A 57671-nucleotide genomic window follows, 5' to 3' on the forward strand; every position below is an offset into this window, starting at 1 on the left:
CGCGGCGTGACGTCGACACCGAGATCTTCCGGCTTGATCGTTTCCAGCGGCTTCTTCTTCGCCTTCATGATGTTCGGCAGCGTCACGTAGCGCGGCTCGTTCAGGCGCAGATCGGTCGTGACGACAGCGGGCAGCGTCAGCGACAACGTTTCGGCACCGCCGTCCACTTCGCGCGACACCGTCGCCTTGCCGTCCGCCACGACAACCTTCGAGGCAAACGTGGCTTGCGGCAGGTTTGCCAGCGCAGCCAGCATCTGGCCGGTCTGGTTCGAATCGTCGTCGATCGCCTGCTTGCCGAGGATGACCAGCTGCGGCTGTTCCTTGTCGACCAGCGCCTTGAGCAGCTTGGCGACCGCCAGCGGCTGCAGTTCTTCGTTCGACTCGATCAGGATCGCGCGATCCGCGCCGATCGCCAGCGCCGTGCGCAGCGTTTCCTGCGCTTGCGCCACACCCGCCGACACGGCGATCACTTCGGTCGCCACGCCCGCTTCCTTCAGACGCACTGCTTCTTCAACCGCGATTTCGTCGAACGGATTCATCGACATCTTCACGTTCGCGATGTCGACGCCCGTACTATCGGATTTCACACTCACTTTCACGTTGGCATCTACCACACGTTTGACTGCCACCAGCACTTTCACTTTCGAACTCCCCATATTCATTGTCGTTACGCGAGAACCGACCTCGCGATCACCGTGCGCTGAATTTCCGACGACCCTTCGTAAATGCGCAGAATCCGCGCATCGCGCACGAGCCGTTCCACGCGCATCTCGCGCGTGAAGCCATAGCCGCCATGCATCTGCAAAGCGGCGTCGGTGACGAATGCCACCATCTCAGACGCATAGAGCTTCGCCATCGACGCCGCTTCGGTGAACGGTTCGCCTGCCGCGCGCCGCGCCGCGGCCTGCAAGCTCAGAAGCCACGCGGCCTCCAGCCGCGTCTTCATGTCCGCGAATTTCCATTGCAGTCCCTGCTTGCTTGCGAGCGGCTCGCCGCCGACGCAGCGCGTCTTCGCCCACTCCACTGCGTCACTGAGCGCCGCTTCGGCGAGGCCAAGGCTCGTCGCAGCCACGTCCAGGCGGCTGTTGTCGAGCACCTTCATCGCCGTGCGAAAGCCGGTGCCTTCTTCGCCCAGCCGGTTTGCCGCCGGCACATGGCAATCGAGCGCAACCTCGTGCGCCGGCGCGCCCCGAATGCCCATCAGCATTTCGGCCGGTGACACCGACACCCCCGGCGTATCGCGATCAATGACGAACGCGCTGATCCCTCGGGTCCCGAGATCCGTCCCGGTCTTCGCATAGACCACGATGAATTGCGCCGCTGCCGCGTTTGAAATGAAGTGCTTCACACCCCGCAAGCGGTAGCCGTCACCCTCGCGCACAGCCCGTGTCGTCATGCCCGCCGGATTGGAGCCGGCTTGCGGCTCGGTCAAGGCGAACGCGCCAAGCTTGAGGCCCGTCGCCGCGTCGGGCAGGTAGCGTGCACGCAATGCATCGTCGCCGCCGATCAGGATGGAGTCGGTTGCAAGGTAGTGCGCGCCGATCATCGACGAAGTCGATGCGCATGCGCGCGCAATTTCCGCCAGTGCGAGAATGATCGCGGCGGGCGAAGCGTCAATGCCACCCCAGCGCTCCGGCAGGTTCAATCCCATCACGCCCAACTCGGCAAGCGCCGGGACATAGCGCGTAGTGGAAATTTCGTCCCGGTCGACCTGCGCCGCGTGTGGTGCCAACTCTGCTTGCGCGAAGCGCCGGATGGCCTCCGCAATCTCCAGGTCGGCCTCGGTCACACCCATTCGTTTAAGCATTGTTCGTCTCCTGATTCGTTTCGCTTCGCAAGTCGGTGGTTTCGTCCACATGTAGTACACCGGCGGCAACCAGCGTGGCGACATACGCCGTATCGACGCCGAGTTGCTGTTGCAGGACCGCCTGCGTATGCTCGCCAAGGCGCGGCGCGCGCGTCGTGCGCGTGGTGGGCCACGCCGAGAAGTGGACCGGCTGCTTTGGCAGGCGCACGACGCCACCGCCGCCGGCCGGCGCCTCGACCAGAACGCCGCGCGCACGTGCTTGCTCGCTCTCCAGCGCTTCACTGATGTTCTGGATCGGCGCAACGGGAATGCCGGCTTCGCTCAGTAGCGCATTCACTTCGGCAATGCTATGGATTCCAGACCATGATTCGATGCAGGCGCGCAATGCAGCTTCGTTCTCGCATCGCGCTGCATCGTTCGCAAAGCGCGCATCGTCGATCAGCAGGGGCTGGTCCATTGCGTGTGCCAGGCGCTCGAAAAGACGATTGTTGAGCACCGCCACGACAAAATAGCCGTCTCTCGCGCGATAGGCTCCAAACGGCGCCGACGACGGGTGCCGGTTCCCAACACGTTGCGGCGCAATGCCGGTGGTCGCGTAGCGCGCGACCAGCGCAGTGGTCAGGCTAAGCGTCGCGTCGAACATCGCGACGTCCACGTGCGTACCCTTGCCGGTTCGCTCGCGCGCGAGCAACGCAGCCAGCACGCCCCACGACGCAAAGATGCCGCTTACCACGTCCGAAACGGAATCGCCGACAAGCGTCGGCGCCCCGTCGGGTGAACCCGTCGCGTCCATGAGCCCGCACATCGCCTGCAGGATGATGTCGTAGGCGGGTCGATGAGACTCCGGACCCGTCTGACCGAAACCTGAGACGCTCGCATAAACGAGCCCAGGATTGTGCGCGGCGAGTTGCGCGTAGCCAATGCCCAGACGCTCGGCCACACCGGGACGAAAGTTCTCGACGACGACATCGGCCCGGGCGCAGAGTGCCTGAGCGAGCTCGCGGCCTTCGTCGCGTTTCAGGTCGATCACCACGCTTTGTTTGTTGCGGTTCATCGCGCTGAAAAGACCGCTCTCGCCGGCGGAGAACGGGCCGATTGCGCGATAGTCGTCGCCGCCGGGCGGCTCGATCTTGATGACTTCAGCACCCAGATCACTGAGCAGCGCGGAGCACAGCGGGCCCGCGAGCACGCGGGAAAAATCGATCACACGAATGCCTTCGAGCGGCAGCGCGGGCAATGTCACGGGGTATTCCTCCAGAACAGCCGGCCAGTTCGGCTGGTGGAGACATTCTGAGCGGCGCAGGTAATAGGATAAAATATTAGAATAAATTAACGGTTATATAAAAATCCTATGGCACTGTCGCTCAGGCTGCTACGCTACTTCGTCACCGCCGCGGAAACCGGCAGCACGACTGCTGCGGCGAGGCACCTGAACGTGTCGCAGCCTTCGATCTCCGTGGCAATTCGTGAACTGGAGGCGCTATTCGACGCGCCGCTGTTCACGCGCGACGCGGGCACCGGTATGACGCTCACGCAGTTTGGACAACGAAAGCTGGACGAGGCGCGTCACCTGCTCGCCTCAGCATCGGCGTTCATTACCGACGACGTCGGCGAAGGAAACGGCGGCTTGGTGCAAATCGGCGTGTTCCGCACGATCGCGCCCGTCTATCTGCCGCGCGTGCTTAAGCTCGCGCAGGCGCGCTTTCCCGCTTTGACCGTGCACTTCCGGGAAGGCGACCTGACGCAACTCGATGAGTGGCTACACAAGCGCCAGATCGATCTCGCACTCATGTACGACGTGGGCTTGCCGATCGACATCGAGCGCGAATGTCTCGCCGAACTCAAGCCGTACGCACTCGTGCCCAGCGAGACGCCGTTGGCTAAACGACGCCGCGCGATCTCGCTGCACGAACTTGCAGCGCAGCCTTTCATCCAGATCGACCTACCCCAAAGTCGCGATTTCCTGATGGCGCCGTTCTGGCAGCATGGTCTGGCGCCCAACGTGCGATATCGGGCAACCTCCATTGAACTCGTGCGCGCGATGGTCGCGAGCGGACTTGGCGTGTCGTTACTGATTACGCAAAGTCCCGCGGTCGCGCAGACGCCGCTTGTTGCCGAGCGGCCAATACGTGAAGCCACCGTGATCCAGCCGCTTGTGATCGCACGGCCGGCGCGCGTGCCGCACACACGGGCCTCAGAGCTACTCGCCTCCTGCGTGCGTGACGCGGTGGCTGAAGCAATGGGCGAGCGGGTCGGCAAATGAGGGCTTGACGTTATGCGTAAGCGTTACGCCCCACCACCTAGCCCGAGGAATCGAAACGGTGGTGCAGGTTGAAAGTACTTCGACACTTCGCCGTCGAAAGTATTGCGCTGATCCTTACCGAGATCGAGACGTTTGACTGGTGCGCCCGGGGAGAAGTCAACCTTCTTCAGGTCGACCCAGAACGTGTTTGGCGTTAATGCCGATTCAAAGAAGTAGAGCAAACGCTTGTGATCGGCGACCGTGCGCCAGCGGGTGGAGGAAATGTTCGGCTCGTCCGGCGTGGTAATGCCGAACGGCACAGACACATTGCGGATCACGCTGAAGACGCTGGCGAGTGCGACGGCGGGGTCTTCACTTTTGGGAATGGCATTGATGTAGAACGAAGCGCGCGCGAATCGATCCGCGGAGCGGTTTGTACCGGGCAACCAGACTGTGCCGCCGATGCCTTTCCAGTACTCGTTCAGGGCAAGTTGTTCGTCGAAAGTCGGCGAGTTGGTCATCACCTGATACTGCCTGCCGTGGTGGATGACCTGCTTGCCTGCGATGTACTCGACGATAGCGCTGTCGCCGGTAGCATCCGAAATGGCGAGGTGCAGCGTGGCGAGGCGCTTTTCTCCGGGGACATTGTCCGTGACTATGGTGAAGGGTTCTTTCTCGAGCGCGGCGACAGCCTCCGAGACCGTTGCGAAATTGTCCAGGACGTACTGCGCCCAGGCGGCAATGGTAAGTCCCGGTTTCGAGTTGTTGTCGAAAACCGGGTACTGCGATTCGACGAGCCAGAGGAGTTCCGCTGCGAGGCCTTTCTCGTTCATGCCGTCGGTGGTGGAAACGTCGTAGCCGGTCGCGACCACGCTACCGTATCGGGCGGTCCATTTGAGTGAGTTCGGCCCTGCCTCGCCGTTGCGGGCAATGCCACGCGGCAGGATGTAGAGATTGGTTGAAATGTCGAGCTTCCAATCCATCGATCGGGCGGTGATGACGTCGTTATTGTCGCCAAGATAGACGACGCGGGTGCAGGCAAGCGCTGCGATTGGAATGGCGACTAGCGTCGCAGCGGCGAAAAGGCCAGGCAGAATTGACCAAACGAAACGGCGCATGGTGATTCCTCACTATTGTCAACAGATACCGAACGATTGATTTCCGATGCTCGCAACTGAAACCGTCAGGTGCGCCTCATTGCCTGCGCACTACGAGGACCACGCCGTATTTTGCATGACGACTCGATACCCATCGGGGTCCGCGAATGTTCGACCCGACACGTCCCAATAAGGGTTGAACGACTTGACCCGAACGAATCCGTTGTCGACAAACCGGTCGCATGCCGACTCCCACGCTTCCCGGTCCGGAGCATAAAACACCAGTAAATCCTCGTGCGTCGGTGAGGCGGCTACCGGGTGTTCGCGGCATTGGGTGAACTCAAAGTGATAGTCCATCCCGGCGCATCCGAGCATTACTCCATCGAACCCGTGATGATCTTGGAACCGTGCCAGCACAATCAGGTTAAGTGCCGCGCAATACATGTTTTCAGATCGAGAAATATCGCTGACAGGTCGGGCGATTCTGAGCTTTGCTTGCATGGATTCGTTACATCGGTTGTGGGTTAAGGGTTTTCGAACATCTGATTCGAAAGGATACGCCGAATGTTAAAGCGGAATCCGTTTGCACGATCGTGCACGACGAGTACCACAAAGCGTTCTGCATGACGATCTCCTTGCAGATGAAACTCCTGCGTCACCACGCTCCCGGAATTTCCTTCGCGGAAGTCAATGCCTGTTGCGAGTGGGCGACATTGGCGCCGAATTATTGCGACATTAATTGTCGCGAAATATGATCGCCACACGGCGCGTGGGGCGTGCGCCACTTACGTCAGTGCACGCTTACGTGCCGCTTGCGACATGACAACAATCGGAATACCTCATGAATAAAACACTTGCGGCAGTCGGTGCAGGTCTGCTCGCCCTTTCGGCACAGTCCGCCTTCGCACAAAGCTCGGTCACTCTGTATGGTCTCGTTGACACAAGCGTGCGTTACCTGACGAACGCGAATTCGAATAACGATTCTCAGGTGTCGATGGGTGAAGGTATCGAGACACCTAGCCGTTTCGGTTTGAAAGGCACTGAAGATCTGGGCGGCGGGACGTCGGCGGTCTTCAAGCTCGAGAACCAGTTCCAGCTCTGGTCCGGCAAACTCGACAACAGCAACAACACACTATTCCAGCGCAATGCATACGTCGGACTCTCAAACAACCAGTACGGCACGCTGACCTTCGGCCGCCAGCAAACGCCGTTCTTCGACGTGATGGGCAACACGTACGATCCGCTGACCGTCGGCGACTTCTGGCAGGACAGCTGGATCTATAACCCGGTAGGGCGATATCTGTTCACCAATAGCTCGGCCAAGTACACCGGCCAGTTTGGCGGTCTGCAAGTGGAAGGTATGTACGGCTTCGGCGGCGTGCCGGGTAGCACCGGCCAGAACAGCATGTACGGCTTTACAGCGTCGTATGCGCTTGGCCCCCTCTCGGCCGACGTTGGGTTCCAGCAGAACGATAACGCCGGCAAGAAATTTAACCTCGTCAACGTCGGCGCAGTCTACGCAATCACGCCGTCGGTCAAGGTCCTCGCGGGCTGGCTGCATTCGCAGGACAACACCGGGCTTGTCGATGGCGACGAGCAGCAAGCCGGCGCACCCGTGCTGACGCATGTCAGCCCGAACCGTATCGACGACAGTTTCTACGTCGGCTCGACATGGCAAGCTACGCCGGTGTTGGCGCTTACGCTGGCCGGTTACTACGATCATGCACGCAATGCGGCAACGCTCGACGGCACGCTCGGCGCCGGTATCAATTACTCGGGCACGCTGCTCGCGGAGTATTCGTTGTCGAAGCGCACCGAGGTGTACGGAACGGTCGACTTCACCCGTGGCACCGGTGCGTTTCTAGCGGACTACCCGGGCCGCAACAATCAGACCGGCGTTGCAATCGGCCTGCGCAACATCTTCTGACCGCACGGCCCGGGTTGCCGGGCTTTCTGCTCAGAATGGACCGCGCGTGTCGTGAGACGCGCGCGGTTTTTTTGCGTCGACGAAATACACTTATCCACACTGTTTTTCAAGCGACGTTGAGCCAACTACGGCCGCACTTCCTGGAACGATTGTTTTTGAGGATCCCACGTAAATGTGGCCCCCACGCACGCTCCGTTTTCGACCGCCACTCCCGCCACGCTTACCTGCGGAGTAGGTCCGTCTTCTTTTACTTTCACCGTATCGATTCCCCAGTCGCACAGCGTTCCATGAGCGGGGGCCAGCGCCTGGACAAGATCGCCAGTTTTCTTGTCCCGCACCTCGATCACGCGATTGAGCGTGGCGATCGATGGAATGACGAAGTACCAGCGGTCCGTGGATGCCGCCTGGAGTATGGGAACCGGCTCGGCCCCGTAAGTGCTGTAGGCAACGAGGTTCAAATGGATAGGCAGTTTCTGTCCGTTGCGATAGCTGACCCAGGTGCCTTCGTACGACTTCGGCGGAAAGATATCGCTTGGCAGTTCAAGCTGGGCTATCGGCAACCCGCTGGCGTCGAGTTCATCGATGTGGATGTTCCCCGAGGTATGGAAGATCGTGGGTTTGAGTCGAATGGGGGTGCGGTGCCGGTCGTAAAAATAGACTCCTGTGGTCACAGTGTTGGTGAGCGACAGGTACAACATGTCAGGATCAATGGCAGACAGAATGAAACACGCAGCCGGGTGACGCATAGGTAAGTCTCCAATGTCCGGATAGTTCAAACACCTTTGGGCCTGAGCGGCGGTGTCCAGCCGACCCGCTTACCTTTGTTCCACGCATCCGGGGCCTGTTCGGTATTCGTGGCACACTCCTACAAGAAGGATGGGGGAGACCATGCTCCGGCGAAGGTTCACAATCGTTCCGATTGTTGCCACTGGCGCATTCCCAACCGGCGTGGCTCGACGGCGGGTCCATACCGGAACTTGCAGGATCGGTAACGGGGTTTCCCGGCCGATGCCGCTGCAGGTGGCTTTCGTTAGAATCTGTTTCCGATTCGTTAATACATCCATTACCGGAGGCGAACGTGCCAGGCTTACTTCCCGATGTCGACCGCGAGGGACTCCTCGAGTATTCGGTCGTGTACACCGACCGATCAATCAATCATATGTCGCAGCTTTTTCAAGGCGTCATGCGCGATATTTCCGGCGCCCTGAAAAAGGTCTATAACGCGAAGTCGGCGGTTATCGTGCCGGGCAGCGGGACATTCGGCATGGAAGCCGTCGCCCGGCAGTTTGCGACAGGCAAGAAGTGTCTGGTCATCCGCAATGGCTGGTTCAGTTTCCGTTGGTCGCAGATTTTCGACATGGGCAGCATCCCATCTGAATCAATCGTATTGAAGGCGCGCCCGGTCGAACAAGGAAGGCAGGCCGCCTATGCACCGCCGCCGATCGAAGAAGTGGTCGCCGCGATCAAGGAGAACAAGCCGGATCTGGTCTTTGCACCGCATGTCGAAACGGCCTCCGGAATGATCCTGCCTGATGCCTATTTGCGTGCCGTGTCCGACGCTGTTCACGCCGTCGGCGGCATGTTTGTACTGGATTGCATCGCCTCCGGCACGGTCTGGGTGGACATGCAGGCCAGTGGCGTCGATGTCCTGATCAGCGCACCGCAAAAAGGGTGGAGCGCGTCACCGTGCTGCGCACTCGTCATGCTCAGCCCTCTTGCCCGCGAAAGAATCGACGCGACAACCAGCACCAGTTTCGCTTGCGACCTTCGCAAATGGCTGCAGATCATGGAGGCCTACGAGAACGGCGGGTTCGCGTACCACGCCACGATGCCCACGGACAGTCTCGCGACGCTGCGCGACGTCATTAAGGAAACCGAGGCATATGGCTTCGACAAAGTGAAAGCGGAGCAGCTTGAACTCGGCACGCGCGTTCGCTCACTCTTGACTGCCAAAGGTTTCCGAAGCGTGGCGGCGGAAGGTTTTCAGGCCCCGGGCGTGGTGGTCAGCTACACGGACGATGACGGCATACGATCCGGCAAGAAATTCGCCGATGCCGGTTTGCAGATCGCGCCCGGCGTTCCCCTTCAATGCGACGAGCCTGAAGACTTCAAGACTTTCCGCATCGGACTATTTGGCCTCGACAAACTGCATGATGTCGAAGGCGCGGTCGCGAGGCTCACCAAGGCATTGGACAGGATTCTTTAGCGCGTTTTTCCGGCGCAGGTGCGCATGGCTCGCCCTCGCAACCGCATCGACAGGAGGGCCCCGGAACCTGTGGGAATAGCTATGCGCACGCTTCGGTCTTTGCCGCTGCGCCGGACCCCTATGCTTCGACAGGCAATCTCGGCAGTTGACATCGCCGAAGCATGCCGCCTAACATCGCTCAGGATGACCAGGAGAAAATTCAGCATGAATGCTACGTTTATCATCGTACTAGGAAGTCGGCGCATGGTCCGGTAACGGCACCTGGCCGTCCCCATGCGCCCCCGACAAAATCGGGGGCTTTTTTTTGCCCCGCGCGAAATTGCTTTCGATCGGAAATGCCGATGACTTCAACACGACCGCTTCCCACGCTCTCCACACTGATTCTGCTGTGTGCGCTCTCTGTGCTGCCATTGAGCATATTCCTGCCTTCGCTGCCGAACATTGCGATGAATTTTCACGCCGACTACGCGCTCGTGAGCCTGTCGCTGGCAGGATATGCAACCGTCGCCGCTGTGCTGGAACTGGTCATGGGGCCGCTGTCCGATCGCTTCGGGCGGCGGCCAATCGTGTTGACCAGCCTGACCGTATTCGTGGTCGGGTCGCTCGGCTGCGCGCTGGCGGGCAATATCTGGACCTTTCTGACTTTCCGTTTGCTTCAGGCTCCGATCACCTCCTGTTATCCGGTGTCGATGGCCGCCATCAGGGATATGACCGGGAAGGAGGGGGCCGCAAGCCGGATCGGCTATGCCGCGATGGCAGCGGCGTTCGCCCCCATGCTCGGCCCGACGGTCGGCGGCGTTATCGACGAAACGAGCGGCTGGCGTGCGATCTTCTGGGGTCTCGCCCTTGCCGGCATAGCTTTGTTTGCGCTGTGCTGGTTCCGCCTGGGTGAGACCAACAAGTATCCATCGGACACCATCAGGCAGCAGTTTCGGGCCTATCCCGCGCTTATCCACGAACCTCGTTTCTGGGCCTACGCGCTGTGCATGGCGTTCTCAACGGGTACGTTCTATGCCTTTCTGGCCGGTGCTCCATTGGCCGCGAAAACGGCGTTCGATGTACCACCGGCAACGCTAGGTTTGTACATGGGCTCCATCACCGCCGGCTTCGTGCTCGGCAGCTTCCTGTCGGGGCGCTACGCCAGCCGCTATCCGCTCGCTACGACCATCACCGTGGGACGTGTCGTTGCTTTTGCCGGTCCGTTGATCGGCTTGATGCTCTTCTTCGCCGGAGCCAGGCACGCAATAGCGCTGTTCGGCCCTTGCATGCTAGTCGGCGTTGGTAACGGCCTGTCAAATCCGTGCGCCCATGCCGGAGCGCTCTCGGTGCGCCCGGAGCTGACGGGAAGTGCATCCGGGTTGGTTGGCGCGATGACCATTGCCGGCGGCTCCGCCCTTTCCTCGATGACGGGAGCCGTACTGACGGAAAGCAACGCAGCCTACGCGCCGCTTTGCCTGATGCTGTTCTCCTCCGTGATTGCGATGTTGGCCGCGTCGTATGTGCGCGTGCTGGACAGGCACGAGGCGTATCGATGAGCGCCTCGACACGTCGCATTTGTGAATCGCCGGCATCGTTTTAAGTGGTGTCGAACTCGCGCGCGCGATAGCGACATGGCCGATGAGGGGCAACGGTGGCCGGCATAGTTCAGTCGCCTGGCAGCGCTACGGTTTTTCTGCGGCGATCAATGTCGATATTCTTTGACCATTGATCTGCGCGGCGCAATCAGGCGGCAACCGCTAGAATTGCGGCTTTAGCCCGGAATACGCCAATGTCTTTTGCCTCGCTTGGCCTGATCGATCCCTTGCTGCGTAATTTGCAGGACCTCAATTACCAGACACCTACGCCGGTGCAGGCCAAGGCGATTCCCGCCGTGCTCAGTGGCAAGGACGTCATGGCTGCGGCGCAGACCGGCACCGGCAAGACGGCGGGTTTTGCGCTGCCACTGTTGCAGCGGCTGGTGCAACACGGCCCGGCGGTGTCCAGCAACCGCGCGCGTGTTCTGGTGCTGGTGCCCACGCGTGAGCTGGCCGAACAGGTGCTGCAAAGCTTTATCGACTACGGTAAAGGCCTCGACTTACGATTTCTGGCCGCCTACGGCGGTGTGAGCATCAACCCGCAGATGATGAAGTTGCGCAAAGGCGTGGATGTGCTCGTTGCCACGCCGGGCCGTTTGCTGGATCTGAATCGCCAGAATGCAGTGCAGTTCGATCAGGTACAAACGCTGGTGCTGGACGAGGCCGACCGCATGCTGGATCTGGGCTTTTCGCGCGAACTCAACGCCGTCTTTGCCGCGTTGCCCGCTCAGCGCCAGACCCTGCTGTTCTCTGCCACGTTTACCGACGACATCCGCGCGATGGCGGAGAGCATTCTGCGCGGCCCGGTGAATATCAGCGTCAGCCCGCCCAATGCCACGGCCAGCAAGATCAGGCAGTGGGTGATACCGGTGGATAAAAAGAACAAGCCTGACCTCTTCATGCACCTGGTGGCCGAGAACAACTGGGAGCACGCACTGGTGTTCGTCAAAACTCGCAATGGCGTGGATTACCTGGCGGCCATGCTGGATGACGCGGGCTATTCGGTCGACACCATCCACGGCGACAAGCCGCAACCCGCACGACTGCGTGCGCTGGAACGCTTCAAGACGGGCGAAGTCAGTATGCTGGTAGCCACCGACGTGGCTGCGCGCGGGCTGGATATCGACGACCTTCCGCTGGTGATCAACGTTGATCTGCCAATCGTGGCGCAAGACTATGTGCACCGTATTGGCCGTACCGGCCGCGCGGGTGCGAGCGGCGTGGCGGTGTCCCTTGTGTGCGCCGACGAAGCGCCGCAACTGGCCGCGATTGAAGCGCTGATCCGGCAAACGCTGCGCCGTGAAGAAGAGCCGGGCTTTGAGGCCGAACATCGCGTGCCGCAAACCAGCGCGACGGGCGAGATCATCAAGAAACCTAAAAAACCCAAGAAGCCGAAAGTGCCACAAGCTGCGCCGGGCGCCGTGCAAGTGCCCGGCAAAAAACCGCGCCCGCAAAGTGGCGAAAACAAACGCAAGCCTGCGGCGCAGCGCGCTGCGGCCGCGGGTGAAGGCACAAGTGTGTTTAGCGGTAGCCCATTCAGCGTGCCAAAGCCACGCGGCAAACCTGCCAGCAAGCCGGCTGGGGGCTCACGTAAGCCCGCTGGCAAACCCGCTGGTGGCCGCGGCAAACGCTAACTCCGAGTCGTGGGGACGAGTAGTCCTCCCCGCAGAGAAGACTCAGCCGCCTTTCAGTGCGGCGCGGACAAACGAGACGAACCGCGATGTAACGGGGTTGCTCCGCGCATCTGGCCACACAAGCCCTACGCGCCACTTCGCGCACTTTCCGCGCAGCGGCAGCACGGTAGCATCCCGTAGCAGATGTTGCGCACCCGATGGGACGAACGCGACGCCGACGCCGGCAGCAACCGATGCCAGGACGGACTGCACATCGTCAGCCTGCTGAGTCACGTTCGGTACAAAGCCCTGTTCGCGACACCAGCCGTCGACCTGAGCGGCGAGCCCAAGCCCGCGCGCACGCCGCAGGGCCAGAAAACCCATTTCATTCAGCTTGTCAAAGTCGGCAGGAAGACGCACGCGCTCAAGGGATGGAGGTAACGCCAGCGCGAGGTTCTCATCGATCACACGAAGAGACGAGAGACCCTCGACCGAGGGTACGCGCATAAAGCCCACATCCAGTTTTCCCGCCAGAAGGCGACGGGTTTGCTCGGCAGAAGAGAGGTCGCTCAACGCGATGGCAATGCCCGGATACTGCTGACGGAAGTCGGCGATGATCCGCGGCGCGATCGTCAGCACGGACAGACAGATACCGACCCGTAAATGCCCGCGCTTGCCACTGGCCGCCTCTCGTGCGCGCGCGAGAATCTCATCCGAGTCGTGGACGAGCGCTTGCGCATCGGGCAGGAAAATTTCGCCGAAACGCGTCAGCTCCGCACCATGCCGCCCACGTTCGAACAGCTTCGCGCCCAGGCTAGCCTCCAGTGCGCCAACCTGCTTGCTCAACGCCGGCTGACTCAAGTGAAGCGCCTCGGCCGCGCGGCCGAAATGACGCAGTTCGACGACCGACAAAAACGTTCTCAGCAGTTTCAGTTCCATTCTGCGTAGTTATCGTTTCGATCAAATCATTCATTTTACTAATCGATTGGCGAGTTGTTCAATACGGATATGTCTCTCAACGCGGGATTGTCCATGGCCTTACCCAATCCTAAGTGTCGCCCAAACCGCACGGACCGTGTAGATGTCCCGGTTGACGACGCCACCGCCAATCCCGATCCTGCGCAGGCGCGTTTAGTGGGGCGGGAGCGCCGCCCCCGGTTCGCTGATGCCTTCCCGGCAGACGATGGCCGCATGCAAGGGGGCTCGATCGCCGTGAGCTTTGCCGTTGTCTCTCGCCGGCGATGGCCGCGCTGAACAGAAATCAGATCGGGTTCCACGAGGAAGCGCCGTTGCGGCAAGTCTCAGCATCCATGCGCGTGTTCGGCTGCGACTGCACTGCCGCTTCGGCAAACGCCTCTCGCAGCGTACCGGTCGCTCAGCCCCGTTCCGCCATCGCAAGGATGCGCTGCGCCATCCGCACGTTCGCGAAATCGACCAGCTTGCCGTCGATCGAAATGGCTGCGAGGCCCGCGGCTTGAGCCGCTTCGAGCGCCTCTACGGTTCGGCGGGCGGCACGCACTTCGTCGTCGGTCGGTGAGAACGCCGAACGGGTCGGCTCGATCTGCCCGGGATGGATGACCTGCTTGCCGTCGTAACCCATCGCCGCGGCTTTCAGTGCCCAGGCTCGCGTCAGGACGAGATCGCGAAACGCGCCGCATGGACCATCTATCGCACGCAGTCCAAAAGCGCGCGCGGCGACCAGAATCCGCATCATCGGGTACGTCCAGAGGTCGAGGGGCGTGGCGCTGTAGTGGCCCGCTTCGTCCTTGAGCGTCACGGCATAACCGGCATGCGTGCCGCCGATTTCGACGTTGCGCGCGCCGATGGACGCCGAAAAATCGCCGACCCCGAAATGCAAGGCCGTGAGCCGGTTACTCGCGCCGGCAATGCTATCGACATTCATCACGCCGCGCGCCGTCTCGATCAACGCTTCGATTTCGAGCGGTGCAAATGACTCGGGCCGAGCGCTCAGCAACTGCTCCACCTGTGCAATCACGTCCGCCGATTCCACCTTCGGAACGAGAATCGAATCGAGCCGCCGCGCTTCGGCGGTCAAGGTCCGGACCTCGTGCGCGTGGATGCCATTCTCGTTCGCATTGATCCTGACGCTGACCGTCTTGTCGCCCCAGTCGAGTTCGGCGAGTGCCTGCACGGCTGTTCTGAGCGCCTCGTCTTTCTTGTCGACAGGGACAGCATCCTCAAGATCGATGAACACTGCATCAGCCGCGCTAGCCGCCGCCGATTGCAGCATATTGAAGCGATGTCCAGGCACCGCGAGCACGGTGCGCGTCGTGCGTGGGCGCCGCTGCGGATTCGATTCGCGTTGACTCATACGCCGCTCCGTTGCGAGTGTGTATCCGCTGCGATTTCCGCGAGAATGGCGTCGGTATGCTGGCCAACTGCCGGTACCGGACCCATGACGGGCTCGATCCCCGGGATCGTCACCGGCGGAAGGAACATATCGTGGGGACCGCTCTCGGTTTCAACACTGCGGTAGCGATTGCGCTCGCGTAGTTGTGGATGATCGAGGAGTGCTTCGACGTCGTTCATCATGCCGTTCGCAATCGACGCGCGATCGAGCCGTTCCAGTACCTGCGCGCTGCTCCACGCGGCAAAGCGCTCCTCGATGGTCCGTTCCAGCGCCTCGCGATTCGCAACCCGTAGTGAGTTCGAAGCGTAGCGTGGTTCGACCGCGATGGCCGCGTCGTCCAGCACAACTGTGCAGAAGCTGAGCCACTCGCGTTCGTTCTGGATACCGAAGAAAACTGTCTTGCCGTCGCCGGTCGCGAATGGACCATACGGTGCGATGGTTGCGTGCCGGGCGCCACTGCGCGGCACCGGCTCGCCGCGGCCGCGTGTGTAGTACGCCGGATAGCTCATCCACTCGGTCAGCGCATCGAACAGCGAGACTTCGAACGCCATGCCTTTGCCGGTGCGCGAGCGTTGATGCAGGCCCATCAGGATGCCGTTCAGCGCGTACATGCCAGTGGCGATGTCAGCAATCGCGAGACCGCATTTCGACGGCGTCTCGGGCGTGCCGTTGATGGACAGGAAGCCGGTCTCGCACTGCACCAGCAGGTCGTAGGCCTTCTTGTTGCTGTAGGGGCCGTTGGAGCCGTACCCGGAAATGTCGCAGGCGATCAGTTGCGGGAAGCGCGCGACCAGGGACTTCGCGTCAAGCCCCTGACGCTCTGCCGCGCCGGGCGCCAGATTCTGGATGAAGACGTCGGCACGGGCGAGCAGCGCTTCGAGCGTTTCCTGCCCGGGACCGGTCTTGATGTCGAGCGCGAGACTTTCCTTCGAGCGATTGGTCCAGACGAACTGGCTCGACAGGCCATCCATCGCGGTATCGTAGTTGCGGGCGAAGTCGCCGACCTCCGGGCGCTCGATCTTGATGACGCGCGCGCCCCAATCGGCCAGATGCCGGCTTGCCAGCGGCGCGGCAATCGCCTGCTCGATCGAGACGACCGTGATGTCGTTGAGTGGATGGTTCATCTTCTGCATATCCTCACTATTTCAATGCGTAAAGGTGCTCAGGCTTTTCTTGCGACACGGCATCACACGCGGCATGACACACGCTATGCCACCGCAGCGGCCGGGCCGATCACGGCACCATCCAGCCGAGCACCGGCGTGGACTGCAGGTAGACCAGCAGACTGAGCGCCGCGATCATCAGGACCGTCCAGCCGGCCACGCGTCTGAACAACACGCCTTCCTTGCCCATCATGCCGACGGCCACCGCGCCGACCGCGAGGTTCTGCGGCGATATCGCCTTGCCGACCACGCCGCCCGACGTATTGGCCGCGGTCAACAGAATGTCGGACAGGCCAGTGTGATGGGCGGTGGTGAGTTGCAGCATGCCGAACAGCGCATTCGCCGACGTATCCGAGCCGGTGAGGGCGGTTGCGAACCAGCCGAGAATCGGCGACACCGGTGCGAAAGCCGGACCCGCCTTGGCCGCCCAGATGCCGAGCGTCACGATCTGGCCCGACAGGTTCATCACGTACGCCACGCCGACGACGCAGCACACCGTGAAGACCGCCCAGCGCAGTTCATGAAGGTTCTTCAGATAAGTCCGGGCGGCAACCGGCGCACTGACCTTAAGGATCGGCGCTGACAGCAAACCGGCGATCAATACGATCGAGCCGGCGGAAAGCAGCCATTCGAACTTGGCGCCGGTAGCCGATACGGCGGCCCCTTTCGGATCGACCACGTGCAGGCCGGGCCATGCGAACGTCGACGTGACGACACCCAGTGCGTGACCGATAAAGCCGATCTGCGTCGCTGCGACGACCAGGATCACGGCGGCGTAGGGTGCGAGCGCGCGCAGGATCTCGGCGCGCGAATCGGGCGCCTGGGCAGTGTCGGCTGATGCATTGCCGCGTACGGCTGAATGGTGGAACTGCGTGCCTGAGCCCGGCATCGGCATAGCCATGGTGGCGCTGTTGGACGCACTCGCGAGGCCATGACCATGGTCGGCGTCGGGACGTCGATGGCCACCGGAATTGACTACCACCGCTCCCGCACCCGCCAGGTCGGCGCGCAACACGCCCGGCGACCAGAGGCGCAGGAACGCGATGGAAGCGCCCGCGCAGATCAATGCGGCGACGATATCGACGAGTTCGACCGGCAGCAGCATCGACCCTGCAAACTGCGTGAACGCGAACACGACTCCGGTGACCAGCGCAAGCGGCCAGACTTCCTTTATGCCACGCCGGCCGTCGACGATGAATACGAGGATCAGCGGAATGAAGAGCGACAGCAATGGCGTTTGCCGTCCCACCATCACGCTGATCTCATGAACCGGCAAACGGGTGATCTTGGCGAGCACGGTAATGGGCAAGCCCAGCGCGCCGAACGCGACCGGGCTGGTATCGGCGATCAGGCAAACCGCTGCGGCCTTCAGCGGCTCGACACCGATCGAGATCAGCAGCACCGCGCAGATCGCGACCGGCGCACCACCGCCGGCCAGCGCTTCCAGCAGCGCACCGAAGCAGAACGCGATCAGCACCGCTTGCACGCGCTGGTCGGCGCTGACGCGGGCGAGGGCGCGCCGCAGCACGTCGGCGTGGCCGCTTTCCTGAGTCAGCTTGAACAGCCAGATTGCGTTGATGCCAATCCAGATGATCGGAAAGAAGCCGATCGCGGCGCCCTCGAGCGCGCCACTGGCTGTTTGTCCGGCCGGCATCCCGTAGACGAAAATCGCGACCGCCATCGACACCGCGAGTGAAGCAAGTGCTGCCCAGCGCGCCTGCAAGCGCAGGACGCCGAGCAGGACGAACAGGGTGAGCAGGGGAAGAACGGCGAAAAATGCGGAAGCCCCTATCGAGTGCGCGACGGGGTCGAAAATCTGGGTGTACATGCGTCTCCTTCGGGCTCTGAGCGAGCATCTCTTATCGACTGCGAAGGCCACAATGTAGACGCGTGCCGCATCGGCGTGAAATACCGATTGGAGCTACCGGGTATAGGCGACGCCTATAGCTATGACGTGCCGGCGTCGTTGGGGTGCAGCACACCGGACCAGACGCCGCTTTCGACCAGCTCGGCGACAAGGCGTGTGACCACCTTCTGAATCGCCAGCGACGCGGCGCTGGTGGGCAGCGCATTCGGTACACACAAGCCGACGGGACGGCTGATCTCCGGATCGATCAGCCGATGGATCAGATGCTGGTCCGCGGTGTTGCGCCCGAATGCATCCGACGAGACGATCGTCACCACCTCGCCCTGGCGTGCGATGGCGAGCATGGTCGGCAGCGAGTCGACGTCGGCGACGATATCGGGCTCGATGCCTTCGCGTGCGAAGGCGCGCTCGATCAGCACGCGCAAACCGTTCGCCGCGCTCGGTAGAACCATCGGCACATTCGCGAGTTGACGCAACGTGACGTCATGCGCCGGGCCGATGCCGGCGATCTGTCCGAACACGAACAGGTTTTCCTCGAACAGCGGATGTACCGAGACGCCTCGCGTTTCTGACTCGCGAAACAGGATGGCCATATCGAGGCGCCCGTTCGCCATCAATTCGGCGAGGTATCCGCTCATGCCTTCGACGATCTGCAAACGGATGCCAGGATAATGACGCCGTACGTAGTTGAACATGGGTAGCGCGAACACGACCGCGACGCTGGTCGGCAAGCCGATCGCAACCTGCCCGGATTCCGTGCCATTGACCTGCACCGCGAGGGGAATCTGCGCCATCTGACGGAGCACGTCGCGAGCGCGAAGATAGAGTGCGCGACCGGCTTCGGTCGGCTGGACGCCCTGGTGGCTGCGCAACAGCAGGGTTGTTTTCAGTTCGGTTTCGAGTCCGGCGACCTGCTGGCTAAGCGAAGGCTGCGCCACGCAAAGCTGTTCGGCCGCCTTCGAGAGGCTGCCGCAATCGACGATGGCAACGAAGTATTTGAGCTGGCGGATATCCATGCGGGTAGCTTAACGCATGCCGCGCGACGCGATCCGAGCCGCGTCGAGCAGCTCGAAATCGGGAGCGCTGCGGCCCACTGGCGGGTGGCCGCCGCCGGCAATCATGACGTCATAGATCAAAGAGAAATGCCTTTCAGTGCCTCGTACAGTCTGCGATATCGCGCAAGCCGGTTCTCGATCATGGGCCGCTGTGCGGCGTCGGGTTCGCAGACCTCGATCGTTGCGGGAGACGTACACACCTGTGCGACGCTCTCCTTTGTAACGGCCAACCGCGCAAGCCGTGCCGCGCCTAAAGCAGCGCCGACGTCGCCGCCATGATGGCGGCGCATTGCAACGCCAGTGGTGGTTGCACACAGCTTTGCCCAGAAACGGCTCCGCGAGCCGCCTCCGATGAAAGATGCCGTTTCCAGTATTGTGCCGGCGCCTTGCAGCGCTGCGTAGCCGTCGGCCATCGCGAAAGCTACGCCTTCCATCACACTGTAAGCAAGGTCGGCCTCGCCGTGGGCACCGGTGAGGCCCCAGAACACCCCCTTCGCGTTCGCATCATTGTGAGGCGTACGCTCACCGCTCAGGTACGGCAGGAACAGCGGCGCGCCCTGTGCGTCGGCATTCGCGGCCGCGCCGGCAAGATCGGCGACATCTTTCCTGAGCACGTCGGACAGCCACGCGAGACTTGACGCCGCCGACAGGATAACGCTCATCTGATGCCAACGGCCGGGCAAGCAATGGCAGAACGCGTGCACCGCCTGCGCGGGATTTGGCGCAAACCGGTCAGTCCCGGCAAACAGCACGCCGGAGGTGCCCAACGACAGGAACGCGCTACCTGACCCGGCGACGCCCATGCCGATCGCGCTGGCCGCGTTGTCACCCGCGCCGCCGCACAGGAGCACAGCGTTGGCAATGCCCCATTCGCGCCGCAAAGTGTCGCTCAACTGCGCCGCAGCCTCGCTGCCTTCCACCAGTCTGGGCATGTGCTCACGCGACAGGCCGGTCGCGGAGAGCATCCTGTCCGACCAGTCGCGCTTCGCGACGTCGAGCCACAGTGTGCCCGACGCATCGGACATGTCGGAGACGAACTCGCCGGTTAGCCGCCATGCTACGTAGTCTTTCGGCAAGAGGACCTTGTGCGCTGCGCGGAACACGGCCGGCTCGTACTTGGACAGCCAGAGCAGTTTCGGCGCCGTGAAACCCGGCATCGCAAGGTTGCCGGTAATCAGGCGCGATTCTGGAACCAGCGCTTCAAGCTCCACACATTCGGCGGATGCCCGTGTGTCGTTCCACAGAATCGCTGGACGTAACACCTGGCCGGCCCGATCGAGCAGGGTCGCGCCATGCATCTGTCCAGATAACCCAATACCACGTAGCGCCGAAAAGCCGGCGGGATTGGACGTTCGTACTTGCGTGACGGCATCGAGCGTGGCGTGCCACCACGCCTGCGGACTCTGTTCGGACCAGTGGGGGTGAGGGTTTTCGACTTCAAGCCGTGCGCTGCCGGTGGCCAGCGTATGCGATTCGTCGTCTGTGAGTAGCGCTTTGACCTCGGAGGTCCCAAGGTCGATTCCAAGGAAAGTCAAGAGTGTCGTCCTGGTTCTTGCGGCCGGCGCGTTTTGTCGAAGCAAAACGTCAAGCCGCGATCATGTGTTCGTTAAGCTGATGCAGCGCGCGGAATTTCGACGGCGGCATCGCCTTCGTTGAAAGGAATTGACGATTGAAGTTCGACAGATTGTTAAAGCCAACGCGATAGCAGATCTCGGTCACGCTAAGCGTCGAACACATCAGCAGTTCACAGGCCTCGTTAATCCGCAGGCGGTTCTGGTACTGCACGAACGTACACCCGGTATGTCGCCGGAAAAAGCGGGTGAACGTGCTCACGCTCATGCCGGCAAGTTCCGCGACATCGGTTTCACGCAATGTGCCAGGGAGGTTCTGCTGGATGTACGAGAGCACCTGATTGATTGTGGATTGCATGTAGCGATGCGCATTGACATCGTATGCGGGCCCCGCAAGCAAGGTGCGCTCGGTGCACGACGACAGCCTGTCGAAGATCGACATCAACAATTCGACGCGGCGGCAACCGTGCGCCCCGGCAAGCTCCAGCATCATGGGGGCAATGGTCCGGCCCACCTCATCCGGAAACTGTATTCCGCGCGCCGCGTCGTCGACCAGACCGACGATCGCGTGTAACTCGGCGAATGCGGCCACCATGCGTTCGACTGCGTCACGCGAGAACTGCAGAACCACGTCGCGTGACCGCACGGTTTCGCGCTCGGCGATTTCGCTGATCCAGTTATGCGGCAAGTTCGGCCCGGTGATCACCAGATTGCCGGGCGCGAAGTCGCCAATGAAATCGCCGACAAAGAATTTTCCCGTCGACGCCTGGATGACGTGAATTTCATACTCCGGATGAAAGTGCCATTTCGCTACTGTATGCGGATAGTCGTGCGCCCAGGCACGGAACGATTCGTCCCGGCGCGTGTGCACCAATTCCAGATCTGGATTCATAGCGCGTCTCCTCCTCGGCTGTCTCGACGCCGCGTCTTCGTGTGTCAATGCAAAGCGGCTCCCTGCACACCCGTGTTCTGATGTGGCGAACCCGCAAGCATTGTTCTGGCGGCCTTAGGAACGGGCAACGAGACGTTTTGCTCCGTTCTGGTATCGAAAACATGCAGGTCGGCCACCTTGAACTGAAACGTTACCACGCTATCCACTTCAGGCAGGTCACTCGCCGGCATCAGGGCAGCCAGCCGTTCGCCGGCGAATTCAAACGTGACAAGTGCCTCCGCGCCCAACAGTTCGATCAACTCCACCTTGCCGCGAAGCCTTAGCGAGTCGAATTCATCGTCTGCAGATGCCACTTTCAGATAGTTCGGCCGAATCGCCAGTTTCACCGCCTGGCCGGATTGCAGCGTGGCGAAACGCGGTCCGGCAAGCGCCCAGCGCTGGCCCTGCACCTGGACGAAACACGTTTCAGCGGCTCGCTCGACCGTTCCGGATATGAAATTCATCGCGGGTGTGCCGATAAACCCCGCGGCGAACAGCGTATGCGGGAAGTGGTAGAGATCGGACGGCGTGCCGGCCTGCTCAATCTGTCCGCCCCGCATCAGGATGACACGGTCGGCGAGCGTCATGGCTTCGAGCTGGTCGTGCGTGACATATACCGTCGTCGTCTTCAGGCGCTGATGTAGCCGCTTGATGTCGCCGCGCAACTGGGCTCGCAATTTCGCGTCGAGGTTGGACAACGGCTCATCGAACAGAAACACCTCAGGTGTCTTGATCATTGCCCGGGCAATCGCCGCGCGCTGCTGCTGGCCGCCCGACATGGCTCGCGGTTTGCGATCGAGCAAGGTGTCGAGGTTCAGCATCGCAGCGACTTCCCGCACGCGACGGTCGATTTCCGCCGCCGGCACCTTCAGCCGGCGCAAACCAAACGCAACGTTGTCGTACACGCTCATGTGCGGATACAGCGCATAGTTCTGAAACACCATCGCGACGTTACGCTCGCGCGCCGGCAAGTCGTTCACAACCGTGTCGCCGATCGCAAGTTCGCCCCCGGTGATTCCTTCGAGACCCGCAATCATGCGAAGCATCGTGGACTTGCCACATCCGGATGGTCCGAGCAACACGACGAACTCACCGTCGTCAATTTCCATATCGAGCGGATGCAATACCGGCTGGCCGCCATCGTAGCGTTTCGTGAGGCCTCTACAGACGATTTTAGCCATGGCTCAGTCCATTTCGATCTGGATCTTGACATCGGTCGGGCGTCCTGCTGCCGCTTCTTCGAACGCATTGAGGCCGTCGGCGAACGCGAACTTGCGCGAGATAAACGGCTTCACATCGATCATTCCCGAGCTGATCAGCGCCAGCGCGCGCGGAAATACGTTCGCGTAGCGGAACACCGATTCGAGGCGCACCTCCTTCGCCTGCATGGCGACGACGTCGAGCGGCACGCGGTCCACGGGCATGCCGACCAGGACTGCACAGCCGCCAGGGCAAAGGAGATCGAACAGCTCATCGTAGACCTTCGCGTTGCCGCTCGCTTCGAACACAACGTCGGCACCCCAGCCAGTGGTGACGTCCCGAACAACTTCGGCGAGGCGCTGCTCACGCACGTTCACGGTCGTGACCGCCGGATTGCCGGCGAAGAGCGCCAGCTTTTCGCCGATCACGTCTGCCAGAATGACGCGCGACGCACCCCCCGCCAGTGCGGCAAGGGCCGTCATCGCGCCGATCGTTCCCGCGCCGACGACGACGGCAACGTCGCCTGGCTTCATCGAAGCCTTCTTGGCTGCCTGCAGCCCGATCGATAGCGGTTCGACGATCGCGCCCTCCGCGAACGACACATTGTCGGGAAGGCGGAAGGTGAATGCCGCGGGATGCACGACGTAAGGCGTCAGGCAACCGTGAATGGGAGGCGTTGCCCAGAAACGCACCGCGGGATCCAGGTTGTACAGCCCACGCATCGTGGCCGGCGAGTCGAATTGCGGGACGCCCGGTTCCATGCAAACGCGGTCACCCACACGCAGATTCGTCACCTCGCCGCCGAGTTCGACTACTGTTCCGGATGCTTCGTGGCCAAGCACCATCGGCGCGTCAACCTTGAACGGACCGATGTGCCCGTGCGTGTAGTAATGCACGTCACTACCGCAAACGCCAACCGTGTGAATCTTGATCTTGACGTCACGAGGACCGACTTCGAGCGGCAGGTCGATATCGCGAAGCGCGAGCTGGCGAGCTTCTTCGAGTACGAGAGCTTTCAAAACTTTCTCCTTACTTGCCTTTGAGCATTGAGTTCAACAGCCGGCTCAGGACGCCGACGAAAATGAGCGGGGGGAGGGCGAGCAGAACGGTGGAGGCGTTGATCACGCCCCACGGCACCTCCTGCCCGAGCGACGTGAACGCGGAAGCAACGACCGGCAACGTCGCGCTTCGCGACGACGTCAGCGCGAGCGCGATCATCAGTTCATTCCAGACCAGTACGAAGCTAAACACGATGCCTCCCATCAGCGTGGTTGCACTGACCGGCAACGCAATCCGCCAGAAAACTTCGTAGGGGCCGTACCCATCCAACGTCGCGGCCTCTTCGACTTCGCGCGGCAGACGCTGAAATACCGGAATCGACAGCCATGTAATGGTTGACAGCGTGACGAGCAGATACGTCACCACCATCGACAACTTCGTGTCGTACATCCCGAGGTCGACCCAGATAGCGATCAACGGTATGGCGACTGCAACCGGCGGCAGAAATCGCAGCGACAGGAGAAAGAACTGGATGTCGCGCTTTCCCGGGACGTGATAACGCGCGATGACATAGGCGGCGGGCACGCCGAGCAGCGCGCCGAGCACGACAGCGCAGCCCACAATGGAAAGGCTGTTGCCGAGGCCAATCAGAACCTCGGGGCTCGACACGACCTGCCGGTAGTTTTCGAGCGTCGGCGTGAAAATGAAGCGCGGCGTCGGCGTGACGATGTCGAGCAGATTCTTCAGTGAATTGAGGAATGCCCAGAATATCGGAAACACGGCAACCACCGCGAGCGCCACGCCGAACGACCATGCGGCACTTCGCGAAATCAGTCTTCCCATTTGTTCACCCGCTTCCAGATGAAAGTGAAAATCAGCGTGGTCGCAACCATCATCAGCACGGCCATGCTCGACGCATAGGAGACCTTTCCGGATAAGCCGATACCTTGCGAATAAGCGTACATGTCGAGGGTTTCAGTCGTGATTCCTGGGCCGCCTTTGGTCATCACGTAGACGAGATCGAACGATCGCAGCGACTCGACCATCTTGATGAACACCAGGCTCATGATCGGCACCTTCAGCATCGGCAGCGCGATATACGCGTAGACTTGCCACGTGCGCGCATAGTCCAGCCGGGCGGCCTCGAGCGGTTCGGGCGGCAGCGTTTCGAGCAGCTTCAGTACAACGACTGCGAAGAACAGCCCCCACTGCCAGATGTCGACGAGTGCCACCGCGTATAGCGCAAGGTGAGGGTCGGAGAGAAAAGCCGTGTTTTCGACGCCCAGCAGACCCAGAAACCAGCTAAGAATGCCCGTGAGCGGCGAATACATGAACTTCCAGATGAAGGCCGCCGACACGCGCGGTAGAAGTACAGGCACGATCAGCAACAGCGAAACGATGCTGCGCATCCGGCCGTGGATCTGCTCGAACAGATAGATCGCTATCAGAACGCCCACCGCGACCGCGCCGACCACGGTGACAATTTCCCAGATGGCCGATACTTCGATGGAATTGAGGAAGCGCCTGTCCGAGAACAGACGGATGAAATTGCGCAGCCAGACGTACTCGCTGTCCGGGTAGCGCAGTACGCGATTCTTCAACGCGAGGTTGATTGCCGCGACGGTAGGAACCAGACCGAGGATCGCCATTACGGCAAGAGGTGGCCCAAGAAATACGAACGGAAGGCTGGTTTTGCCCCGATTGAACATTGATGTCTCCGACAGCATAGAGCCCGCGAACCCAGCGTTCGCGTGAGACCACGATCTGATCTGCGGTGCCCCTTGCTGCATAACGCATGCGGCGAGGGGCGTTCACATTACTTCTTCGTGCCGTGCTCCATCGCATCCTGAGCGTACTGAACGGCGTCGTTCAGCGTGGCCTGAACATCGGGCTGGGTACCCGTGAACACTTCCTCCAGCGCGATACCGAGGTTGTCGCCGATGTCGGGCCACTGCGGGCTTGACCAGATCGTGACCTTCGTCACCGGATTGGTATCGTTCAGGCCGGCGAGAATCTGCGGCTTGACGTGCTTCTGGAAGTAATCGCTTCTGATCGTGCTCGTGCGGTTGTAGTCGCTAAAAACGTTGTCGCGCAGGCGGGCCTGCTCCTGATCCTTGCCCGTCGCCCAGGCAATGAACTTGCCCGCCGCCTGACGCGTGCATTCATCCTTGGCGCCGACAGAAGAAATTGCGAGCCCGTGGCCATAAGCCGCCGACGGCAGCGGTGCCGGCGGCCTCACGTATCCCACCTTGTCCGCCACGCTGGACTTGGTCGGGTCTTCCATCCAGTCGGCGAATGGCGTCGATTCGATCATGAACGCGACCTTGCCGGAACGGAACGCTTCGAGCGCATTGCTCCAGTCGTACGTCGCCGCACCCGGAGGCGCGTATTTGAAGAGATCGCGATAGAGCAGCGTGGCCTTCACCGCGGCCGGCGAATTGAAGTCCGGTGCCTGGTTCTTATCGGTCCAGGTTCCGCCCTCGGCGAGCATGAACGGCGCCCAGCGCCACACATTCATGCCCGACCCGCGTTGTCCGCGTGCAACCCAACCGTACATATTGGGCGGCGCGTTGAGCTTTTTGATGTCCGCGACGAGTTCGTCGAGCGTTTTCGGCACCGGTAGATGCGCCTTCTCGAGAAGGTCGCGACGGTAGAACAGGAAATCGCCGCCGCCGATCAGCGGGGCAAAATACGCGACGCCCTTATAGCTCGCGACAGCACGCCGGCCGGGCAGGAAATCGTCGTAGTCCGCGTCTTTCGGGTAGTACTTCAGCAGCGGTACGACCCAGCCCGCGGACGCGAATTCGGCGACATTCGCCTCGTCGACATAGTAGATTTGATAAGAACCCGCGCCCGTTGACGCGTCGAGTCGTGATTTCGAACGACGGTCGTTTTCGCCGAAGTAGTTGATTTCAATCTTGGTGCCGCTGCGCTTTTCATAGTCGGGCAGCGACTTCTCCATGACTGTCAGGCCGAGGCTTTTCTGGGCGAGGACCTTGAGCACGGGAACGTTGCAGGTCTGTGCCGTCGCGAGCATGGGAAGGCTCGCGCCCAGTAACGCGCAAGCTGTCAATAATTGAACAGATTTCACTCTCGTCTCCGCTTTTGGAATGTTCTTTGGCAACGCCATACGGGCACTGCGATTGGGAGCAGTGCGAGCGTACGGTGACGAGAACTGTAGTGGTCGCGGGCAATGGTCAGCCACTGCAAAAGGCGGAAGCCGATGATACTTTTTGCTCGTGTGTTGGGTGCAATGCACAAAATGTGTCAGTCGCCGGAAAAGGCACCCGGACGCCGCGCCTTTGTCGCGACGCTTTTTTAACCCGAACGAGCGGCGCTCAGCGAAGCGCCGGCGCCGCTCGTCAATGCGTTCGTGGCGGTATGCGCGGCGTAGTGGTTCCGAACTAGGCCTTCAACGGCAACCAGATCTCGAGCCCACCCATACCAGTGACCGGATCGAATTTTTCGTCATAGCGTTCGAAGTTCGGTGCGTCGGCGGGAACATGTCCCGATTCCGGCAGCCATTGATTCCAGATCGCATTCCACGTGTGCCGCACGGTCGAGACGTGCTCGCGGTGGCGGAACACCGCGTAGCGTTGCGGGGCAATGCGCAAGCGGCTCAGTTCGGCAAGCAAGGCTGAGAAGTCGCTGACTTCGACGCCGCATAGATAATCGATATTGCCGGCGTCGTCGGCGTTGTAGCAGACGCCATACGCCACGTTGCCGACCTGGCCCGGCACGCTGCCGAAGTAGTCGCCAAAGCGCTGCCACTGCGAAGGAATCGCGGCGGTGGTTTCGCTCGTATAGCGCTCGCTGAGTCCCGCGACGAGAAACGGTTTGCCGTCTTCGAAACGCGGCGCTTCGAGATGGGTGAGAAAGGGTTTGTCCATTCTGATCGGCTCCACGATAGCAAGGTTGTCGAGATGACCACGCGTGCGTAACGCTTCGGGCGTGAGCCCGAATTGCTCGCGAAACGCTCGCGTGAATGCTTCGTGAGAACCGTAACCGGCATCGACAGCAACCGCCAGGATATCGGGGGCACCGTCGGCCAGGTGTCGTGCCGCTTCGCTCAAGCGGCGCGCGCGAACGTAGCGCATCACCGAAAACCCGGTGGCTGCTTCAAACGCACGCGCCAGATGAAAGCGCGATACGCACCCGCCATTGGCGATTTCGTCCAGCGTCAGCGCGCGGGCAAAGTGACTTTCGATAAACCAGAGCGCTTTTCCGACGGGATTCATTTCGGCTCTCATGTTTGCATGAAGCCAGCATAGCCAGGCAAGATCCGGCGCATTTGATCGCGCTTGCGGTTTTGCGGTTGGTGCGGGTGGTCATGAGCTGAGCTCCTTCCGATGCCCTGCTTCGTGTTTGCCCCGCGCTGGTCCGGTCAGTAGTTTTCTGTCGCCGCCTCATTGCCGGCGGCGCGAGGCTTTTCGGATGCCGATGGGCCATGTCCTTGCTCATGCTCATGCTCATGCGCAGGAGCACCGCCAGCTTGCCCGGGACGCAACAACAACCCGCCCAGCACACCCGCAACCGCCGCGAAGATCGCGCCGAACAGAAACGCCACGTGGTAGCCGCCATTGAGCGCGGCTGTGGCGCTTTCGGAAGCCTGCATCGCGTCGCTGCGCGCGGCCGCGAGACTTGCGAGCACCGCGAGACCGAGCGCGCCGCCCATCATGAACGACGTATTGACGATACCGGACGCGAGGCCCGAATCGCTCGGGTCGACGTCGCTCATGGCGGCCAGCAGCATGGGATTGAACGCGATGCCGGCCCCGAAGCCAAGCAGGATCATGCCGGGCAGCACGTCGAGCACGAAGCTGCCGTTGACCGGTGCCCGTGCAAACAGCGCGAGCCCGACCGCTGCAACGAGCAATCCAGCGGCAAGGGGCACACGCAGACCGAAACGCATCACCACGCGCGCCGACAGACCCAACGAAAAGAACGCCATGATCAGATTGGCCGGCAAAAACGCGAGCCCGACCTGCAAAGGCCGGTAACCGAGCACGCGCTGCAGATACAACGCGGAGATGAAAAACCACGCGAACATTGCCGCCGCCCAGAGTACGCCGACCACATTGGCGGTCGCGACATTGCGCAAGCGGAACAAGCCAAGCGGCATCAACGGATGCTGCACGCGCGCTTCGATCACGAGAAACACGGCCAGCAGCACGAGTGCGGCGAACAGCAGACCCAGCGTTTGCGCCGAGGTCCAGCCGGCTTCATTGCCGTTCACCACCGCGTACACGGCGAGCATCAGCGAAGCCGTGACCGTCACCGCACCGGCCACGTCGAGCCGTTCGCCATGAGCATGACCGCGCGCGGACGGCAGCAGCGCCACACAGAGCGCGTAGACGGCGATGCCGATCGGCAAGTTGACGAGGAAGATCCAGTGCCAGCTCAGCAGGTTGGTCAGCAGGCCGCCGAGCAGGACGCCGATGCTGCCGCCCCCCGCGCAGACAAAACCATACACGCCCATCGCTTTGGCCCGTTCGCCGGTCTCGGTGAACAGATTCATGATCAGCGACAGCGACACAGCGGAGACGACCGCACCGCCCAGGCCCTGCACGGCACGCGCGCACACCAGCAGGATTTGCGAGTTCGCCATGCCGCAGGCGAGCGAGGCCAGCGTGAACAGCGTGATGCCGCCGAGAAAAAGCTTGCGGTGGCCGTACAGATCGCCGAGCCGTCCACCCAGCAGCAGGCAGCCGCCGAACGTGAGCATGTACGCATTGACCACCCACACCAGCGAGGTCTCGCTAAAACCGAGGTCGGCTGCGATCGACGGCAACGCAACGTTCACGATCGTCGTATCGAGCACGATCATGAGCACGCCGAGGCACAGAACGATCAGTGCCAGCCAGCGCTTGTTGCCGTGGATGGAATGGGTCATGCGGGGACTCCTTTGCCTTGATCGAACGGGTGCGATCGGGTTTGAGGCGAATGCCGGACGTTCCGCCGCTCGGCACGAAATTGGGAACCCGGGCGGCAACCCGTCGATGGCAATGGGGAAATTCAGTCTAGCACTCGCGAGTTTTCGGTCACAACTACGAATTCCTGGGCGGAACCGGGTGTCAGTCGCCGCCCAGCAGTTCGTACTTGCCGCCGTGCTCCAGCGCCCGTTGATAGGCCGGCCGGGCGTGAATACGCTTCAGGAAATCGACGACAGCGGGAATCTGTCCTTCCATGCCGCCGCGCGCGCTGGCGGCTTCGAGCGGAAAGCTCATCTGAACGTCGGCCGCCGTGAAATCGGTGCCGACGAACCAGCCGGTCGCGCTCAATTCCTTGTTGATGTAGCCAAGGTGCAGCTTCAACTGCGGATCGATGAAACTCGACTGCAGCGTCGCGGCGATCTTGCGGGCGATCGGTTTGGCAAAGAAGGGCATCGGCGCGCCGGCGATACGCAGGGCGACCAGCTTGAGCAGTAGCGGCGGCATGGCCGAGCCTTCCGCATAGTGCATCCAGTAGGTGTAGCGCAGACGCTCGGGCGTGCCGGCGGCGGGAGCGAAGCGGCCTTGACCGTACTTGTCGACCAGATACTCGATGATCGCGCCCGATTCGGCGATGGTCTGCCCGTCGTCCACAATCACGGGCGACTTGCCGAGCGGATGGATCGCGCGCAATTCGGGCGGTGCGAGCATCGTTTTCGGGTCACGCTCGTAGCGCTTGATCTCGTACGGAACGCCGAGTTCTTCGAGCAGCCACAACACGCGTTGCGAGCGGGAGTTGTTCAGATGATGGACGATCAGCATGGGTCGAGGGAGGTTGGCCAGTGAAGAGTCACATCATAGGGGTGTTGTGCCGAGGCAGGGCTCTAGTTGCTACCTGCGGCTCACGCCGGGACAAGCCCGGCGAAACCTGGCACAAACCCGGTCAAACGTCACACTCGCGACTTCGTGCCCATTAACTGATTCGACGGCAACGTCTCGTCGAGCAGCTTGCGCGCGCTTTCTATGCCGGCCACCGGCAGGCCCTCTGGATTCAGCAAACCGACCTGCACGAGCACGGAAGCCTGATCCCAGTAGATGTGCTCGTTGTACAGTTTGTCGCCGCGAAAGCACACCACGGCCAGCATCGGCACTTCGAAATACTTGCCGGTTGGCGCGACGCCGGGCAGCAGCCAGTCGATTTCGCAGCTATGCGTGCAGCTAAAAATGAATTCGTCGACAATGCGATCGGCACCGATCGTGCGCGAGATTGGAATCAGCTTCGTATCGGCAGGATTCGAATTGACGAAGTGATGTGTGTAAAAACGCTTGAGTTTGTCGTGACCTACGCCGCCCGTCATGGTGGGGACGTGATTGACGTAGGGTTGCGCGACCATGGTGGGCATGACCGCATCCACGTCGCGCGTGGCGAACTCGTAGTAGCAGTGCGCCTCCCACAGCGCGTTCAGATCGTAGACGGGACCCAGCACTTTGCGCAGCAGTGCGAGGGTGCGCGAATAGGCCATCATCGCGGCTGGTTTGTCGTACTGCGGGCGTGACGGTGCGGCGAACGCATGATCGCAGCCTGGGTACACGTATTGCTCGATCTGTGGACGCGTGCGCAGCGCCGCGCTGATTCGCTCGCGCGTTTCGGGCGGGCAATGCGCGTCGTTTTCGGGGAAGTGGAACACCATCGGGCAGCGTACGGCCGGTACTTCATCCAGATTCGCTTCGAGGCCGACGCCGTAGTAACTGACCGCGCAGTCCACGTCAGTGCGTGCCGCGCTCAGGAACGCGAGCTTGCCGCCCAGACAATAACCGACTGCGCCTACCTTGCCGGCCTGCTCGGGCAATGCACGCAGGGTCGCGACTGTTGCCGCGATATCGTCGATGGCCAGATCGACATCGAAGCGCCCGAGATAATCGAGCGCCTGCTTCATATCGGCCTCGCCATAGCCTAGCGAAATGCCCGGCTTGATCCGCCAGAACAGATCCGGCACCAGCACCACGTAGCCCTCTTCGGCGAAGCGGTCGGCCGTCGACCTCATGGTCTCGTTGATGCCGAAAATTTCTTGCAGCAGCACGAGCCCCGGACCCGAGCCTTGCGCCGGACGCGCAATGTAGGCATTGAAACGGCCGCCATCCTGGGCGACGACTTCGATGAAAGAGTCAGCCATGTGGTGTGTCTCCGATCCCATACAAATAGTTGCCGCGGAAAGAGGGGCTACTTCAGCGTACGCAATTCAAAGCGCTTGAGCTTGCCGGTTTCGGTGCGCGGCAGCGACGTCAAGAATACGATGGTGCGCGGGTATTTATACGGCGCCACGCTATTCTTCACGAAATCCTGCAGTTGCGCGACCAGTTCGTCACCGGGCGTGTAACCCGGGTTCAGCACCACGAAGGCTTTGACGATTTGCCCACGCGTTTCGTCAGGCGCGCCGATCACGCCGCATTCGGCTACCGCATCATGTTGCAGCAGCACGCTTTCCACTTCCGGACCGGAGATGTTGTAGCCGGCGGAGACGATCATGTCGTCGGCGCGAGCCTGATAAAACACGTAACCGTCTTCGTCCAGATAGACAGAGTCGCCGGGGAGGTTCCAGCCGTCGCGTACGAACTTCATCTGGCGGTCGTCGGCCAGGTAGCGGCAGCCGGTCGGCCCGCGCACCGCGAGTTTGCCGATGGTGCCGGCGGGGACGGGCTGCATGTCGTCGTCCACGGCTTGCACCACGTAGCCCGGCACCGCGCGGCCGATCGCATGCGGGCGAATTTCGTCGCCTTGCGCGGAGATGAAAATATGGATCAACTCCGTACCGCCGAGCCCGTCGATCATGTCGATGCCCGTGGCGTCGTGCCATAAACGGCGCGTCGAATCCGGCAAGGCCTCACCTGCCGACACCGTCTTCTTCAAGCTCGACACGTCGTGATGCGCGACGAGCGGCGCCATTTGCCGATAGAAGGTCGGCGCGGTGAACATGATCGTGGCATGAAAGCGTTCGACGGTTTGCAGCAAGGTTTCGGGCGTGAGCCGCTCGATCAGTACCGTCGATGCACCGACTCGCAGCGGAAAGCACAGTAGTCCGCCCAGTCCGAATGTGAAGGCGAGCGGCGGTGTGCCGCAAAATACATCGCTCGATGAAGGCTTCAGAATGTGCCGCGGAAACAGATCGCACATGGCCAGCACGTCGCGGTGAAAGTGCATGCAGCCTTTCGGTGCACCTGTGGTGCCGCTGGTGAAGGCGATCAGGCAGACGTCGTCAGCGGCGGTGTCGCACGCGGTGAAGTGGTCCGGTTTGTTGCGCGCGAGGGTGTCGAGCGAAGCGGCGGAATCGTCATGAAACAGGCGTGTCTGTTTGAGACCCGCGCAGTAGAACTCGTCCTGGGGATCGTTGCAGCGCGCGAGTTCATCGGTCAGGCGTGCGTCGCATAGGGCGGCGCCGACTTGCGCTTTCTCGATGATCTGCTTGAGTTCTTTCGCCCGCAGCAGCGGCATGGTGGGCACCACGACGAGGCCGGCCTTGAGCGCGGCGAGCGCCGCCACCGCCATCTGCAAGGTGTTCGGCCCGCGCAGCAGCACGCGGTTGCCCGGCTGCAAACCCATTTCATCGACCAGCACATGCGCGCTGCGATTAACCATGGCAAGCAGCTCGCCGTACGTGGTCGCCTGCGGCTTGCCGTCTACGTCGGACCAGATTGCCGGACGGTCGCGATGCCCCGCTTCGATCGTTCTGTCGAGCAGTTCCGTCGCGCAATTGAAACGCGCCGGGTAGCTAACGTCCGGGTTGTCGAGCAGAAAGACAGGCCATTGATCGTGCGGCGGAAGATTGTCGCGCGCGAAGGTATCGACATGTGCTGACGGTTCCATCATGGTCTCCCGGGCGTTGAGCCGGCTGAGGGCGCTTCGGTTGGCTTGGTGGGTGGCGTGTTCGTGTACTTTGCTTACTGGGGAATCACGGCCGTTGCTTCGATCTCGACCTTGGCTTCGTCTTCGATCAATGCAACGACCTGTACCGCGCTCATCGCGATGTCGTAGTCGCCGATCAGCTCGCGAAAGGCGCGGCCGATATCTTTCAGCGAGGCAAGGTACTCGCGTTTATCCGTGACGTACCACGTCAGCCGGACCAGATGCTCGGGTTTACCGCCCGCTTCATGCAATACGGCGACCACGTTCCTGAGCGCCTGAATTGCCTGTTGGGCGAAGTCGGCGGTCTGAAAGCGCGCCTGTTCGTCCCAACCGATCTGGCCGGCGATGAACACTTGCGTGCCGGTCGCGGCAACGCCGTTCGCGTAGCCGCGCGGCTTGATCCAACCGGCGGGAAGGAGAGCTTTTTTCATGAGCGATGGGCCTCGATGGGTTCGGGCTGTGGAGCGAACTTCGCGAGCGCGCTCGCGATGTCGGCGGGAATGTCGATGGAGGCGCCGCTTTCGAGCGACGTGGTCACCAGCACCTGTTTCGCACTGAAGCGGATTTCGTCGCCATGCTGGCCGACGATCCCGATGCTGATCGAACGGCGACCCACCTTGATGAGTTTGAGCGACAGCGTGATCGTTTCACCCATCTGGCTCGGCCGGGAAAACTCGCAATCGAGTTTGACGATTGGCAGGCCGACACGGCGTTGCGCGATCATCCGTGCGTAGTCGATCCGCAGGCCTTCGTTGAACCAGTCTTCAACTAGCGCGTTGGTCATCACCAGATACTGCGGAAAGAACACGATGCCGGCCGGATCGCAGTGCGAAAAGCGGATGCGGACCGGTCTTTCAAAGGTCGGGTTCATTTCGCTGCGTCCTTGCCGGATTCCGCAGCATGCGCTTTCAGGAGATCGCGGCCGACAATCAACTGCTGCACTTCGGTCGCGCCTTCATAGATCCGTAAAGCACGAATTTCGCGGTACAGCATCTCGACAGCGGTGCCGCTTTGCACGCCCATTCCGCCATAAAGTTGCACGGCGGCGTCGATTACCTGTTGCGCGCCTTCGCTGGCGTGCCACTTGGCCATCGCGGCTTCACGCGTGACGTTTTCGCCCTGATCGCGCAGCCATGCCGCGCGATACACCAGCAACGCGCTGCTGTCGATCGTCAATGCCATCTGCGCGAGCTTGGCCTGCGTCAGTTGAAAATCGCCGAGCGTCTGGCCGAACATCTTGCGCGACGCCGCACGCGAAAGACCTTCAGCCATGGCATGACGCGCGAACCCCAACGACGCGGCTGCCACTGACGTGCGGAAGATATCCAGCGTACGCATCGCGAGCTTGAAACCTTCGCCGGGTGCGCCGAGCATCTGGCCGCGCGGCACGCGTGCGCCGGCAAAGTGCAAACGCGCGAGCGGATGCGGCGCGATTACGTTGATGCGTTCGGCGATTTCCAGGCCCGGCGTGTCGGCGTCGACGATAAATGCGGTAATGCCGCGTGCGCCGGGCGCTTCGCCGGTTCTGGCGAACACTACGTAGAAATCCGCGATGCCGCCGTTGGAGATCCACGTCTTGTCGCCGTCGAGTACGTAGAAGTCACCGTCTTCTCGCGCCGAGAGAGCCATTGCGGCGACGTCCGATCCTGCCTCCGGTTCCGACAAGGCGAAGGCGGCGAGAGCCGATCCGTTCGCGACGCGCGGCAAGTAACGCGTCTTTTGCTCATGTGTGCCGCCGAGCGAGATCGCCCCGGAGCCAAGCCCTTGCATTGCCAGCGCGAAATCCGCGAGACCGGAATGTTTGGCGAGCGTTTCGCGCAACAGGCACACGGCGCGTGTGTCGATGGTGTCGCCATGTCCTCCGTAGGCCACGCCGCCAACACCGTATTTCAGCCAGCCTGCGGCACCGAGTTCGCGGACCAGATGGCGGCAGGTCGCATCGACGTCATCGTGCTCGACGTGCGAGAGATTGTTTCTGCACCATGCTTCGATACCCTTGGCCAGTTCGCGATGGCGCGGTTCAAAAAACGGCCACGCGAGCGCGCTGTGCAGATCCATATCGCTGTGAGTGCTCAATTCAATCTCCCTCGAACACAGGGCGCGACTTCGCGGCAAACGCGCTATATGCACGTTCGAAATCGCGGGTGCTCATACAGATGGCCTGAGCCTGCGCTTCCGATTCAATCGCTTCGTCGATGCTCATGCTCCATTCCTGGTGCAGCATCTTCTTCGTGATGCCGTGCGCGAAGGTCGGGCCGGCAGCGAGATCGGCGGCGAGCTTTTGCGCTTCCGCGAGGAGCGCCGCCGGGTCGCAGAGGCGGTTATAGAAGCCCCATGCGTGGCCTTCGTCGCCGCTCGCCGAGCGGCCGGTGAACAGCAGTTCGGCGGCGCGTCCCTGACCGATGATGCGCGGCAGGATCGCGCAGGCGCCCATATCGCAGCCGGCGAGGCCGACGCGTGTGAACAGAAATGCGAGTTTGCTGCGCGCGGTGCCGAGCCGCATGTCGGACGACATCGCCAGAATCGCGCCGGCGCCCGCGCATACGCCGTCGACCGCTGCGATGATGGGTTGCGGGCAATGGCGCATTGCCTTGACCAGGTCGCCTGTCATGCGGGTGAACAGCAGCAGTTCCGGCATCGGCAGATCGATCAGCGGCGCGATGATGTCGTGCACGTCGCCGCCGGAGCAGAAGTTCTCGCCCGCTCCGTGGATCACGACCGCTTTCACGTCGGTTGCGTAGGCGAGCTGCCGGAACAGATCGCGCAACTCCGCATACGATTCGAAGGTCAGCGGATTCTTGCGCTCGGGGCGGTTCAGCGTGATCGTCGCGACCTTGCCGGCGACCGACCAGCCGAAGTGCCGCGCTTCGTAGCCGGCGAGTGTCAGGCGGTTGCCGGCCAGCAGCGCGTCGGCGTTGGATCGTGTCATGAGTGTCTCCTACGGTGCGAATCAGTCTTTCAGACTGTCGAGCAGATGTTGTTTGAGTTTGCCGAGGCGCTGATGGGTGCGAGATTTTTCGTCGAGGCTCAAGCCGCCGAACAGTTCGACGACCCATTGCTCATGCGCTACCGCCATCTTGTCGAACGCCTTGCGGCCCGCAGGGGTCAGGCATACGCTGATCGAGCGGCGGTCGTTCGGATCGGTGTCGCGCGAAACCAGCCCTTCTTTTTCGAGCTGATCCGTAATGCCGGTCACGTTGCCGCCCGTCACCATCAAACGGCGCGACAGTTCGGTCATCTTCAGCCCTTCCGGATGACGTTCGAGCTGTGCCATCAGGTCGAAACGCGGCAACGTGGTGTCGAATTCGTTGCGCAGGCGCTTGCGCAATTCGGCTTGCACGAGGTTGGTCGTGGTCAGCATGCGCAGCCACAAACGCAGGCCCATATGACTATCGGCGCCGGTGCTCATTTCCAGATCCACGACGTTCTCCGCAAGTTTGGCGACGCCTTTGCGCGCCGGCTTGGCTTCGGCCGATGGGGGCGTTTTGATGTTCGATGACTTGGTCACATTACTTCTCCACCGGAGATGGAAATGGATTGGCCCGTGATCGCGTCCGAGCCGGGTTGGCAGAGCCAAAGCACCGAGTTGGCGACTTGTTCCGGGCTCACGAAACGACGCTGCGGATTCGAGCGAAGCAAGGTTTCGCGCGCTTGCTGTTCCGTGCGTGAGGTCTTGCTGGTGATCTGGTCGAGCGACGCATGCAGCAGCTCGGTTTCCGTATAACCGGGGCAGACGGCGTTGACCGTGATGCCTTTGGTCGCGACTTCCAACGCGAGCGAACGCGTCAGGCCGATCACCCCGTGTTTCGCGGCACAGTACGCCGCGACGTACGCATAACCGATTTGTCCCGCCGTGCTCGCGATATTGACGATGCGGCCGTGACCGCGTTCGAGCATGCCGGGCAGCACGGCACGCGTGCCGAGGAACACGCCGGTGAGATTGACGTCGAGCATGCGCTGCCAGAGCGCCATGTCGGTGTGGGTAAAGGGGGCGGCCTGCGCCTGACCTGCGTTGTTGACGAGGATGTCGATGGCACCGGCTTGCGCGAATGCCTTCTCGACCGATTCTTCGCTGGTGACGTCGACGCCGATGCAGGCGACCTCACCGAGGCCGTCGAACTTTTCCCGCTGTGCTTCGAGACGTTGCACGTTGCGGCCCATCAAGGTGACGCGGGCGCCGGCGCGCAGCAGCGCTTCGGCCACCGCTGCACCGATGCCGCCGCCGCCGCCGGTGACGACGGCATGCTGTCCTGCGAGCGTCGAGGTAGTTGGCGTATTCACGTTGTTCCTTCAGCGCGTTGCGCGCGTTCTTGTGCCGACAGGCCAGCGTTAGCTGCGGCCTGGGCGCGTTCGCGTTCGAGATTGCGCTCGAGTTGCGACTTGGCCGCCGTATAGGGCTTTGGCCATGCCACGTCGAAGTAGCCTATTTTTGCGGCTTCATTCAACGTCCAGGACGGATTGGCCAGATGGGGCCGCGCTATCGCGCAGAGATCGGCTCGGCCCGCCGCAATGATGCTGTTCACATGGTCCGCTTCCGAGATCGCACCGACCGCGATCGTCGCGATGCCGGCTTCGTTGCGCACGCGGTCGGAGAAGGGCGTCTGGAACATGCGGCCGTACACGGGCTTTTCCTGCTTGCTGACCTGGCCCGACGAGACGTCGATCATGTCGGCGCCTGCCGCTTTGAAGGCGCGAGCGATTTGCACGGCGTCGTCGGGCGTGGTGCCTCCGTCGACCCAGTCGTTGGCGGAAATGCGCACGGAGATCGGCTTGTCTTGCGGCCAGACCGCACGGATCGCCTTGAAAACCTGCAACGGATAGCGCAGACGGTTTTCAAGCGAGCCGCCGTATTCGTCGGTCCGCTGGTTGGTCAACGGCGACAGGAAGCTCGACAGAAAATAGCCATGCGCGCAGTGCAATTCGAGCCAATCGAAGCGTGCCTCCGCGGACATTTTCGTAGCGCGTACGAACTGCGCTTCGATTTGATTGAGCTCGTCCCGGGTGGCTTCACGCGAGGTCTGACTGATACCGCTTAAATACTGTTGGGGCGAAGCGGACACGAGCGGCCAGTTGCCCTCGTCGAGCGGCAGGTCGATGCCTTCCCACGCGACACGTGTCGAGCCTTTGGCGCCGGAGTGCCCGAGCTGAATGCCGATTTTCGCGTCCGACTGATGATGCACGAGATCGACAATGCGCTTCCACGCCACCAGATGTTCCGGCGCGTACATGCCGGGACAGGCGGGCGTGATGCGCGCTTCAGGCGACACGCAGGTCATTTCCGTCATGACGAGCGCGGCTCCGCCCATGGCGCGGGCACCGAGATGCATCAGATGATAGTCACCGGCTACGCCGTCGACGGCGGAGTACTGCGCCATCGGCGAAACGACGACGCGGTTTTTCAGTGTGACGCCACGCAACCTGAAGGGCGTGAACATCGGCGGAACGGAGTGTTTTTCAGGCGTGCGATCGATGCCCGAGCGGTGCGCGAGCCAGTCTTCGAACGCCGACAGATAGCTTGCGTCGCGCTCCCGCAGGTTTTCGTGCGAAATGCGCTGCGAGCGCGTGAGCAGCGAGTAGGCGAATTGCTCCGGCTCGAACGACGTGTAGCGATCGACATGCTCGAACCATTCCGTCGAATTGCGCGCGGCATTCTGGATGCGCAGCACGTCGATACTGCGCACGTCCGTGTAGTGCCGCAACGCGGCGGCCAGGTCACCCGGATGCGCGCCCATGCTGTTGGCGAGTTCGATCGAATCTTCGAGTGCGAGCTTGGTGCCCGAGCCGATCGAGAAGTGCGCGGTGTGCGCGGCATCGCCCATCAGCACGATCGGTGTTTGCGTGCCGTCGGCATTGTTGCGCCAGTGCACCCACTCCTCATTGACGACGCGCGGGAAGCGAATCCATTGCGACGACCCGCGCAAATGCGCGGCGTTCGAGAGCAATGCGTTGCCGTCCAGGTATTTGGCGAACAGCTTCTCGCAGAACGCGATGCTGTCTTCCTTGCTCATTTCGTCGAGACCGGCGGCACGCCAGACGCGCTCCGGTGCTTCCACAATAAACGTGGAGGTTTGATCGTCGAAACGATAAGCGTGAGCCTGGAACCAGCCGAACTCCGTTTCTTCGAAGGCGAATGTGAAGGCGTCAAATAGCTTTTTGGTGCCGAGCCAGACGAAGCGGCAATCGCGCATGTCGATGGCGGGCTTGTAAGTCGCTGCATACTTTTGACGGATCGCGCTGTTGGCGCCGTCACAGGCGATGATCAGGTCGGCGTTGTAGGTGGTGTCGTCGGTGACCTGGGTTTCGAAAACCAGCTTGACGCCCAGTTCTTCGCAACGCGCCTGCAGGATATTCAGCAGACGTTTTCTGCCGATGCCGCAGAAGCCGTGGCCCGACGAGCGAATCTGCCTGCCGCGGAAATTGATCTCGATGTCGTCCCAGTGATTGAAGGCGTCGAGAATCGCGTCCGCGCTCGGGGCGTCGGCGGCGCGCAGGTTGCCGAGCGTCTGGTCGGAGAAGACGACGCCCCAGCCGAAGGTGTCGTAGGGGCGATTGCGTTCGACCACCGTGACCTCGTACGCCGGGTTCCGGCCCTTCATTAACAGGCCGAAGTACAAGCCGGCCGGGCCGCCGCCGATACATACGATACGCATGCTGACTCTCCAGTGGACTTTGCTCTGGAAAGTAATTTAGGCCTAGATAGTTTAAGTGTCAAGTAAATTGACGAGGTGGTTTCTTAGGCCGGGAGCCGCCGTGTTTAGGGGCAACTTCCCACCCGGAGGCAATCTGCTTGCCCAGCATGCGGCCGCTTAGCCACGCACCCTCGACTCTGCCGCCATTGAGCCAATCGCCGCACATTGCCAGGCCGCTGGCTTCGTCCCAGATGTATCCGGGTGCCGGCTCGTCGCTCGCCGCGGTGTCGGCGAATCGCCAGCGGTGCGCAGTCCATTCGCTGGACCGTTGGCCGCCGTGCAGCGCGAACGCTTCGAGCAGACAATCCGCGACACGTTCCGCGCTGGCGTCGATATAAAGCTCGCTCCACTCGGCGTTCGCGTGCAATAGCCATGTTTCGGGACCGTTACGGCCTGGCTTGCTGCTATCGCGCGCTATCCAGCGCAGGGGCCCCTCGTTGATGAAGGCGGCATCGAACGGCACCGGCAAGCGCTCAGGCAAGCGCACCATGAGTGCCCAACATGGGCGCATCTTCGTTTTGCTTGCGAGCGCCGCGAGTCTGGTCGCGGGCTCCCGCAGCAAATCCGCCGCCTGCGGCGCGGGCATGGCGAGGACCACGACGTCGAAGCGCTCCGCCAGCGTGCCCTGTTCGGCGGACTCGAGGCGCCACTGTCGCCCATCCCGATGCAACGCCGTGACCGTGCAACCCAAGGTCACCGACTGAGCGCCAGCGAGAAACTTCGCCGGCGCGTTCATGGACGGCGTACCGACAAAGCGGTCTTGCGCGCTCGCCCATGTGGTCCGCGCGGAGCCGTCGAGCACCGCAATTCGTGCAGGCCAGATCGCGGCGACGCCTGCGTTCTGCCATCGCGCCACTTCAGCCTGGAAGAGCGGATCGCGCGCGGTGAAGTACTGGGCCCCATGGTCGCACTGCCGATCGCCCTCGCGACGGGTGCTCATGCGCCCGGCCGGCCCGCGGCTTTTGTCGAACACGTTGACCTCGAAACCCGAGCGGCGCAAGACCGTCGCGCATGACAAGCCGGCGATCCCCGCACCGACGACGGCTATTCGTAGGCCTTTCCGCTTGATAGGCATGACTTCTCTCTGCTGGGTTCGGGAGCTCGCCGTGAGTCACTAGCAAAAGCCGGGTACGCACCGATATGAGTCATCATGACTCATGGTGGCGAATAATTATGAAGAATTGTGGCAGAGTATCGTCGGTTTGTCGCCAATATTCGGCGACATGACTCGCAATAATGATTCACATTGACTCGAAACGGGCATATGATTCCGACTCATGCAAAGCTAAAGGAATGGCCATGCCGTCAACCTCCGTCGAAGACACGTCGCTCCGTCGCATTTACCGGAGCGGGGAGGCCGCGCGGCTGGCGCGGATGCCGGTCACGAGGCTAAGGCTTTGGGAGCGGCGCTATGAGGTGGTGGGCCCGGCTAAAAGTGAGGCGGGACAGCGCCTGTACTCCGAAGACGACGTGCGCCGACTGGTGCTGATCAACGCGCTGGTGCAGCGCGGCCACGCGATTGGAGCGATTGCGCGTCTGGAACGCGAACAACTCGAGTTTCTTGCTGCCGGGGAGGCGTCCACCGGCAGAGCGCGCCCGGCCAATACACGTTCCGAGGTCAGGTTCCGGCTCACGCTGGTGGGCGAGAATCTCGCCCGGCGCCTGGCCGAAACGGGTATCGATCTGCAGCGCTACGGCGTTGGCATGCTCGCAGAATATGCGGATCTGGCCGCGGCGCGCGAAGACGCGTCATCTGAAGGGGAAGAGACGAACATTCTGCTGTTGCGTCTTCCTTCTCTACATGAGGACGCCGCCTCCGAGGTTCTCGCACTCGCCGACGCCTGCGGCGCGGCGGCGGTCGCCGTGGTGTACGGCTTCGGCACGGGGCGCGCGGCAGAAGCGTTGCGCCTCGCCGGTGTGCGGCTGTATCGGGAGCTCGACAGCAGAACCGAACTCCGCCAGATGCTCGGCGATCTTTTCCAGAGCGCTCAACTGACGCTTGAGTCCGGCGAAGCATCCACGTGGACGCGCTCCCCGCGTCGGTATGACGACGCCGAGCTCGAAGCCATCGCGGCCCGCTCGTCGACGATTGCGTGCGAATGTCCCCGGCACCTCGCTGAACTGGTGATGCAGTTGGCCACGTTCGAATCCTATAGCGACGCATGTACATCGCGCTCGGCGCACGACGTTGCCTTACACCGGCATCTCGGCGACGTCGCCAATCGCGCGCGCGTGCTGATCGAGTCGGCGCTCGAGCGTGTGGTGCGCGAAGAAGGCTGGTCGCCTCAACCGCATGAGGCGGAGTGAGGCGTGGCTTCGCGAGTCGGGGACACAGCGCACATGACACAGCGCAGGTAACGCGTACGGATTGACACATTGACGTTGGGAGAAAAGGTCTCATGCAATCAGTAGCGCAGGACATACGCCACGGCGTGGAGTTGGGCGACGGCTTGCCGCTTTCGCAGCGGATCAGATGTCGGCTTCTGAGTGCGGGAGCCCGGTTCCACGCGAACGACAACATCGCCGGCTATCTTCGCGAGGGAGAGCTGGAGCTGCTGCAAAAGGAAGTCGCGGACAAGCTTCAAGGGGTTTTGCGCTCGCTCGTCATCGACGTCGACAACGATCACAACACGCACGAAACCGCGCAACGCGTGGCAAAAATGTTCGTGCGCGAGGTCTTTGCGGGACGATACGACGCCGCGCCGGCTGTCACCGAATTTCCGAATGTCGAGCGGCTCAACGAGTTGATGATCGTGGGTCCGCTACGCGTGCGTAGCGCCTGCTCCCATCACCTGTGCCCGATCATGGGGCGGGTCTGGGTTGGCGTGATGCCCAACGAGAATTCGAACCTCATTGGTCTGTCCAAATACGGACGCCTGATCAACTGGATCATGACCCGGCCGCAGATCCAGGAAGAGGCCGTCAAGCAGATCGCGGATCTGCTCGAAGAGCGCATTCAGCCCGACGGGCTTGCCGTGGTGCTGGAGGCCGACCACTTCTGCATGCATTGGCGCGGCACGAAAGACGACGACGCAAAAATGGTCAACAGCGTGATGCGCGGTTCGTTTCTTCGGGATCCCGCGCTGCGCCGCGAATTTCTGGATCTTCTGCCGGGTCGGGATTGATTGGCCGGCACGAGAGTGTGGCTCGATGCCCGGTATTGAGCGGCTGAACGTAACGGGTTTCTGTCGGGAGCGAGGCAATGGCTGCGATCTGGATTACTGGCGCGAGCGGTGCAGTCGGATCTGCACTTGCCCGGAGACTGTCAGCGCGCGGTTTAAGCATTGTTCTTACATCGCGCGACGGAGCGAGGCTTACCGAACTCGCCGACGAACTTGGAGTGCGCGCGCTCGCTGCACCCGCCGACGTAACCGATGCGGCGCAGGTGCAATGTGCGATTCAGGCAGGCATTGAGCGATTTGGAGAGGTCACAGGTGTCGCCCATTGCGTCGGCTCGATTCTGATCCGACCTCTGCACCTGACCAGCGAAGCGGATATGCGCGCGACGCTTGCCGACAACTACATCAGTGCGTGGCACGTGCTTCGGGCTTTCGTGACCGCTGCGCTCGCCCACCGCAAGCCCTCGAGCGCTGTACTGGTGGGCACGGTTGCGGCGCAGTCTGGATTTCCGAATCACGAGGCCATCGCGGGTGCAAAGGCCGCAGTGGCTGCGCTCGCCGTCACGGCCGCGGCGACCTATGCTGAGCGCGGTATCCGGGTGAATTGCGTTCATCCGGGACTCACTGTCTCGAACATGTCGTCGAAGCTGACGGGCTCGCCCGAGTCGATCGCCCGGATGTCAAAGTTCAATCCTATGAGGCGTTTGGGTCAAGGCGAGGATACCGCGGCGTTGATCGACTTTCTGCTGAGCGATGATGCTGGCTGGATCACCGGCCAGCAGATCGGGGTGGACGGCGGCCATGGCATCCTTCATTCGATGGCGGGTGCGTGATGCCAGAGCGTTCCGTCTCAGTCAGCGTGGAGTTTCCCCGGCTCGCGTCGGGGTCCGGTTGTCCGCGCGCGATGCGAATAGGCGCGAAACGTCCCGTCGTCGGCGCGCATGACGATCTGCGCGACTGGCTGGCCCAGCGCGTTACCGCGATCATCATGGCGATCCACGCGTTGATCCTGCTTATGTGGGTCTTCGGCGCGCGCAATTTCCTGCCCACTGTAGGCGTTCATGCGACGGCAGTGCGGCATCGAGGTAACAAAGCTTCGTTGCCGGTCAAGCTATGCGTCGTTTGTGGCTTACCCATGAGCTGGCGTCGTCGCTGGGCGAGGAACTGGTCTGATGTGAAGTATTGCTCGGACGCGTGCAGGCGCGGCAAGAGGCGTCATGGCTAGTCTGCGCTCACTGGTCATCGTGCTGGGCGATCAGCTCGACCTCGATGCGTCCGCGTTCGACGGGTTCGACCCGGAACAGGATTCGGTCTGGATGGCCGAAGTCGCCGAGGAGTCGACGCATGTATGGTCCAGCAAGCAGCGCACGGCGCTGTTCCTATCCGCTATGCGCCATTTCGCGCTGAGTGTGGGGGAGGCGGGCCACGACCTCGTCTACACGCGGCTCGATGACGTCAACAATGCCGGCAGTCTTGGCGCGCAACTGCATGCCGACCTTCTGCGACTAAGGCCTGCCCGCCTGATCATGACAGCCCCGGGCGACTGGCGCGTGCTACAGGCGATCAAGACTGTTGCTGCGGCCAGCTTGATACCGCTGGACGTGCGTGTGGACCGCCATTTTTTTACCAGTGTGCGTGAGTTTGCGGAGCATGCCAAAAGCCGGAAAGTCCTGCGCATGGAGTACTTCTATCGGGAACAGCGAAAGCGCCATCAGGTTCTGATGGAGGGCGACGGCCTGTCTGACGAGCCGCTGGGTGGCCGGTGGAACTTCGACAGCCTTAATCGCGAGCCCTTTGGCGTCGATGGGCCCGGGTTCGTGCCGCCGCGCGCCTGTTTTGAACCCGACGATATGACGCGCGAGGTGATCGCGCTGGTCAATGCCCGCTTCAGCGGGCACCCCGGGCGGCTCGACGACTTCGGCTGGCCTGTAACACGAGCTCAGGCGTTGCAATCGCTGAGTGATTTTATAGAAGACAGGCTGCCGCTGTTCGGACGCTACCAGGATGCCATGTGGCCTGACGATCCCTGGCTTTACCACGCCCAGATTTCCGCTGCGCTCAACCTGAAGCTGCTGAACCCGCGAGAGGTAGTGGCGGCTGCTGAAATGGCCTATCGGAACGGCCACGCTCCGCTTGCCAGCGTTGAAGGTTTCATCCGCCAGATCCTTGGCTGGCGCGAATATGTGCGGGGCATCTACTGGACGCAGATGCCTGCATACGGTGAGCGCAACCTGCTGGATGCCCAGCAGGAACTGCCGGCATGGTACTGGACCGGGGCCACCGATTTTGCGTGCCTGCGTGACGCTTTGGCACAAACGCTGAGACACGGTTACGCCAATCATATCCAGCGCCTGATGGTGACCGGCCTTTATGCCCTGATGCTGGGCGTTCAACCGCAAAAGGTGCATTCATGGTATCTCGCGGTGTACGTCGATGCTGTCGAGTGGGTCGAACTGCCGAATACTTTAGGCATGAGCCAGTACGCCGATGGCGGGATGATGGGTAGCAAGCCTTATGTGGCGACCGGAAAGTACATTCAGCGCATGAGTCCCCACTGCAGGAACTGCCGCTACGACCCGGGCGAGAGGGCGGGTGAGCGTGCCTGCCCCTTCACCACGTTGTACTGGGAATTCCTGATGCGCCATCAGGCCTTGCTTGCCAAAAATCCACGTATGGCACTCCAGGTGAAAAACCTCGCCCGTCTGAGCGCGGCTGACAGGCAGGCCGTTAGCGAGCGTGCAGCGGCAATCCGCCGGAACGAGGTTGGATGTGTCCAGAAGGCATAAACCGGAAGTGTCCGACGGCGTATTGTTTGCGGATGACTTGATATCGGACGCCGGTCTGGGTGCGCCCGAACCCACTCTGGCGGCTGCCCGTGCGCGCATTTCCGCCGTACGACCTGCTGTGTACGCCCGCACCCGCAATGCTTTGAACGGCGCTGTCAGCGGCCTGTCGCCTTATATCACTCACGGTTTTGTCACGTTGGCGGAGGTGGTGGCGGGCGTGAGTGGGACCCGGGCTTCACGCGACTTTCGTACCACGGCCGAGTTGCTGGCGAGCAATGCGGTGCTGCGATGATCCGAGCGAAGCAGTTAGGTGCTGCGCGTCAATTAGGGTGGGTTTTACCGGCAACAAGAAGCGTGCGGGAGAGGCGTCTGAGCGTGTCTACGCTGCCGCTGCGAACAAGCGCGGCGCTCGCTTGAGACGTCTGGTTATTCCGGATGCTGCACGCGACAATTGAACCACGCCAGTGCCTGGAAAAAAAAGCCCGTCCAAGTGGACGGGCCAAAATGTTACTCGGAGAAAGTCGCGTCGGCGAAAGTATCAGCGGACTCTCGCTCCGCATTCACTGCGCCATGACCACCGTTTCATCGGGACCCGCGACAGGTGTCCCGACGCATCTGGACGCGACCTTTTCAATCAGGCTGTATGGGTCGTGCCCGGATGATCTTTGCGCCGGCGAGTGCTTCGCCGGCGCACCTGACTGTTGCGCCGTTACACATGGCAAATGCCATGGCATTTGCCGCTCTGCGTCGAGCCGCCTTAGAAACGGGTCAATATGCCGACAGAACCCATGACCTGATTGCCCGTTGATGAAGCACCACCCGCGTTGTACAGGACTGCGACGTTCTTGTTGCCCGTTGCGTGCTGATACATCGCTTCGGCATACAGTTCCGTACGCTTGGACAGCGAATACCGGGTAATCGCGTTGATCTGGTTCCACTTCGGATCTGTACCGTACGACGTTGCGCCACTCAGATGTGCATCCGTGTAGGCGTACGAAATGCCGACCATAAGCGCCGGCGTGACTGCGTACTTGCCGTTGATTTCATAGTTGTCGAAACTAACCCCGCCTTGCTTCAGGCCGAACGCGTTCGTATCCTGGTACTGGCTGTGCGTGTAGACAAACCCGACGGTCGCAGGACCGAAGCCGTAGCTCACGCCCGCGCCCGTCGTACGCTGCACATCCGACGTCAGGCCGCCTTTGAACTCAGTCGGGTCAGCGGCGCCTGTGGTATTCGGATTCGAAGCGCCCGAACCGTTGATCTGCAAATAGGCGGCAGCCACGTTCAAGCCACCGTAGTTGTAGCTGGCGCCCGCACTGTACGCACGGTCGACAGCAAAGCCGGTCTGGGTGTTGCTGAACGCGTACATGCCGCCGGCCTTGAAGCCGGCATAGTCGAGACTGGTGAACTTGACCGCGTTGTTGAAGCGGACGCTATGTTGAAGGTTGTCGTTGTCATACGGGTGCGCAAACCCCGAGTCACCAAACGTGCCTGCAGTAGCAGACAGGGGCGAGACGAAATCGACCATGGAGTCATACTGGCGCCCCAGCGTGACCGCGCCAAAATTCTTGCTGCTCAGGCCAACGTATGCCTGACGACCGAACATCCGGCCTCCCTGACCGAGCGTGCCGTTATTGACGTTGAAACCATTTTCGAGCACGAAGATAGCCTTCAGACCGCCGCCGAGGTCTTCCGCGCCGCGCAGACCAAACCGGCTACCGCTGATATTGCCGCTCGCCAGTGCGACCCGGCCGCTGCCGCCGACGTTATTGGTGTACGCGATACCGGCGTCGACGAGACCGTACAGCGTGACCGAACTCTGTGCATGGGCGGCCGATGCGGCAAGCGCGGCAGAGACGGCGATGGCGACGGGGATCTTCTTCATGAATTAACTCCAGCGTGTTGGGATTGAGACTTGAACAACGGCGCGAGTATAGGAGGGCTAATGCAGCGCGGCCTCGGTTTGTGGCTGCATTAGACCCTTCCGGTTTTCTGGAGTAATCCGTCACAAATTCGCAATAATGCTGATCGCACCGTGCCAGTAGAGGCGTAGGGCTGCTCTATTTCATCCCTTCAAAGCGGGCAACGTTGTATTGGAGCGACGATGTCGCGCCAGCCTGCATTCGCAGTTCTGAACTATCGGGTGGCGAACGTGACAAGATGGCCGTGCGGCACCTTCAGGTGCCTTCCGACCGACAGCACCGCGATGGCATTCAAGCGCACAGTATTTCGGCAGGACGTAAGTCCTCGCATCAATGGTGGCCAGTACACCGATGAGCGCATCTAAATTTCAGGCTGGTCCAGTACCTTATCCAGCTCTTCCAGGGTATAGGGCTTGCGCAACGCCTTCCAACGAAACTTCAGCGCTGGAACGTCGGGCATCTCATTGCCCGAGGCGAAGACAATGCGCAGCGCAGGCTGTATCTGAATCGCCTGTTCGGCAAGTTCGATTCCGGACATGCCGGGAATCACCAGATCGGCGAGTAATACGTCGAATGCCTCGTCCCTCAGCCAGCGCAGGGCCTCTTCCGGCGACGCGGTCGCGGCTGGGTCGTGTCCGAGTATTTTTGCCAATTCGCTCGTAGCTTCCAGCAGCGAGGGATCGTCGTCGACCAGAAGAACCCGCAGACCTGTCGTGCCGCAGCCTGCTTCCGACAGCGTCGCGCCCTCGCTCTCGAGCGGCGCGCCAGTTCCTCCCAGCAGCTGGCGGATCTTGTAGGCGAGTTGTTCGCGAGTGTATGGCTTGCTCAGCAGTTCGACCCCTGGGTCGAGCCGTCCACCGTGAATGATCGCGTTCTGCGTATAACCGGAGGTGAAAAGCACCTTCAGGCGCGGCAGAAGCTGCACCGCTTGCGCAGCCATGTCGGGACTGCGCACGGCCCCCGGCATCACGACATCCGTAAAAAGCAGGTCAATGTGGACACCGCTTCGAATCACGGTCAACGCCTCTTCGGCGCAGTCTGCCTTCAGCACGCTGTAACCAAGACCTGACAGCGTATCGACGACGGTCGATTGCACTTTGAGATCGTCTTCCACGACGAGAATGGTCTCTGTTCCGCCTAGCAACCTGACGCTCGGTCTCGCGGGAGGTTCCATTGCCGCTTCGGTGGAGCGCGGCAGGTAGATCTTCACGGTGGTGCCATGCCCGAGCTCGCTATAGATGCGGGTATGTCCGCCGCTTTGCTTGACGAAACCATAGGCCATGCTCAAACCCAGGCCGGTTCCCGCCCCTTCAGGTTTCGTCGTAAAGAATGGGTCGAATGCCCGCTCGAGCACGTTAGCCGGCATGCCCGTGCCCGTGTCGGTGACGGCGAGCATGACGTACTGGCCTGCCGGCACATCGGGCAGTCCGGCAACGTATTGATCGTCGAGCATTGCATTGGCCAGTTCCATGGTCAGCTTTCCGCCATCCGGCATCGCATCGCGCGCGTTGATTGCCAGATTGAGAATGACGTTCTCGAGCTGATGAATGTCCACGATCGTGTTCCATAGCCCGCCGGCGACGACCGTTTCCACCTCAATGGTTTCACCCAGCGCGCGCCGCAGCAGATCGTCCATGCCTCGTATCGCGGGCGCCAGGTTAATCACAACCGGTCGCAAAGGCTGGCGGCGTCCAAAGGCGAGCAGTTGGGATGCCAGTTTCGCGCCGCGCTCTACCGCGTCGATCGCCTTGTCAAGCCGATCGCGGGTCCATCGGTCGCCGGCATGGCGGTTTTCCAGCAGTTCCAGGTTGCCGCGCAATACCTGCAATACATTGTTGAAATCGTGCGCGACGCCACCTGTCAGCTTGCCGATCGCCTCCATCTTCTGGGACTGGAACAGCGCCGTCCTGGTCTCTTCAAGAGCCCGGTTCGCCTCCATCCGCTCGGTGATGTCACGGGTAATCTTCGCAAATCCAGCAAGCGTTCCGTCATCGTTGTGAATTGCGTCGATCACGACGTGCGCCCAGAAACGGGTGCCATCTTTCCTGACTCGCCATCCTTCCGCTTCGAATCGCCCCTCTCTTGCGGCAGTGGCCAGCCCGCGCTGTGGCAGTCCAGTCGCCGCGTCTGCCGGTGTGTAAAAACGCGAGAAATGCGATCCGATGATTTCCTCGGCGGTGTAGCCCTTGATGCGCCGTGCGCCGGAGTTCCAGTTTGTGATCACCCCTTCCGGCGAGAGCATGAAGATCGCGTAGTCCGTCACCCCATTCACCAGCACACGGAAGCGCCGTTCGCTTTCAAGTACCGCGTCGTGCGCGGCCTTCTTTTCCGTGACATCGCGCACGATATTCACGTAACCGACAAGTTGCCCGCTTTCCGCATGCAACGCAGTAGTTACGTCGCTGGCCCAAAACGTTGACCCATTCTTGCGGACTCGCCAGCCTTCAGTGTCATGGCGCCCTATGCGCCGCGCGCTTTCGAGGCAGGTCGCAAGCGCCCGTTTCTGGCGGTCGTCCTCCGTGTAGAGGACGTCCAGCATGTGGCCGATAATTTCGTCCGGCTGGTATCCGTGAATAGTTACGCAGCCGGGATTCCAGGTCAGGATCCGGCCTTCGGGAGAAATCGCACAAATTGCATAGTCAGAGACAGATGCCACCCATTTGTCTGTCCAGTTCTGGATCGTATCGCCTGCTTGCCGTTTGTCCGGCATGTTCTACTCCCGGTTTGAATATTGTGGAGGCTGATATGACTGGCCGATATATTATCTCGTTGTCCAATTCGATCGCGATGGGAACCGCGCATTCTTATCGTCCATCGCCCGGCCGGGGAATGAGGGAATGGCGGCGCCACCCGAGTATCAGCACACGTTGCATGTGTCGTTCGTCAAGCACGGCTCTCACCGAGCAGAAAGCAGACGAGCCCGTTCATCTGGCGCGTTCGCGCCGAAGGAAATTTACAGGTCGCCCGCACGCGGGAGTAACACCGAAAACGCCGTCTCCGTTCCGTCAGACCGCGCCTCGATTTCACCATGATGAGCCTTGGCAATTTCGTTAGCAATATAGAGGCCTAGTCCGAGATTGCTGGCGTCGCTTTTGTCCTCATGTTCGTCGCCGCGAGCCAGGGGATCAAAGATGCGCGCCAGCGATGTGCGCGCAATGGCCGGTCCGCTGTTCCTGACTTCGATACGGATCTGTGTTACATCGCAGATCACCACTACGCGCGCCGGCGCATCCCGGGCGCCATACCTGATGGCGTTGTGTACGAGGTTTCCGAGCAATTGCTGCGGGCGCTGGCCGTCCCAGACGCCCTGCGAATCGCCGATCACATCCAGCTCTATCCGTTTGTCAGGATGGATGGCGTACAACTCTTCCACTTCCTCAGCGAGCACGTCCGCGAGGTCAATATTTGCGGCGCGCGGTCGCGCAACGCGGCCGCTTCCATTTACGCCGCCGCAGGCACGAGGGAGGCGGCGAGCGCTTCCCATTGCGCCAGGACCAGAATGCGGGATCGATTTATTCCCGGCGACGTCGCCCTCCGGCTTCCCGATTCTCCGTCACGACTCGGCGAACGGCTTCCATCAGATCGGGGCGTGCCTCGGGGTCGGGGACCTCGATCAGCTTGCGTGGAGCCCGGGCTTGCGGCTTCAGCGTGACACCGAAAGGTTTTTGCGGCGCAGTCATGGTTAGTCTCCGGTCTGATGACGGCTGATTCGGACGGCAAGCTTAGTTTTGTTTGTGATTTTTAATAATCAGGCTTTCGGGGCTTTAATGAGTGGGGAGCTATGGACGCCGTGCGCGGTACGTCTCCAGGCTTCGTCGGCACGCTGCTGGGCTGCCTTCACGGTGTAGGAGACCCTTTGCTTGGCCCGCGGACCCGACAAAAACGCCGCGGTCAGCCCGGAAAATGTCCGACGGTCGGTTTTCGTAACCATGGCGCGCTCCGTATTTGCCTCGGAACTATAAGTCTAGATCTTCGCGTGCGACCTACGATACTGTACGTTTAGACATATCTCACAGCCCGTAAGCTACCGGAAAGGACGCAGCTCACGAGACCGTTGTCGGCACGGACGAATGGCGAGCGCTTTTGTAACAGTTTTCCGGTCTTGTAACTTTGCGGAGGCTGCGGTGATATGTCCTCATACGAATGCGGTACGGACGACGGGGCGAACGGAAACGATCCGGCCAAATGGCGTAAATGGTGCCGCGGCTATTGTTACAAAGGAAAATTTTTCGTCTTGAAGCCAGCAACGGCGACCGATACTGTGAGCTCACTCGCGCGGTCTATCTCGTCCTGCGGGTGTGTGATTCAGGCGGCGTCCCGACATTCAGGCGGTGACGCCGCTCTTTTTGTGCCCGAGCTTTTCATCAATGGTTCGTCAAGCTGGAATGTCATCCCGTCACTTATGCGTATTACGGAGTCGACGCCAGATATGTTGCATTTTCCCGAGGTCGCCGACGAATGGAAGCCGGCGATTCGAATTGCTCATGTCGTTTCAGGCAACAACTCGGGGCGGACAGTACGAGGACGCAACTATCAGCTTTGAGCTCGCACAGTGGCCCGGCGGAGCGACGCTTAAGTCGAGTGCGACGAATTTCGGCGGTACCTAAGGTCCTACTATCGCGCGACCAGGACTCCTTCTGTTCAAGCTTGGATCACGGGGCTGAAATCGGATGACGCCCGCCGGCCGGCGCTTCACCAGTGGCGCGCCCATACCGAAACATCGATCCCAAGGGAGTCATGCCTCCCACAAAACCGATCAACCCCCCACGCTGCATCAACCAACCCGGCGACCTTCGATCGGATACCCCGGATCCGTATACCCCGGCGTCGACGCATGGCCGGGCGGCACCAGGCTATCGACAAACTTCTCGTCTTCGGGTCCCAGTTCCACATTCAGCGCTTGAATATAGCTGTCCCAATGTGCCTCGGTGCGAGGACCGGCGATAGTGGAGCTGACGAATCGGTTCTTGAGCACCCACGCCAACGCGAACGCAATCGAATTCGTACCGCGCGCCGCGGCATGAGCCGCGAGCTTCTGCGCGATCGCCAGCGATTCGGGGCGCCACTCGGTCTGCTGGATGCGCTTGTCGCCGCGCCCCGCGCGCGAATCGGCCGGCGGTGCGCCATCCAGCGCATATTTGCCGGTCAGTACGCCACGAGCCAGTGGGCTATAAGGTACGACGCCGAGACCATAGTGCGCCGCTGCGGGCAATTGCTCGATCTCGGCGGTGCGATCCACCATGTTGTAGAGCGGCTCGCTGGCGACCGGCCGATCGATGCCAAACTGATCGGCAAGACGCACGATTTCGGCAATGCGCCAGCCGCGGAAATTAGACAGACCGAAGTAGCGAACCTTGCCCTGGCGAATCAGGTCGCCGATCGTGCGCACGGCTTCGTCGAGCGGCGCGTCGAGTAACGCGCGATGGAAGTAGAGAATGTCGATGTAGTCCGTGCCCAGGCGCTTGAGGCTTGCATCGACCGACTGAATGATCCACTTGCGCGACTGTCCCTGTTCGTTCGGACCTTGAGTGGTCGGATAGCCGAACTTCGTGGCAATGACCCAGCTATCGCGTTGCCCGGCGACCGCGCGTCCCACGATCTCCTCGGAACGGCCGGCGTGATAGACGTCCGCCGTATCGATGAAATTGACACCCTGATCGAACGCCTTGTCGATGATGCGCTTCGACGTGGTTTCGTCCGTTTCGCCGCCGAACATCATCGCGCCCAGACACAGGGGCGAAACTTTAAGGGCGCTACGGCCCAGATATCGATAGTCCATTACTTTTCTCCGTGCAGGTTTTTCCCGTGGTTCAGATCATAGAGACTCACCGTCTAGAGATTAAGTCCACTAAACCGCATGCTGTTATGAACCTGATTCATAAGTGTTTGCGGAATTTAGCATCTAGTCACGCGCGCGCGAGATGGCTAGATTGCTCATGAACCCGCGGACATTCCGCGCCACGCGCCCGATTCGACCGCTGCGCACGTCATCTACAGGATGGAATCGCAAGATGAAATATTTTGCCGTAGTAGCGACCGTGCTTTCTTTGGGGCTCGGCGCCTGTTCGCACATTGAAAGGACAACCGATATGACGAAGGTAGCTTCTCTTCCGCCGACATCCACGCTCGATGCTATGCGCACTGTCTCGCCGGCGCTCGAGCATTACACGAACGGCGTACTGCTTGGCGATCTCTGGAAGCGCCCGCAACTGTCTGCCCGGGATCGCAGCATCGTTACGCTAGCGGTGCTGATTGCGCGCAATCAGACCACCGATATTCCGTTTTACCTGAACCTGGCGCTCGATAGCGGCGTGAAGCCGAATGAGTTTTCCGAAATCGTCACGCATCTGGCGTTCTATTCCGGTTGGGGCAATGCGGCGTCGGCTGTGGTGGCCGCAAAGCCGGCTTTCGATAAGCGCGGGATCACGCTATCCGGGCTGCCGGCGGTTCCGGGCGAACAGCTTCCAATCGACGAGGCCGCGGAAGCTCAAAGGGCAACAGCCGTCGAGAAGAACTTCGGTGCGGTGGCGCCAGGTGTCGTGCACTACACGACGGAAGCGCTTTTTCACGATCTCTGGCTGCGTCCGGGCCTCACGCCCCGAGATCGAAGCCTGGTGACGGTCAGTGCGCTTGTCGCCACGGGGCAGTTCGCGCAACTGACGTATCACCTGAACCGGGCAATGGACAACGGCCTCACGAAGGCGCAAGCCTCCGAAGTGATGACGCAGTTGGCCTTCTACGCGGGTTGGCCGAACGTATTCTCCGCGTTGCCGGTTGTAAAAGAGGTGTTGGAGAAGCGGCCCGGCTAGTACAGCCGCGATTGGCATGACGAATCTAGTCAATGCGCTCATGTGTGACTAGTGGTTAAATCCCACCAACACCCATGAGATCGGTTCATCAATGCCACGCGAAAATTTCAACGATCTGCTTGCCTTCATCGCTGTTGCACGCGAACGCAGCTTCACCCGCGCGGCCGCGCAGCTAGGTGTGTCCCAATCCGCGTTGAGCCACACCATTCGTGCACTCGAAAGCCGGCTTGGCCTGCGCTTGCTGACGCGGACCACGCGCAGCGTGTCGCCTACCGAAGCGGGTGACCGTATCCTGCAGCGGGTGGCGCCTCGCTTCGGGGAAATCGAAGCTGAACTGATGGCGGTAACCGAACTCCGCGACAAGCCTGCCGGCACGATTCGCATCACGGCGACAGATCACGCCACCAACACGGTTCTCTGGCCCAAGCTGTCTAAAGTGCTGCACAAGTATCCGGAGATCAAGATCGAGATCATGACGGACTATGGCCTCACCGATATCGTCGCGGATCGCTACGATATCGGCATCCGTCATGGCGATCAGGTCGCGAAAGACATGATCGCGGTTCGCATTGCCGCGGATATGAAGATGGCGATCGTCGGCTCGCCGACGTACCTGGAGAACAAGCCGCAGCCGAAGAAGCCTCAGGATCTGATGCAGCACAACTGCATCAATTTGCGTTTGCCGACACTCGGCGGCTTCTATGCCTGGGAGCTAAAAAAAGGCAGTCGTGAAGTTCAGGTGCGCGTGGAGGGCCAGCTCTCATTCAACGGCAGCTATCACATGCTCGACGCCGCGTTGGCGGGCTATGGTCTTGCCTACCTGCCATCGGATCTGGTGCAGGCTCACGTCACGGCGGGACGCCTTGTTCGCGTGCTCGACGACTGGTGCCCAACGTTTCCAGGTTTACACGCGTACTACGCGAGTCGTTCGGAGTCTTCACGAGCCTTGGCGCTGGTTATCGATTCGCTGCGCTATCGTCAGAAAACGCGTTGAAGGTAGCGCAGCGTTTCCTGGTGCCGCGGCAGTTCTCGCGGACTTCAATGAAGCGGCAGTTCGCTCCGCTGCCGAACAACTCATATCCGAGGGGCACAATACCATTGCGATGCGATGCCTCCTGCTTCATCCGCGGTAAGCAACGCCGCTCTCAATCATTCAAGCAAGGTTGTCCGGCGCTCCGGTGGTAGTCTCTGCCTGTCAACAGCTCGCGCCGTTCTACACACGCGGGCTGATGCATTGAGCGACGGCTAAGATTGTTTCCACATCAGTGCGCGTGCTCGCGCGAATGTGGCTTATCAAACGTAGGGAGAACATCATGAATATCGATATCGCACCGGGCGTGACGCTCGGCAACACGCTGCCGTTCGTACTTTTCGGCGGCCTGAATGTACTCGAAAGCCTCGATTTCACGCTGGACGTGTGTGAGAAATATGTCGAAGTCACGCACAAGCTGAACGTGCCGTTCGTCTTCAAGGCCTCGTTCGACAAGGCGAACCGCTCATCGATGCATTCTTATCGCGGGGTTGGGCTCGATGAAGGGCTCGAGATACTGAGCGCGGTGAAGCAGCGATTCGGCGTTCCGGTCATTACGGACGTGCACGAAGTCGCGCAGGCCCGCCCGGTTGCCGACGTTGCGGACGTGCTTCAGGTGCCGGCGTTTCTTGCCCGTCAAACGGATCTGGTGGTGGCGATTGCGAGCACGGGTAAGCCGGTCAACGTGAAGAAGCCGCAGTTCATGAGTCCCGCGCAGATCAAACACGTGGTGGCGAAATGCAACGAGGCCGGCAATCGCCAGGTGATTTTGTGCGAGCGTGGCAGTTCGTTTGGCTACGACAACCTCGTCGTGGATATGTTGGGGTTCCGCGAGATGCGTGACGCGAGCGACAACTGCCCGGTGATATTCGACGTCACGCACAGTCTGCAACGCCGCGATCCCGCGAGCGAAGCGTCCGGCGGCCGTCGCCGCCAGGTGGTCGACCTCGCTCGCGCCGGGATGGCAGTCGGGCTGGCCGGACTCTTTCTGGAAGCTCACCCGGACCCTGATCGTGCGCGCTGCGATGGCCCGAGCGCGTTGCCGCTTCATCTGCTCGAAGCTTTCCTATCGCAGATCAAGGCGATCGACGATCTGGTGAAAAGCCAACCGGTGCTGGATATCCAATGAGCGCTCGCGCCGGAGGGTGTCGTTCGTGCTGCGCTGCGAACCGACACTTTCCGTGCGGACAGAATCAGGTCCGTTAAAACGAAAAATAAACCTGAAAATCAAAACAATACATTAACAAAAACTGGCAGAGCCTCGATACGATAGTGGAAAACGCTGCCTGTCATGCATAACGCTGGTTGTTAGCAACAGGCATCTATTCCCTTTCCAAACAAGCCTCAACGCCTCCTATGCCACGCCCCATCGTTGCGCAGATTCATCCCGCTGCAGTTGCCCATAATCTCTCCATCGTCAAACAGCGGGCACCTCGATCACGGGTTTGGGCCGTGGTCAAAGCCAATGCATACGGACACGGCATCGAGCGCATTTTCCCGGCGCTCGCGAGTGCCGACGGCATCGCGCTACTCGATCTCGACGAAGCGGTCCGCGTGCGCGAATTGGGTTGGACCAGGCCGGTCCTTCTTCTGGAAGGTATCTTCCGGCCGGATGATGTGCAGATCGCCCAACAGTTCGATCTTTCCATGGCCGTGCATTGCCGTGAGCAACTCGATCTGTTGCGCCTGTCGTCATCAGGCAAGCGCGTCAACGTGAGTCTGAAAATGAACTCCGGCATGAATCGCCTCGGCTTCCGGCCCGACGCATACCGCGCCGCGTGGGAGGAGGCGAAATCGATTCCGGGTATCGCGGACATCACACTGATGAGCCATTTCGCGAATGCGGACGAAGGCGACGTTGC

51 protein-coding genes and 2 pseudogenes (1 of these 53 running past the window's edge) are annotated in these 57671 nt (G+C 61.2%); 17 read left to right on the forward strand and 36 right to left on the reverse strand.

The features are described 5' to 3' along the window. The 3 genes from AC57B6_RS36540 to AC57B6_RS36550 all read right to left on the reverse strand — a co-directional run. Nucleotides 1-641 (reverse strand): electron transfer flavoprotein subunit beta/FixA family protein (locus AC57B6_RS36540; RefSeq protein ID WP_496423306.1); only part of this gene is annotated, 641 nt, incomplete at its 3' end. 26 nt (nt 642-667) lie between these two features. Then, on the reverse strand, nt 668-1807 hold the full coding sequence (locus AC57B6_RS36545) for an acyl-CoA dehydrogenase family protein (RefSeq protein ID WP_046572264.1): 1140 nt from the start codon (nt 1805-1807) through the stop codon (nt 668-670). Further along, nucleotides 1800-3050 (reverse strand): CaiB/BaiF CoA transferase family protein, encoded by a 1251-nt coding sequence (locus AC57B6_RS36550; RefSeq protein ID WP_496423158.1) that lies wholly within the window; start codon nt 3048-3050, stop codon nt 1800-1802. Before AC57B6_RS36550 ends, AC57B6_RS36545 begins: the two co-directional genes overlap by 8 nt. Before the next feature lie 108 nt (nt 3051-3158). Between AC57B6_RS36550 and AC57B6_RS36555 the strand changes: the two genes are divergently transcribed. After that, entirely contained in the window at nt 3159-4070 is a 912-nt protein-coding gene (locus AC57B6_RS36555) for a LysR family transcriptional regulator (protein WP_030099515.1), read from the forward strand. A 23-nt stretch (nt 4071-4093) separates the two neighbouring features. Here AC57B6_RS36555 and AC57B6_RS36560 read toward each other — a convergent pair whose 3' ends face one another. After that, nucleotides 4094-5167, reverse strand: coding sequence for a linear amide C-N hydrolase (locus tag AC57B6_RS36560; protein ID WP_496423159.1), 1074 nt, complete (start codon nt 5165-5167; stop codon nt 4094-4096). A gap of 90 nt (nt 5168-5257) precedes the next feature. Continuing rightward, nucleotides 5258-5647, reverse strand: a complete 390-nt coding sequence (locus tag AC57B6_RS36565) for a VOC family protein (protein WP_028195381.1) — start codon at nt 5645-5647, stop codon at nt 5258-5260. Between the two features lie 340 nt (nt 5648-5987). Here AC57B6_RS36565 and AC57B6_RS36570 point away from each other — a divergent pair, with 340 nt between their 5' ends. Beyond that, entirely contained in the window at nt 5988-7073 is a 1086-nt protein-coding gene (locus tag AC57B6_RS36570) for a porin (RefSeq protein ID WP_028195380.1), read from the forward strand. A 125-nt stretch (nt 7074-7198) separates the two neighbouring features. Here AC57B6_RS36570 and AC57B6_RS36575 read toward each other — a convergent pair whose 3' ends face one another. Further along, nucleotides 7199-7819, reverse strand: a complete 621-nt coding sequence (locus AC57B6_RS36575; RefSeq protein ID WP_496423160.1) for a hypothetical protein — start codon at nt 7817-7819, stop codon at nt 7199-7201. Between the two features lie 332 nt (nt 7820-8151). Here AC57B6_RS36575 and AC57B6_RS36580 point away from each other — a divergent pair, with 332 nt between their 5' ends. The 3 genes from AC57B6_RS36580 to AC57B6_RS36590 all read left to right on the forward strand — a co-directional run bounded on the left by AC57B6_RS36580 (nt 8152) and on the right by AC57B6_RS36590 (nt 12487). Further along, the gene (locus AC57B6_RS36580; RefSeq protein ID WP_252890925.1) at nt 8152-9279 is read left to right on the forward strand and encodes an aminotransferase class V-fold PLP-dependent enzyme; all 1128 of its coding nucleotides are present in this window, start codon (nt 8152-8154) and stop codon (nt 9277-9279) included. Nucleotides 9280-9614: 335 nt separating this feature from the next. Next, complete coding sequence (locus tag AC57B6_RS36585) at nt 9615-10814, forward strand: multidrug effflux MFS transporter (protein WP_496423307.1); 1200 nt, start codon at nt 9615-9617, stop codon at nt 10812-10814. A 233-nt stretch (nt 10815-11047) separates the two neighbouring features. Beyond that, the gene (locus tag AC57B6_RS36590) at nt 11048-12487 is read left to right on the forward strand and encodes a DEAD/DEAH box helicase (RefSeq protein WP_183797257.1); all 1440 of its coding nucleotides are present in this window, start codon (nt 11048-11050) and stop codon (nt 12485-12487) included. A 42-nt stretch (nt 12488-12529) separates the two neighbouring features. Here AC57B6_RS36590 and AC57B6_RS36595 read toward each other — a convergent pair whose 3' ends face one another. The 25 genes from AC57B6_RS36595 to AC57B6_RS36715 form a co-directional block, all read right to left on the reverse strand. Next, nucleotides 12530-13405 (reverse strand): LysR family transcriptional regulator, encoded by an 876-nt coding sequence (locus AC57B6_RS36595; protein ID WP_496423161.1) that lies wholly within the window; start codon nt 13403-13405, stop codon nt 12530-12532. Between the two features lie 436 nt (nt 13406-13841). Beyond that, nucleotides 13842-14798: an HpcH/HpaI aldolase/citrate lyase family protein gene (locus AC57B6_RS36600; protein WP_496423162.1), complete on the reverse strand. Its 957-nt coding sequence runs from the start codon at nt 14796-14798 to the stop codon at nt 13842-13844. Then, nucleotides 14795-15961, reverse strand: coding sequence for a CaiB/BaiF CoA transferase family protein (locus AC57B6_RS36605; protein ID WP_028195374.1), 1167 nt, complete (start codon nt 15959-15961; stop codon nt 14795-14797). The genes AC57B6_RS36600 and AC57B6_RS36605 overlap by 4 nt, the downstream gene beginning before the upstream one ends. Nucleotides 15962-16070: 109 nt before the next feature. Continuing rightward, entirely contained in the window at nt 16071-17828 is a 1758-nt protein-coding gene (locus AC57B6_RS36610) for an L-lactate permease (protein WP_496423163.1), read from the reverse strand. A gap of 119 nt (nt 17829-17947) precedes the next feature. Continuing rightward, on the reverse strand, nt 17948-18883 hold the full coding sequence (locus AC57B6_RS36615) for a LysR substrate-binding domain-containing protein (RefSeq protein ID WP_046572275.1): 936 nt from the start codon (nt 18881-18883) through the stop codon (nt 17948-17950). A gap of 116 nt (nt 18884-18999) precedes the next feature. Next, nucleotides 19000-20457, reverse strand: a complete 1458-nt coding sequence (gene xylB, locus AC57B6_RS36620) for a xylulokinase (protein WP_496423164.1) — start codon at nt 20455-20457, stop codon at nt 19000-19002. Between the two features lie 49 nt (nt 20458-20506). Then, nucleotides 20507-21385: an AraC family transcriptional regulator gene (locus tag AC57B6_RS36625; RefSeq protein WP_496423165.1), complete on the reverse strand. Its 879-nt coding sequence runs from the start codon at nt 21383-21385 to the stop codon at nt 20507-20509. Nucleotides 21386-21429: 44 nt separating this feature from the next. After that, nucleotides 21430-22605 (reverse strand): ABC transporter ATP-binding protein, encoded by a 1176-nt coding sequence (locus AC57B6_RS36630; RefSeq protein ID WP_046572277.1) that lies wholly within the window; start codon nt 22603-22605, stop codon nt 21430-21432. 3 nt (nt 22606-22608) lie between these two features. Continuing rightward, nucleotides 22609-23643, reverse strand: a complete 1035-nt coding sequence (locus AC57B6_RS36635) for an NAD(P)-dependent alcohol dehydrogenase (protein WP_106355468.1) — start codon at nt 23641-23643, stop codon at nt 22609-22611. Between the two features lie 10 nt (nt 23644-23653). Next, entirely contained in the window at nt 23654-24466 is an 813-nt protein-coding gene (locus AC57B6_RS36640) for a carbohydrate ABC transporter permease (RefSeq protein WP_496423166.1), read from the reverse strand. Next, nucleotides 24454-25332 (reverse strand): carbohydrate ABC transporter permease, encoded by an 879-nt coding sequence (locus AC57B6_RS36645; protein ID WP_028195366.1) that lies wholly within the window; start codon nt 25330-25332, stop codon nt 24454-24456. Before AC57B6_RS36645 ends, AC57B6_RS36640 begins: the two co-directional genes overlap by 13 nt. 107 nt (nt 25333-25439) lie before the next feature. After that, the gene (locus AC57B6_RS36650; protein ID WP_046572279.1) at nt 25440-26660 is read right to left on the reverse strand and encodes an ABC transporter substrate-binding protein; all 1221 of its coding nucleotides are present in this window, start codon (nt 26658-26660) and stop codon (nt 25440-25442) included. A gap of 367 nt (nt 26661-27027) precedes the next feature. Beyond that, the gene (locus AC57B6_RS36655; protein ID WP_046572280.1) at nt 27028-27861 is read right to left on the reverse strand and encodes an AraC family transcriptional regulator; all 834 of its coding nucleotides are present in this window, start codon (nt 27859-27861) and stop codon (nt 27028-27030) included. A 146-nt stretch (nt 27862-28007) separates the two neighbouring features. Then, nucleotides 28008-29516: an MFS transporter gene (locus tag AC57B6_RS36660; protein ID WP_281663708.1), complete on the reverse strand. Its 1509-nt coding sequence runs from the start codon at nt 29514-29516 to the stop codon at nt 28008-28010. 181 nt (nt 29517-29697) lie between these two features. Next, the gene (locus AC57B6_RS36665; protein WP_496423167.1) at nt 29698-30375 is read right to left on the reverse strand and encodes a glutathione S-transferase family protein; all 678 of its coding nucleotides are present in this window, start codon (nt 30373-30375) and stop codon (nt 29698-29700) included. A 128-nt stretch (nt 30376-30503) separates the two neighbouring features. Continuing rightward, on the reverse strand, nt 30504-31727 hold the full coding sequence (locus AC57B6_RS36670; RefSeq protein WP_444514090.1) for a dienelactone hydrolase family protein: 1224 nt from the start codon (nt 31725-31727) through the stop codon (nt 30504-30506). Nucleotides 31728-31774: 47 nt separating this feature from the next. Continuing rightward, entirely contained in the window at nt 31775-33415 is a 1641-nt protein-coding gene (locus AC57B6_RS36675) for an AMP-binding protein (RefSeq protein WP_496423308.1), read from the reverse strand. Between the two features lie 74 nt (nt 33416-33489). Beyond that, nucleotides 33490-33885: a RidA family protein gene (locus AC57B6_RS36680; RefSeq protein ID WP_028195359.1), complete on the reverse strand. Its 396-nt coding sequence runs from the start codon at nt 33883-33885 to the stop codon at nt 33490-33492. Beyond that, on the reverse strand, nt 33882-34325 hold the full coding sequence (locus AC57B6_RS36685; protein WP_028195358.1) for an acyl-CoA thioesterase: 444 nt from the start codon (nt 34323-34325) through the stop codon (nt 33882-33884). Before AC57B6_RS36685 ends, AC57B6_RS36680 begins: the two co-directional genes overlap by 4 nt. Then, entirely contained in the window at nt 34322-35512 is a 1191-nt protein-coding gene (locus AC57B6_RS36690; protein ID WP_496423309.1) for an acyl-CoA dehydrogenase family protein, read from the reverse strand. The genes AC57B6_RS36685 and AC57B6_RS36690 overlap by 4 nt, the downstream gene beginning before the upstream one ends. Before the next feature lie 19 nt (nt 35513-35531). Further along, entirely contained in the window at nt 35532-36383 is an 852-nt protein-coding gene (locus tag AC57B6_RS36695; RefSeq protein ID WP_030099532.1) for an enoyl-CoA hydratase family protein, read from the reverse strand. 21 nt (nt 36384-36404) lie between these two features. After that, a complete protein-coding gene (locus AC57B6_RS36700; protein WP_028195355.1) occupies nt 36405-36962 on the reverse strand; it encodes a MarR family winged helix-turn-helix transcriptional regulator in 558 nt (185 codons plus the stop codon). Then, the gene (locus tag AC57B6_RS36705; RefSeq protein ID WP_496423168.1) at nt 36959-37735 is read right to left on the reverse strand and encodes an SDR family NAD(P)-dependent oxidoreductase; all 777 of its coding nucleotides are present in this window, start codon (nt 37733-37735) and stop codon (nt 36959-36961) included. Before AC57B6_RS36705 ends, AC57B6_RS36700 begins: the two co-directional genes overlap by 4 nt. Next, the gene (locus AC57B6_RS36710; protein WP_496423169.1) at nt 37732-40104 is read right to left on the reverse strand and encodes a bifunctional salicylyl-CoA 5-hydroxylase/oxidoreductase; all 2373 of its coding nucleotides are present in this window, start codon (nt 40102-40104) and stop codon (nt 37732-37734) included. The genes AC57B6_RS36705 and AC57B6_RS36710 overlap by 4 nt, the downstream gene beginning before the upstream one ends. Before the next feature lie 58 nt (nt 40105-40162). Then, a complete protein-coding gene (locus AC57B6_RS36715; RefSeq protein WP_042274326.1) occupies nt 40163-41218 on the reverse strand; it encodes an NAD(P)/FAD-dependent oxidoreductase in 1056 nt (351 codons plus the stop codon). Between the two features lie 224 nt (nt 41219-41442). Between AC57B6_RS36715 and AC57B6_RS36720 the strand changes: the two genes are divergently transcribed. The 7 genes and pseudogenes from AC57B6_RS36720 (at nt 41443) to AC57B6_RS36750 (ending at nt 46340) form a co-directional block, all read left to right on the forward strand. After that, entirely contained in the window at nt 41443-42450 is a 1008-nt protein-coding gene (locus AC57B6_RS36720) for a MerR family transcriptional regulator (protein ID WP_406869214.1), read from the forward strand. Nucleotides 42451-42542: 92 nt separating this feature from the next. Beyond that, complete coding sequence (folE, locus tag AC57B6_RS36725) at nt 42543-43268, forward strand: GTP cyclohydrolase I (RefSeq protein WP_144192180.1); 726 nt, start codon at nt 42543-42545, stop codon at nt 43266-43268. 77 nt (nt 43269-43345) lie between these two features. After that, a complete protein-coding gene (locus AC57B6_RS36730) occupies nt 43346-44095 on the forward strand; it encodes an SDR family NAD(P)-dependent oxidoreductase (protein ID WP_025496257.1) in 750 nt (249 codons plus the stop codon). A gap of 71 nt (nt 44096-44166) precedes the next feature. After that, a pseudogene (locus AC57B6_RS36735) lies at nt 44167-44304 on the forward strand (succinate dehydrogenase, hydrophobic membrane anchor protein); the annotation flags it as partial. Further along, nucleotides 44278-44487, forward strand: a complete 210-nt coding sequence (locus AC57B6_RS36740) for a DUF2256 domain-containing protein (protein WP_081832980.1) — start codon at nt 44278-44280, stop codon at nt 44485-44487. The pseudogene AC57B6_RS36735 and the gene AC57B6_RS36740, both read left to right, overlap by 27 nt. After that, nucleotides 44480-46048 carry a cryptochrome/photolyase family protein gene (locus AC57B6_RS36745; RefSeq protein ID WP_496423170.1) on the forward strand — a complete coding sequence of 523 codons (1569 nt, stop codon included), beginning with the start codon at nt 44480-44482 and terminating at the stop codon, nt 46046-46048. Before AC57B6_RS36740 ends, AC57B6_RS36745 begins: the two co-directional genes overlap by 8 nt. After that, nucleotides 46032-46340, forward strand: coding sequence for a hypothetical protein (locus AC57B6_RS36750; RefSeq protein WP_375792413.1), 309 nt, complete (start codon nt 46032-46034; stop codon nt 46338-46340). The genes AC57B6_RS36745 and AC57B6_RS36750 overlap by 17 nt, the downstream gene beginning before the upstream one ends. Before the next feature lie 465 nt (nt 46341-46805). Here the strand turns inward: AC57B6_RS36750 and AC57B6_RS36755 are convergent, their stop codons facing one another. The 4 genes and pseudogenes from AC57B6_RS36755 to AC57B6_RS36770 form a co-directional block, all read right to left on the reverse strand. Next, complete coding sequence (locus AC57B6_RS36755) at nt 46806-47933, reverse strand: porin (RefSeq protein ID WP_025496261.1); 1128 nt, start codon at nt 47931-47933, stop codon at nt 46806-46808. Between the two features lie 398 nt (nt 47934-48331). Then, entirely contained in the window at nt 48332-50680 is a 2349-nt protein-coding gene (locus tag AC57B6_RS36760; protein ID WP_496423171.1) for a hybrid sensor histidine kinase/response regulator, read from the reverse strand. Nucleotides 50681-50923: 243 nt separating this feature from the next. After that, nucleotides 50924-51376 (reverse strand): annotated as a pseudogene (locus AC57B6_RS36765) (sensor histidine kinase); the annotation flags it as partial. Nucleotides 51377-51482: 106 nt separating this feature from the next. Continuing rightward, nucleotides 51483-51650, reverse strand: a complete 168-nt coding sequence (locus AC57B6_RS36770) for a hypothetical protein (protein WP_216751448.1) — start codon at nt 51648-51650, stop codon at nt 51483-51485. 449 nt (nt 51651-52099) lie between these two features. On the opposite strand from AC57B6_RS36770, the gene AC57B6_RS36775 reads away from it, so the two are divergent. Continuing rightward, nucleotides 52100-52513 carry a hypothetical protein gene (locus AC57B6_RS36775; protein ID WP_454806902.1) on the forward strand — a complete coding sequence of 138 codons (414 nt, stop codon included), beginning with the start codon at nt 52100-52102 and terminating at the stop codon, nt 52511-52513. A gap of 231 nt (nt 52514-52744) precedes the next feature. Here the strand turns inward: AC57B6_RS36775 and AC57B6_RS36780 are convergent, their stop codons facing one another. Continuing rightward, entirely contained in the window at nt 52745-53749 is a 1005-nt protein-coding gene (locus AC57B6_RS36780) for an aldo/keto reductase (protein ID WP_183797560.1), read from the reverse strand. A gap of 310 nt (nt 53750-54059) precedes the next feature. Between AC57B6_RS36780 and AC57B6_RS36785 the strand changes: the two genes are divergently transcribed. The 4 genes from AC57B6_RS36785 to alr all read left to right on the forward strand — a co-directional run. Further along, nucleotides 54060-54779, forward strand: a complete 720-nt coding sequence (locus tag AC57B6_RS36785) for a carboxymuconolactone decarboxylase family protein (protein WP_244144186.1) — start codon at nt 54060-54062, stop codon at nt 54777-54779. 91 nt (nt 54780-54870) lie between these two features. Beyond that, nucleotides 54871-55773 carry a LysR family transcriptional regulator gene (locus AC57B6_RS36790; RefSeq protein WP_496423172.1) on the forward strand — a complete coding sequence of 301 codons (903 nt, stop codon included), beginning with the start codon at nt 54871-54873 and terminating at the stop codon, nt 55771-55773. A gap of 319 nt (nt 55774-56092) precedes the next feature. Next, nucleotides 56093-56938, forward strand: a complete 846-nt coding sequence (gene kdsA / locus AC57B6_RS36795) for a 3-deoxy-8-phosphooctulonate synthase (protein WP_028195341.1) — start codon at nt 56093-56095, stop codon at nt 56936-56938. A 227-nt stretch (nt 56939-57165) separates the two neighbouring features. Beyond that, nucleotides 57166-57671, forward strand: partial view of an alanine racemase gene (gene alr / locus AC57B6_RS36800; protein WP_051743246.1) — the start only. 562 nt of this gene lie beyond the right edge of the window; the window shows 506 of its 1068 coding nt (coding positions 1-506); it begins with the start codon at nt 57166-57168; its stop codon lies off the right edge, out of view.

The sequence above is a fragment of the Paraburkholderia sp. BGA-UO-ETr-F12 genome (genome assembly GCF_059567945.1).

Bases quoted from the DNA above. Each gene is read 5' to 3' on its own strand.
- AC57B6_RS36545 (WP_046572264.1), bottom strand. From the start codon at position 1,807: ATGCTTAAACGAATGGGTGTGACCGAGGCCGACCTGGAGATTGCGGAG.
- AC57B6_RS36555 (WP_030099515.1), top strand. From the start codon at position 3,159: ATGGCACTGTCGCTCAGGCTGCTACGCTACTTCGTCACCGCCGCGGAA.
- AC57B6_RS36560 (WP_496423159.1), bottom strand. From the start codon at position 5,167: ATGCGCCGTTTCGTTTGGTCAATTCTGCCTGGCCTTTTCGCCGCTGCG.
- AC57B6_RS36565 (WP_028195381.1), bottom strand. From the start codon at position 5,647: ATGCAAGCAAAGCTCAGAATCGCCCGACCTGTCAGCGATATTTCTCGA.
- AC57B6_RS36570 (WP_028195380.1), top strand. From the start codon at position 5,988: ATGAATAAAACACTTGCGGCAGTCGGTGCAGGTCTGCTCGCCCTTTCG.
- AC57B6_RS36575 (WP_496423160.1), bottom strand. From the start codon at position 7,819: ATGCGTCACCCGGCTGCGTGTTTCATTCTGTCTGCCATTGATCCTGAC.
- AC57B6_RS36585 (WP_496423307.1), top strand. From the start codon at position 9,615: ATGCCGATGACTTCAACACGACCGCTTCCCACGCTCTCCACACTGATT.
- AC57B6_RS36590 (WP_183797257.1), top strand. From the start codon at position 11,048: ATGTCTTTTGCCTCGCTTGGCCTGATCGATCCCTTGCTGCGTAATTTG.
- AC57B6_RS36595 (WP_496423161.1), bottom strand. From the start codon at position 13,405: ATGGAACTGAAACTGCTGAGAACGTTTTTGTCGGTCGTCGAACTGCGT.
- AC57B6_RS36600 (WP_496423162.1), bottom strand. From the start codon at position 14,798: ATGAGTCAACGCGAATCGAATCCGCAGCGGCGCCCACGCACGACGCGC.
- AC57B6_RS36605 (WP_028195374.1), bottom strand. From the start codon at position 15,961: ATGAACCATCCACTCAACGACATCACGGTCGTCTCGATCGAGCAGGCG.
- AC57B6_RS36610 (WP_496423163.1), bottom strand. From the start codon at position 17,828: ATGTACACCCAGATTTTCGACCCCGTCGCGCACTCGATAGGGGCTTCC.
- AC57B6_RS36615 (WP_046572275.1), bottom strand. From the start codon at position 18,883: ATGGATATCCGCCAGCTCAAATACTTCGTTGCCATCGTCGATTGCGGC.
- AC57B6_RS36625 (WP_496423165.1), bottom strand. From the start codon at position 21,385: ATGAATCCAGATCTGGAATTGGTGCACACGCGCCGGGACGAATCGTTC.
- AC57B6_RS36630 (WP_046572277.1), bottom strand. From the start codon at position 22,605: ATGGCTAAAATCGTCTGTAGAGGCCTCACGAAACGCTACGATGGCGGC.
- AC57B6_RS36640 (WP_496423166.1), bottom strand. From the start codon at position 24,466: ATGGGAAGACTGATTTCGCGAAGTGCCGCATGGTCGTTCGGCGTGGCG.
- AC57B6_RS36645 (WP_028195366.1), bottom strand. From the start codon at position 25,332: ATGTTCAATCGGGGCAAAACCAGCCTTCCGTTCGTATTTCTTGGGCCA.
- AC57B6_RS36650 (WP_046572279.1), bottom strand. From the start codon at position 26,660: ATGCTCGCGACGGCACAGACCTGCAACGTTCCCGTGCTCAAGGTCCTC.
- AC57B6_RS36655 (WP_046572280.1), bottom strand. From the start codon at position 27,861: ATGAATCCCGTCGGAAAAGCGCTCTGGTTTATCGAAAGTCACTTTGCC.
- AC57B6_RS36660 (WP_281663708.1), bottom strand. From the start codon at position 29,516: ATGACCCATTCCATCCACGGCAACAAGCGCTGGCTGGCACTGATCGTT.
- AC57B6_RS36665 (WP_496423167.1), bottom strand. From the start codon at position 30,375: ATGCTGATCGTCCATCATCTGAACAACTCCCGCTCGCAACGCGTGTTG.
- AC57B6_RS36670 (WP_444514090.1), bottom strand. From the start codon at position 31,727: ATGGCTGACTCTTTCATCGAAGTCGTCGCCCAGGATGGCGGCCGTTTC.
- AC57B6_RS36675 (WP_496423308.1), bottom strand. From the start codon at position 33,415: ATGGAACCGTCAGCACATGTCGATACCTTCGCGCGCGACAATCTTCCG.
- AC57B6_RS36680 (WP_028195359.1), bottom strand. From the start codon at position 33,885: ATGAAAAAAGCTCTCCTTCCCGCCGGTTGGATCAAGCCGCGCGGCTAC.
- AC57B6_RS36685 (WP_028195358.1), bottom strand. From the start codon at position 34,325: ATGAACCCGACCTTTGAAAGACCGGTCCGCATCCGCTTTTCGCACTGC.
- AC57B6_RS36690 (WP_496423309.1), bottom strand. From the start codon at position 35,512: ATGGATCTGCACAGCGCGCTCGCGTGGCCGTTTTTTGAACCGCGCCAT.
- AC57B6_RS36695 (WP_030099532.1), bottom strand. From the start codon at position 36,383: ATGACACGATCCAACGCCGACGCGCTGCTGGCCGGCAACCGCCTGACA.
- AC57B6_RS36710 (WP_496423169.1), bottom strand. From the start codon at position 40,104: ATGCGTATCGTATGTATCGGCGGCGGCCCGGCCGGCTTGTACTTCGGC.
- AC57B6_RS36715 (WP_042274326.1), bottom strand. From the start codon at position 41,218: ATGCCTATCAAGCGGAAAGGCCTACGAATAGCCGTCGTCGGTGCGGGG.
- AC57B6_RS36720 (WP_406869214.1), top strand. From the start codon at position 41,443: ATGCCGTCAACCTCCGTCGAAGACACGTCGCTCCGTCGCATTTACCGG.
- folE (WP_144192180.1), top strand. From the start codon at position 42,543: ATGCAATCAGTAGCGCAGGACATACGCCACGGCGTGGAGTTGGGCGAC.
- AC57B6_RS36730 (WP_025496257.1), top strand. From the start codon at position 43,346: ATGGCTGCGATCTGGATTACTGGCGCGAGCGGTGCAGTCGGATCTGCA.
- AC57B6_RS36740 (WP_081832980.1), top strand. From the start codon at position 44,278: ATGTGGGTCTTCGGCGCGCGCAATTTCCTGCCCACTGTAGGCGTTCAT.
- AC57B6_RS36745 (WP_496423170.1), top strand. From the start codon at position 44,480: ATGGCTAGTCTGCGCTCACTGGTCATCGTGCTGGGCGATCAGCTCGAC.
- AC57B6_RS36755 (WP_025496261.1), bottom strand. From the start codon at position 47,933: ATGAAGAAGATCCCCGTCGCCATCGCCGTCTCTGCCGCGCTTGCCGCA.
- AC57B6_RS36760 (WP_496423171.1), bottom strand. From the start codon at position 50,680: ATGCCGGACAAACGGCAAGCAGGCGATACGATCCAGAACTGGACAGAC.
- AC57B6_RS36770 (WP_216751448.1), bottom strand. From the start codon at position 51,650: ATGACTGCGCCGCAAAAACCTTTCGGTGTCACGCTGAAGCCGCAAGCC.
- AC57B6_RS36775 (WP_454806902.1), top strand. From the start codon at position 52,100: ATGTCCTCATACGAATGCGGTACGGACGACGGGGCGAACGGAAACGAT.
- AC57B6_RS36780 (WP_183797560.1), bottom strand. From the start codon at position 53,749: ATGGACTATCGATATCTGGGCCGTAGCGCCCTTAAAGTTTCGCCCCTG.
- AC57B6_RS36785 (WP_244144186.1), top strand. From the start codon at position 54,060: ATGACGAAGGTAGCTTCTCTTCCGCCGACATCCACGCTCGATGCTATG.
- AC57B6_RS36790 (WP_496423172.1), top strand. From the start codon at position 54,871: ATGCCACGCGAAAATTTCAACGATCTGCTTGCCTTCATCGCTGTTGCA.
- kdsA (WP_028195341.1), top strand. From the start codon at position 56,093: ATGAATATCGATATCGCACCGGGCGTGACGCTCGGCAACACGCTGCCG.